This is a genomic window from Pseudomonas sp. QC2 (genome assembly GCF_002859085.1).
GTDB classification, from domain to species: domain Bacteria; phylum Pseudomonadota; class Gammaproteobacteria; order Pseudomonadales; family Pseudomonadaceae; genus Aquipseudomonas; species Aquipseudomonas petroselini.
The window spans coordinates 1-57671 of the sequence record NZ_PKKS01000026.1; the positions used below are offsets into that span (position 1 = coordinate 1).

A 57671-nucleotide genomic window follows, 5' to 3' on the forward strand; every position below is an offset into this window, starting at 1 on the left:
TGGAGGCAACCCCACCAGCCACACCCCGGCACACAATGTTCCCGCTGTGGCTGCTGCCTTCCGGCTCTGACCAGGTTCACGGGTAATCGTTGCGGGGGGACCGATGGGGTCACCATAACGACGCTGGCCTCTCGGCAAGCGGGGCCATTCAAATCAAAGACGAAAGCTCTCTCAAATTCGGTTCTTCACGTCACGCTGGCGGATGTGAATTTGGCGGCATTGTACGGCGGAGACGGGCAGGTCTGGCAAGGTATTTGTACCACCAGCTTGCCCCCCTTTTGTACCACCCGTGCAGTACAGATTAAGAATGCACGGGAGGCATCAGCCTGAGTCGAGATTTTCTCTGAGCAGTCAACACATGGAGCTCAAACACTCGAAGGAATATCCCTCTACTCTTTATGAAAAAATAACTTCCAGATTTTCTCTCGACCAAATTCTTTTCGCCAAGGCCTCATAAAACTCGTTTCGTGCGGCCAATGAGGCTGCATCAGCATGCATCATCGCATTGTAAATTATACCTGACTCAGCAGAAAACTTAGTCCAGTTAGGCTGATTTAGAAAGAAGCTTTCAGTTAAGGTCTGCGCCAATACGTTCTCCCCTGCATACCGTTGAAGTTTCGCGCTGTAAGCCATATCCCTCATAGAACGGTTCCTACTTCTAGGAAGTAAAATCAACCCAGCAATATTATTTCTACTCGCTACAAAATCATTGTTATTAGAATACGCAACGCCACCCGAATTAAGAACATCAGTGTTCGTTGCTGCGAAATCATGAGAAATCAAGTGTTCAATATCAAACGTTCTAGAATCTCTAGTCCGGCTTGCATAGTCTGCAAAGCCTACTCGGTTCGTCATATCGAGAGAGACCTCAAGGTGATCTGACATCCTCCCTAAAATATGCAGCAAATCTTGACGCTTCATATTCGTATAAGAGCAATTCTTGATATTCTCAATCTTGTCTCGATCCGCATCAATCCGACCTAACAACTTAGCCTTTAGACTGGCAAGATCTAAATCCCTCAACTCCTTCGTGAGATCAAAGATAATATCTCTAATATTATCATAAGTATTTTCCTTACCATTTATCGCACGAGCCGTCGCCAAATGATCTAGATAATAAGAAATCGACTTAATCTTTTTTGTGGCTTCTGATGTTGTATCTGTAGCCTTAACCGCACTAAGAATAACCATCGACTGCAACGTAAGGTCTCGAGCACCATTAAAAAAAGCATGAGGAAAATTAGCTTGAAAGCTCTGCTCGCTTTTTTTGATTTTGCAATACAAATCAACATAGTAAGGCAACGCGCCTGTCAACAGGTTAGAGAAGTCGTCACTTGTCTTCAACCCTACTGAATCTTTGTTGTCCATAACCCAGCGGTGGTAACTGTCGCCAACCACCTCGAAGTCTCCAGGCGCATCACCCCGCTTCTTTCCTCGACTTGTATTAGCGTATTTTGACCTTATCCAAGTCTTGAAAAAATTAGAGTCCTCGTCACTCCCCAAAGACTTTAACTTATTTATACATTCATTCCAGGACGCATGCGCAGTTTTATTCTCGCTATCGGTCGAGATACTGGAAAGCAAAAACCCTTTCAACAAATCTATGGGTCCTAGCTTCAACCCCCTATCGTTCATTGTAACAAAAACCTTGTGACCATCCTGCTCACGAGGCACGCCAATCTCGAACATGCACACACACTCAGTGATGAAGTCAAAAAGATGCGGCACTAGATTTTCAGACGTAACATCAGCGGCCAACGCACCTTCGATTTGCTGATAAAGTTCCCAAATCCTGATTGTCCCCGAATCTTTATTAGGAATACTTTCAACAACTGAAATTAGATCAGCCTCGTCGTCGGGGCCATCAATTAGCGCATCAAATAATGCGTGCCGAGAAGGATCCATATCAAGATTATATTCACTTTGCCCAGCCACTTGACGCCTTATGGCTTGCTCCACGGGAGATATATTGAGCGCAGGATGCTTTTTCCTTAGTCTATGAATGTAAGCAAAGAGCAATGTCAGAGTCGTCACGCGTTGCTGGCCGTCTACAATAGCCTTTCCGCCCTGACCTACCTGCGTCGTTATTATCGTACCCAGAAAATAGGAGTCGTAGCCTAAAACATCTTTCCTGCCATGCGCTGGCTTCCAACAAGCCAAAAATGCTTCTTGAATGTCGGATAGCAATTCATGAAGATGCTTTGACTCCCACTTATAATCGCGCTGATACGTCGGCAGCACAAACTTTTGCTGCAAGCATGTATTTACAGTTTTTCTATCAAACGTTATTTGCATATAAAATTCAAGTCCTTGTGAAAGCATGCGAAGAAATGAAAACCCAGCCTTACGCCCCCGTGAAACCCGCAGACCGAAACGCCTAAGCTCATACCCATTACGCTACCAACGTTAGAGGCAAAATGCCATCCATCCTTTGAAGATGCGACCACCTGACCATTGCTGTAGGGCTAATCACTAGACAAAAAGAGCATGGCCGAGAATCGTGAGCTGCTTACTGCTTTATTCCGATAAAGTATATGAAACACACCGATTAGGTAGAACACATGCGCGCGACTTAGGTTAACTCAGCCTTACTCACTGCATGATGTAGAGTATTTTCTACCGAAAAATCTGTCCGCCTTTTAGCAATATAGGCACCGGAGTTTTCCCCCCTCCCCCCCTTTCCTCACATCTTCGAACTAAGGGGCGGAGACGGCGCAACGCGACGTCATAGCCTGTGACTAGATCAGTCGCTTTGGTAACAGGGATACATCCAAGATAGACGCCATCAAAATCTGGGCTGCTAGTAAGTCGTCGTGCCGCTCGCCATGAATCAATGCTCGTGTCCGCCCCCCCCCCGTTTTCTAGCCAATGCATAGCTCAGTAAGTACACCTTATGAGCTAAGCCGGGAGGCGTTTGACGATGATGAAGATTCGGTGTCTCCACGTTGGCTCAGATGTGTTGATTTTATGCGAGCCATGCCGTAGATTTATGAACTAACGTTCTGAGCCAGGTAAAGCCGTCCATGTCCGCCACCATTGCCTATGCCCGCGTCAGCTCCGATGGTCAGTCCGTCGAGGCACAGCGCCACTCTATCAACCAGCGCTACAACGTCTCGGATGACGGCTGGTTCACCGACGAAGCCACAAGCGGCACAACGAAGGCTTTGCATCGGAAAGGCTTCTCAGCGCTGTTCAGCTACGCAAGAAAAGGCGACATCGTTGTGGTCTCCGCAATTGACCGACTGGGGCGGAGCACAATCGACGTTTTGGAGACGGTCGAAGCACTGAAGTCTAAGGGAATCACGGTTATATCCATGCGGGAAGGCTTCGATCTATCCAGCCCTACGGGGAAATTAATGCTGACACTCCTGGCCGGCGTTGCCGAATTGGAGAGGGAGAACATCCGGGCCCGACAAATGGCCGGCATTGAGAAAGCCAAGGCTGACGGCCGAAAGCTGGGTGCTCCCAAGAAACACGACGACCTGGCTATTGCCGCATGGAGGAAGGAGACAGGCTCAAGCATTGCAGCTACTGCTGAGCACTGGAAAGTTTCGATAGCCACTGTTAAACGGGCTTGCAGAACTTCCCAAAGTGTCGCTTGAGTGCGCTCATAAGTTCCGCTCAGAGGGACGTCACCTATCACGAGCAACGACGCTTCAGGTTTCACCGGATCAGTCATGGAAGCGGTCTTGAGCATGTTGTAATGCTGACTAGCTTCGCCGCTGACTACCTAGACGGTCTCCAGTCCTGTAGGAATAGACAATCCCGGTTCCGGGATCGTTGATGTCGACGCATAACTGAGGCCCGTAGCTACAGGGGTTACAGGTCACAGACTGAACGTTATCACACTTCCTAAACAGACTGTTTCGGAACCTTCAAGGCTGCTAAAAATGGCTCTCCCAAAACCTGGGCGGGGCCCAAATGTCGAAGAAAACCGCCCAGCCAAATCCAATGGCGCAACGCTCAAGAACGTGAGGCGGGTTGTCAGCCGACGTAAAAATCTAGAGTGTGAAGGCCGAAGCTGGAGGTTTAGATGTGCATCCATTTCAACTGGTAATTGATGAGCTCAAAACTGCTGGGGTTAAAATCAGCGGTGGTGAAAGTGCTTACAAGCTTCTTCACAAGCTTTGCATCTATAAGGCTCTTCAAATGAATGGTTCTGCGCTCAGAGCAGCAAAGAACGGTGGACTGCCAAGAAAGAAGGTCATAACCCAGTCCAAGCACCTGCTCGAGGAATATCTCAAAACGGGCCTTATAGTTCTCCCGGCGCACATGAAGGCCCGTGGTTCAGAACACAAGTACAAGCACGACGGTGACGCTACTGCTAACCGTAATCTCTGGCGCGCCGGCTGGAGGGCGCCAGCCCCCCAGGACAACACTCATCACGGGCTCAACACCGTCAAAGGCTAGGCAGGCTACCAGGAGCTGCCGGTCCGTCCATTTTTCGGTTTGTTAAGGTTGGCAGCTTTCCGGTCGGTATTTCGCCCCTCCTTGTACTGGTGACATCCGTCACCGCACCCAGCTCTGGCGCAATCGTCCTTAGTGCAATCCATTACTCACGCCGGCATGGCACCTGCATTTGCTATCACTGGATAAGGCTCCTGTCGCGCATCAACTTTTCCTTTCAAGCAAATGCGTGAAAAGGGCCAAATGCGCTCAGACAATTGGCAGAATCTCGACCTTCGCACAACACCCCGCCGATTCCTCTGTAACCCTTGGCCCTGCTGGGCTTCAGCCAATAAAGCGGCAATTAACGCCAGTCCTTGTAGAAAGCACCCGTCGCCCCCCTTAAACGATCTAGGGGGAATTAGGGCCCTTCCTTGTGTAACCCGCACCGGCGTCCCGTCCGGCTGCACCTCAAACCCAACTTCTGCAAACCATTGACCCTGCCTGGAACCCCATGGCGGGGCTTTGGCGTTCGCTATCACTGGACCTCTATCCCATGAAACAACCCGTGCGCCTTGTGCGCCTCAATCTACACCTACGTGCGGACCACCTTGCCCGCCTGACCTGTCTTGCCACTGCTATCAGTAGGCGTAAAGGGCGCGACACACGGCTTGCTGAAGCCCTGGAGCTGGCTCTGGTCACTGGCCTTACGTGGAGCGACGCAGACATGCTCGAGCTCCTCAAGTCCGACCTGGAGGCGCCTTACTGGCGCACCCTGGGCTCAGTTGTGCGGAGTCGCTGAATGGACGCAATTAACATGAATGTTGACCTTGCTCCGCAACGCAGCGACCAAGACACTAACACTCGATTCAAACCAACAGCAGGCAGACCGTCCATCGCTGTCACCGTCGGGAACCACATGTACTTTGTGGACCCAAATACCGGTCTAATCCTCCACTCCACTCGCAAGCTTCCTAGGCACAGAGTCGTAAGTAGGATCGAAGTTTACGTAGGTCTCGACACCAAGCTCCCGACACAAGCAAGGGACAGTGAGGAACTTATTGAAGCTCTGATTCCATTTGACGCCTGGCTAAACAAAAAGTACTTCAGCGCAAAAAAAGCACTTGACCTGCTTCGTACCTGCGCCACAAAAAATGCTGTTTGCACGCTGAGCCACCTTGCTCAGAACCTGTCTGGAAGAAACTACTGGTTCGGCCGCATTGAAGATCTGGCAAAGGCTTTGGACACACCACAAAGGTCGGTTGAGCGCGCGCTCAAGGACTTGGAAAGCATGAACATAGTGAAGCGCAAGGCCCAAGGACGCCAATGGCCAACACGTATCACGGTTCATCCCTGGTACGCCTGGAGAGGCGACCTCCAAGGCCGTGACGCTGCGTACTCGGATTGGCTTGGCATTAGCCCCGCCGAATTTGGCGGTCGAACTGGCCTGTAGCCCTTGTATTACGGGACCTCAATTTCCTGCTAGATATTATATAAGCAGACAACTGAGGGCAGGCGTGAACCGGGCAGTAGCGCAGCTGCTGTTTGGGTCCATCGAGCCTGACCAACAATCCCGACCAGCTAAGGGGACAAGGTCGTTAGTTTCCAACCAAAGTAAAAACTCAGTCTTTCTTTCTATGAGATTGACTACGAACACCACCCTCTAAGCCTTCCTTACTTGTTGGTCGTCCTCGCTGGGCAGCCGACAGCAGCTTCGCTACTGCCGTCTACCACGGCCGCCCCTGAACTTCCCCCAACGATAACTTGGTCTTTCACCGTAGCGGTCCACCTGTACCTATGTCGGGAATTGGTCCGGTGCGCTTTACCCCTCAACGTAAAACTCCTCACGTCTAGCAGCCGACTTCTTCGGTAGCTACCAAAACACCATTATCAAAGGACATCAATCCATGACCACGTACATTGCTTACGTCGACGGCGCCTGCCCGAACAACGGTAAACCGAATGCCAAAGCAGGCTGGGGCGCCTACATCACCAACGCCGAAGGAAAGACATTGAAGCTTGCCGCTCCGGTCCCCCGTGGCCAGCCTCAGACCAACAATAGAGCCGAACTGCTGGCAGCTCTGGAGGCACTGAAGCGTTGCAATAAGCCAATGCCTATCACCCTGTACACCGACTCCCAGCTTGTGGTCAAAGGGGCAAACGAATGGCTGCCCAACTGGAAGGCCAAGGGCTGGAAGAACAGTAGCAAGAAGTCTGTTGCGCACCGCGACCTATGGGAGCAAATCGACCAGCTCATAGAGCAACGGGAGGTGACTTTCGTATGGGTCGAGGGGCACACCGGCAACCGGGGCAACGAGGAAGCGGACACGCTGGCCTGTCGTGGAGCCAACGGCGAGTACGTCCATGAACTGACCGTGGCGGGCGAGGCAGCGTAAACACTGACGGGGTGGATGGGGCTTCTGTGCCCATCCCCCTGTCGTTTTCGCTTGGGCTTCAGTGCAGGGCAGCGTCAGTGCCCTTCAGGTTGCGCTCCATGTAGGCCTGCATAACGTTAGACTTTTCAGCCACGACCAGCTCCAACTGGGCGGCTAATGCAGAATCCCTCGCCGCCTTCGCCATGTCATAGGTCTTCAGGGCTTCGCCGTACTCACGACACAGCCGCTCCATTACTTCACGGTGGGCGTCGGCCTGTTTCTCATGTTCGGTTGTTCCCATGGCAGCCTCCATTGCGCTTGCGTGCGGCCCGACTTACACAGGAAGGTGGGCCATACTGCTAAAGCTTAGCTGCTGATAGCGACTCAAGAAACTGGGCAATGTTTGCCTGCACCGAACGATTGAGCGACTCCTTTACGCGCACCAGACCGGAGAAGGCGTAGCCCGGTGGAACAGTGCCCTCGGTGTAGACCTCCTTTTCAAACAAAGTCTTCCCTGTGCGGCGGCTGACAACGCTGTAACGCGCCCGTGCCGGTGTGACCATAGTAATGCCGCCCGCAGGGGGATCTAGCTCCAGCACCTTGACGAAGATATTGACCTTTTCCGGGGCGTCGTCGCTGAACACCCCAGCCTTGTCTATCGCTTCTACCAGCGACTTCTCCCACAGGATGGGGAAACCTTCGCCGTAGGTTGGAATGTCGCCCTTGACTTCGCTGGGTAGGCCATAGGAAACCGAAACGGCCTTGAGTTCTACTGCTTGCTGGGTAGTGGCCCGCTGGACGCCTGGAACTGAGAAGTTCGTCGGTGGCGCTGTGACGCAACCAGTTAGTGTCGCTCCCAGTAAAGCGAGTAGTGTGATTCTCTTGAGCATGTCGAAGTCCCTTTCATAGTTGCCCGGATGATACCGATACATTTTGGGCGCGTCCTACAACATCAACGGACATGACGCTGACGAGATAGAGCGGGCTCACAAAAGCATTGCCCCGAACCAACCCGCTTAGGGTTCCTGAAGCACACTGGAACACCCGGACAGTATTTCGTCCAGCCACCGCCTAGAAAGACTCAAGGGTCACCAGCTCCATTACGGGTGCCAGTACGTCCGGCCTGAAGTCCTTACCATAGCGACCAAACGTGATGCCTCCAGCCTGATGCCCCAGCAGCCCACCGACAAGTGACTCAGCGACCCCCTTTTGTTTCAGATGGTCAGCCAAGGTGTGACGGAAGCTGTGGAAGTCCTTCTTGGCAGCGTCATCGCGGAAGCCCAACTGTTCACGCACCCGAGTAAACCACTTCGACGGCGCAGCACTGTATCCGTGCTTCTTATGGCAGGTCAGCTCCGGGAAAACACGTTCGTTCCCCGCCTCTTTCATCTTCGTCACGTACTCCAGGAAACCCAATGCTAAAAGTTTGGAATGCACCGGAACAAGTCGCTCGGATGACGCCGTCTTGAGCTTCTGGTCCGGCCTTGTAGCTCGTATGTGGATGCAGGCGATACCGTCGATGGTCACCACGTCGTCAGTGTAAAGCTGGCACAGTTCGTTAAGCCTGGCCCCCGTGTAGAGCCCCAGGAGGGGGAGCCAGTATTGATTTGGCTTAGGGCCACGGGCGGGTGCATACGTCGCAACATTAAACAACGCCTTCAGGTCATCAGTACTGAAAGCGCTTCGCTCCTCGCTGACCTTGCGCCGTATACGCACACGGAGACCATCGAACGGATTGCGACTGCAATAGCCTTCCCTGACCGCATACGAAAAGAAGGTCGTCAGGTTCTTCACGTAGTTGTTGAAGGTCGTCACGCTGATGGTCGTAGTCGCCTCCGCGATGGACTGCTCTAGTGGTTGGTCCGGCAACTGATGCAGGCGCGGGGGGAGCTTCAGCGCCGTCTCCCGGAACAAATGAGCGTCCTTCCGAGTTATCTGGTCGATAGGCATGTCGCCAATGATTCGGGTTAGCAGCACGGCGACCGCACGCTTGTCATCCAGCGACTTCACCGCAACTCCCTCCCGGCGCTGGTGGGCTAGTTGTTCGTCGACCACCGCAAGAAAGCCAGGCGATTGCTGCACAGACCCATCTGCTATCACTGAGGGCGGTGCTGTGGGGGCCTGTAGGGCGATTGGGGGCGCTTCCCGCAAGACTTCAGGCGAAGACATAGGAACGCCAAGCAACTGCTGCTGACGCAGCCACGACGCCCAACAGGCGAGACGCTTGCCGCCTGCCTCCCATGCACCGCGCAGGCGCTCAACACAGGGTCTACTCCCCTGGAACGCTTGCGTGAACAGACCTTGGACTTGGGCCAGAATGTCACGCCCACGAATCAGCGCCTCCCGCTTGCAACGGGTTTGCAGGGAGCGACGAATTTCTCTTTGGGGGAATAACGGACGAATGACATCCGGCACCACGATTCGGAAGTAGTAGACCGAGTGGCGGGACAGCAATAGGTAGGACGGGATGGTCGACACGGATGTATCACTCCTTGTACCACCGCGTGGTAAAGGGTGAAAAACCGTTAAGAATCAATCACTTAGATGATTGGAGGCAACCCCACCAGCCACACCCCGGCACACAATGTTCCCGCTGTGGCTGCTGCCTTCCGGCTCTGACCAGGTTCACGGGTAATCGTTGCGGGGGGACCGATGGGGTCACCATAACGACGCTGGCCTCTCGGCAAGCGGGGCCATTGTACCGATCTCATCGGAAGTTACAACCGTTGGGGCCGGATTAAAAAATGAGGGGGTTCAAGTACTTGTCATAGCTCTGGAGATTGGCGTGTTCTCCTGTGGGAGGGAGCAAGCCCCCTCCCACCTTGGCTCATCACTGTGCGTGCACGACCTCATCTGCCCTTCCGCCCTCTTCCTGGATCACCAAGTGAATAAAGTGCAGCTTGGCGATCACCGCCGGTGGTAGCACGAAGGGATAGAAATCTGGCTGGCCCATGCTGCGCGACAGTTCGTTGAGCATTCCGGCCAGTTCGATCCAGGCGTTGACGAACGATAGGAACGCCGCGCCGCCAGGGTGCTCGGGGTCGTAGAGCGTGCTGAGGGGGAATGGCTGGTAATCCAGGTCCATCTCGCGACCGCTCATGCCAAAGCCGAGGGCGGTGTCGACGGCGTCCATCATGTGCAGGTAGTGGGCCCAGGTTTCGGCCCAGTCTTCCCAAGGGTGCATGGTGGCGTAGGCACTGACGCAGGTTTGCTGCCAGTCGGGGCGCGGGCCGTTCTGGTAGTGCTGGTCGAGCGCCTCGGCGTAACTGGCGCGTTCATCGCCGAACAGGGCGCGAAAGGCTTCAAGCCAGTGGGTATCGGCGATCAGGCGGTCCCAGTAGTAATGGCCGACCTCATGGCGAAAATGGCCGAGCAGGGTGCGATAGGGTTCGCGCATTTGTACGCGGACTTTTTCACGGTGGGCGTCGTCGGCTTCCTTGATGTCGAGGGTGATCAAGCCATTCGCATGACCCGTCATCGGCGCATTGCCTTCCAAGTCGATACCGACGAAGTCGAAAGCCAGGCCGTTGTCTTCGTCGGCGGTTTTGGGCACGACTTGCAGGCCGAGGCTGATCAATTGCGCGACCAGGCGGCGCTTGGCGGTTTCTACTTTGCGCCAGCGTTCATGGTTTTCCGGAATCGACAGGTCGGGGATGGTGCGGTTGAGGCTGCACGCCACGCACAGCGGCGCGGTGCTGTGGGCCGGGATCAGCCAGTTGCAGGCAGCCGGCGTGTCGAGGTTGGCGCAGCGGCGGAAGGCGCCGGCGTCGAGATTGTCATCTTGCAGCCACGTGCCTTCCACGGGGCCGGGCTGCAGGGACGCGAGTCGACTTTGTTGCGGTTGATAACCCAGCAGTGCCTGACAAGCCAGGCACTGGCTGTTGCGAAAGAACAGGGATTGGCCGCAGCGGCACTGCCATACCTTGCTGTCGCGAGACGGGCCGGCCGCGAAGGGCGCAGCAATACGCGAACTGAGTTGCTCGAAGTAGCGGAACATGGCGATCTCTCCCAGGGTGACTGAGACTAGATCATTTCGCCGCCGAAATCGTTCCACATTATTGTAGTGAGCGGGCTTGCCCCGCGCTGGGTGGTGAAGCTGCCCCAGATCCAGGCACTTCGGTCTATCTGAAACACCTCAGCGTCTGTGTGGGGGCTGCTTCGCAGCCCGGCGCGGGGCAAGCCCGCTCACTACAACAAGCCCGATCACCACAGCAATCGGGCTCACCACAAAGGTCCCGAATCAGACGGGGATGTTGTGTTTGGCGAGGAAGGCGACGAAAGCTTCTTCATCCAACACCTTCAGGCCCAATTCACTGGCCTTGGCCAGCTTGGAACCCGCACCCGGCCCCGCCACCACGCAGTGGGTTTTCGCCGAGACCGAACCCGCCACCTTGGCGCCCAGGCTTTCAAGTTTATCCTTGGCCACGTCACGGCTCATCAGCTCCAGCGAGCCGGTGAGCACCCAGGTATGCCCGGCCTCGGGCAAGCCTTCGACTACCTTCTTCTCGCTGTCCCAATGCATGCCAAAATCCTTGAGCTGCTGCTCGATGGCCAGGGCGTGGTTGGCGTTGTCTGCGTTATCGAAGAATTCGCGCACAGCCTTGGCCTGCTTCTCGGGCAGTGCCTGACGCATATCCAGCCAGTCGGCCTTGATCACGCCTTCCAGGGTAACGAACTTGTCCGCCAGCTTCTGCGCAGCGCCAGGGCCGACGCTGGGCACGTGGAGCTTGTCGAGCAAACCACCCAAGGTGGTGCTGGCGGCGAATTCGGCGCTCAGTTCGCCCTGATCTTGCAATTGCAGGCCGCATGCCTGCGGCGACAGCAGCGCGCCGATCACGTCCTGGTTGTGGCTGTCTTCGAAGAAGCTGTGAATCTCGTGCGCCACTTCCAGGCCCACGTCCGGCAGGTACGTCAGCACTTCCGGCAAGGCTTTTTGCACGCGCTCCAGAGACGCCAGGGAGCGCGCCAGCACCTTGGCGGTTTCCTCGCCTACGTCGGGAATGCCCAAGGCGTAGATAAACCGCGCCAGGGTCGGGGTCTTGCTGTTTTCGATGGCGGTGATCAGCTTTTTGCTGGAAATATCGGCAAAGCCTTCCAGGTCGATGATCTGCTCGTACTTGAGCGTGTAGAGGTCGGCCGGCGAGCCGATAAGCTTTTCATCCACCAGTTGCTCGATGGTCTTGTCGCCCAGGCCGTCGATGTCCATGGCGCGGCGCGAAACGAAATGGATAATCGCCTGCTTAAGCTGGGCGCCACAGGCCAGACGGCCGACGCAACGGTACACCGCGCCTTCGCTGACGGTTTCCTTGCCCTTGCTGCGCTTGACCAGTTGCGTGCGCTCCACATGGGAGCCACACACCGGGCAGCTTTCGGGGATCTGCACCGCGCGGGCATTTTCCGGGCGGCGCTCGGGGACGACCGACACGACCTGCGGAATCACATCACCGGCGCGGCGGATGATCACGGTGTCGCCGATCATCAGCCCCAGGCGCGCAACTTCATCCATATTGTGCAACGTGGCGTTGGACACGGTCACACCCGCGACCTTGACCGGTTTAAGTCGCGCGACCGGCGTGACGGCACCGGTACGGCCGACCTGGAATTCCACGTCGAGCAGTTCGGTCAGTTCTTCCATGGCCGGGAACTTATGCGCGATGGCCCAGCGCGGTTCGCGGGCGCGGAACCCCAACTCGCGCTGGGAGGCGATGCTGTTGACCTTGAATACGACACCGTCGATTTCATACGGCAGGCTGTTACGCCGCTCGCCGATGTCGCGGTAGTAATCCAGACAATCCTGGATACCCTTGGCCAGTTTCAGCTCGTGGCTGATCGGCATGCCCCACTTCTTCAGTTGTTGCAGGTTGCCGATATGGGTATCACTGATGTCGGTGGTCACACCGTAGCAGCAGAACTCCAACGGGCGGCTGGCAGTGATCTTCGAGTCCAGCTGGCGCAGGCTACCGGCAGCGGCGTTACGCGGGTTGGCGAAGGTCTTGCCGCCGACGTCCAGTTGCGAGGCATTGAGCCGTTCGAAACCGGCCTTGGACATGAACACTTCACCCCGCACTTCCAGGGTCGCCGGCCAGCCGCTGCCGTGCAGCTTCAACGGAATATTGCGCACGGTGCGTATGTTGACGCTGATGTCTTCGCCGGTGGTGCCGTCGCCACGGGTGGCACCGCGCACCAGCTCGCCGTCCTGATACAGCAGGCTGACCGCCAGGCCATCGAGCTTCGGTTCGCAGCTGTACTCCACCGCTGCCCCGCCGCCAAACAGATCGCCCACCGGCAGGTCGAGCCCTTCGGTCACCCGGCGATCAAATTCGAGCATAGTGGTTTCATCGAAGGCATTGCCGAGGCTGAGCATCGGAATGTCGTGCTTGACCTGGGTGAACGCCGACAACGCCGCACTGCCGACCCGCTGCGTCGGTGAATCACGCGTGACCAGGTCCGGGTGCTCGGCCTCCAGGGCCTTGAGCTCGTGGAACAGCCGGTCGTACTCGGCGTCCGGAATGCTCGGCTCGTCAAGGACGTGGTAACGGTAGTTGTGCTGATCCAGTTCAGCGCGCAGTTCGAGGATGCGGGTGTGGGCGGCGGTCATGGGTGTTCTCTCATAAAGCAAAAGAGCAGCCGAAGCTGCTCAATATGTTAGTGCACGGATTCTACAGACAACGCTTAAGATCGAACCTCAACGTTTCTGTGTCAGGGCGCGACGCTCGAACTCGACGATGCGCTGACGGTAGTGTTCGATGGTTTGCGCGGTCAAGACGCTGCGCTGGTCATCCTTGAGCTCGCCGTTCAGTTCCTGGGACAGCTTGCGGGCTGCCGCCACCATCACGTCGAACGCCTGTTTCGGGTGACGCGGGCCTGGCAGGCCGAGGAAGAAGCTCACGGCCGGGGTGCTGAACAGGTCGATATCGTCCAGGTCGAACGTACCCGGCTTGACCGCATTGGCCATGGAGAACAGCACTTCGCCGTTACCCGCCATGCTTTCGTGACGGTGGAAGATATCCATCTCGCCAAACCGCAGGCCGCTTTCCAGGATGTTCTGCAACAGGGCCGGGCCTTTGAAACCGGCGGCGTCGCGGCAGATCACGCTGATCACCAGCACTTCTTCGGCGGGCGGCTGATCGTTCACGGACTGGCGCGGCGCGTTCTTGCCCGCGTTTTCATCCGGGAAATCATCATCGCGGCTGCTGAAGCTCGGGCCTTCATCGACGTCGAGGTTCAGGTCACCCTGATGCGGCTCGGCCACGCCGGCGTTGGCGCGTTTGCCACGCTTGGAAGATGGCTCGCGGGCTTCACGCACTGGCGCGCTCATCGACGGCAAGTCGTGCTCGTCCAGTTGGGGTTCTTTATGGGTATCCAGCACGCGGGGCGGCCCCAGCAGCTCGGCGCTGCCGTCGTCGTCGGGCAAGTTGGACAGGTTGCGGTCCAGACGGAATTTGAGCTTGCCCTTGCCACCGCGCATTCGGCGCCAGCCATCAAAAAGAATACCGGCAATGACAATAATGCCGATGACGATCAGCCACTCGCGCAGACCGATTTCCATGTAATCCCGTGCCTCTAATAAAAAATGCTGAAAAATAAGGGGTTTAGCACCGTGCAAACCGCTTTAAAACGTGGCGCCAACTCTATGTTCTGACTGACGTTTTGCCCACGCATACGAAAAATTGACATTAAACTAGCACGACCAAAGATAACTTTACACCGTCTGTCAAAATGCCTTGAACAAATATGTCCATTTGCCACTTTCGCCAGACCGGTAAACCGTCTTACGGTGCGCTAAAAAAATTCTCTCGCGACAGGGTTCAAGACTCCACCATCGCCATCGCCTCTTCCACATCCACGGCCACCAAACGCGAACAGCCCGGCTCATGCATCGTTACCCCCATCAACTGATCAGCCATTTCCATGGCGATCTTGTTGTGGGTGATATAGATGAACTGCACGGTCTGGGACATCTCTTTGACCAACCGCGCGTACCGTCCAACGTTAGCGTCATCCAGCGGAGCGTCAACTTCATCGAGCATGCAGAACGGCGCCGGGTTCAACTTGAAGATGGCAAATACCAGGGCCAATGCGGTCAGGGCTTTCTCGCCGCCGGACAACAAATGGATGGTGCTGTTCTTTTTGCCCGGAGGCCGCGCCATGATCGTTACCCCTGTATCGAGTAGATCTTCGCCCGTCAGTTCCAAGTAAGCGCTGCCACCGCCGAAAACTTTTGGGAATAAGGCCTGTAAACCGCCATTAATCTGATCAAAGGTATCTTTGAAGCGGTTACGGGTTTCCTTGTCGATCTTGCGGATCACGTTTTCCAAGGTGTCCAGGGCTTCCACCAGGTCGGCGTCCTGGGCGTCCAGATAACGTTTACGCTCGGATTGCTGCTGGTATTCGTCGATGGCGGCGAGGTTGATCGCGCCGAGTCGTTGGATACGTGCAGCAATGCGCTCAAGTTCTTCTTCGGCGTCTTTCTCGTTGGCCTGGGCGGTCAGGGTGTTAAGCACGCCGTGCAGGTCATAGCCGTCTTCCAGCAATTGGTCCTGGAGGGTCTTGCGGCGCACGGTCAGGGCTTGCCATTCCATGCGCTGTTGTTCGAGCTGGCCGCGGATCAGCTGGGATTGCTGCTCGGCCTGGGTCCGGCGTTTTTCGGCGTCGCGCAGTTCGCGGTCGGCGTCTTCCAGGGCGATCTGTGCGGTCTTGAGTTCTTCGTCGACGGTCATGCGTTTGTCGAGCAACTCTTCGAGCTTGAGGCGCAACTCTTCCAGCGGCGCCTCGCCTTCTTCCAGGTTGAGGCTCAGTTGCTCGCGCTTTTCGGTCAGGCGCTCGGACTGCATCTCCAGGCGCTCAAGGGCCTGGGCCGTGGACGCGTGCTGGGCCTTGAGCGACCCTAAGCGTACCGCCAACTGGTGAGCGTGGTCCTTGTGCTGCCGCGCTTCCTGGCGCACGCGGTCAAGGCGCTCGCGCAGGCTGTCGCGCTGGGCCAGCAGCAATTCGCGCTGCTCGGTGTCCAGCGCCATGCTGTCGAGGGCTTCCTGCAACTGCAGGCGGGCTTCGCCGATCTGTTCGTGTTCGAGGGCGCGTTGCTCGCCCATCTCGGCAACTTCTTCGTCCAGACGGGTGCGGCGCAGGGTCAGTTGCTCGACCTTGGCTTTGCTCGCGGAGAGCTGGGCTTTCAATTCGCCTTGCTGGCGCGCTTCGTCCTGCAACAGGCGGCGCAGGTGTTCACGACCGGTCTCTTGCTGGCGCTGGGTGGCCCGCAGGGTTTGCAGTTCGGTTTCCAGGCTCTCCAACGTGGCTTCGCGCTCTTCACGCTCGGCGATCAGGTTGACGATTTCCTGGCCACGGGCCAGAACACCGCTTTCCGCTTCACTGGCGCGCCGTACACGCAGGAAATGGCGCCCCACCCAATAGCCGTCGCGGCTGATCAGGCTTTCGCCGGCCGCCAGCTGGCCGCGCTGGGCCAGGGCCTGCTCAAGAGATTCGACCGGCTTGACTTGGCCGAGCCACGGCGACAGATCAATCGCCGCCTCAACTTTATCCAGCAAACTGCCCGGCACCCGCGCGCCGTCAGCGGCCGGGCTGAGCAAACGCAAATCGCCCTGGGCAAAACCGGCCAGGTCAAAACCGCCAAAATCGTCCACCAGTACGGCTTGCAGGTCGGCGCCTAAAACGGTCTCTACCGCCAGCTCCCAACCGGCTTCAACTTTTAATCCTTCAGCCAGGCGCGGGCGTTCGGCCAGGTGCTGGTCGCGCAGCCATTCGGCGGTACCGGTGCCTGGGTCCAAAGCGGCTTGCTGCAACGCCTCAAGGGATGCCAGGCGGCCATTGAGCCGCTGCAAATCCCCCTGGGCCTGTTGCTGAGCCTGGGTCGCCTGTTGCAGTTGCTGACGCAATTGCTCCAGGCGCTCCACTTGTTGTTCTTCGCTGGCTTCCAGTTCCTCCAGCGTCATTTCGCTTTCGGCCAGTTGTTCGCTCAGCTCCATGATCGCCGCGTCTTCCGGGTCGGCGGCGAGCAACACGCGCTCTTCCTGCAGACGCCGCTGGCGCTCGGCCAGGCGCTCCATGCTGGTTTCCAGCTGTTGGATGCGTGACTGCTGCACCTCGGCCTGGCGGCGTGGCTCGGCGGACTTCAGGTTGAAGGTGTCCCACTGTTCCTGCCAGCCGTGCATGGTGGTTTCGGCTTCTTCCAGGGCGGCGGCGGCTTCTTCGGCGGCGGCGCTGGTGAGTTCCTGCTCGGGCGTGAGCATGTCCAGCTCTTCGCCGAGGGTCAGCAGCAACGTGCGATCGTGGCCCAGGTGCGATTCGGTTTCCAGGCGCGCGCGTTCGGCTTCCTTCAGGTCATCCTGCAATTGGCGCAGGCGCTGCTGACCGTGCTGGATGCTCTGCTCCACGCGAGCAATGTCGCCACCCACTGAATAGAAACGGCCTTGCACCAGATTGAAGCGCTCGGACAGGTCATGGTGGCCGTCACGCAGGCGCTCGATGCTGGCGTCGGCATTGCGCTGCTCGGCCACCAAGGCTTCGAAGCTGATTTCCTGGGTACCAATGATCGCTTCGCGCTGCCCCACCTGGTCATTCAGCGCCTGCCAGCGCAGGGCCGAGAGTTGTGCCTTGAGCTGGCGCTCCTCGCCTTTGTATTCCTGGTACTTCTCGGCGGCCTGGGCCTGGCGGTGCAGGCGCTCCAATTGGCGCTCCAGCTCTTCACGCAGGTCGGTCAGGCGGGCGAGGTTCTCGTGGGTGCGGCGGATACGGTTTTCGGTCTCGCGGCGGCGCTCCTTGTACTTGGAGATACCGGCCGCTTCCTCGATAAAGTTACGCAGGTCTTCGGGCTTGGCTTCGATCAGCTTGGAGATCATGCCCTGCTCGATGATCGAGTAGCTGCGCGGGCCCAGGCCTGTGCCGAGAAAGATATCGGTGATGTCCCGACGGCGACACTTGGTGCCGTTGAGGAAGTAGCTGTTCTGGCTGTCGCGGGTCACTTTGCGGCGGATCGAAATTTCCGCGTAGGCCGCGTACTCGCCGATCAACGTGCCGTCGGAGTTATCGAACACCAGTTCGATGCTCGCCTGGCTCACCGGCTTGCGGCTGGTGGAGCCGTTGAAGATGACGTCGGTCATCGACTCGCCACGCAGGTTTTTAGCCGAGCTCTCGCCCATCACCCAGCGTACGGCGTCGATGATGTTCGACTTGCCGCAACCATTGGGCCCGACCACCGCTGCCATGTTACTGGGGAAGTTGACCGTGGTCGGGTCGACGAAGGATTTAAACCCCGCCAGTTTGATGCACTTGAGCCGCACGCTTAGGCGTCCGCCAACGCAGCGATGACCAGCGAGGAACTGCGCTGGCAGTAAGCCGACAGCACGAGACGAATCTGCGGCAGGTCACGGGCGAGTACGGCGGCGAGCAATTGCTCGAACAGCGCCAGGTACTCGCTCATGGACGCCTTGCGTTGATCCAGGGCCAGGTAATAAGCGCGGTTCATCGCCGGCTGCAGGTTCTCGACCGTCTCTTGCAGATACGGGTTGTTGGCGAAGGGGTACGCGGCGCGCATCACATTGAAGCACTCTTCGACGAAGGCGCGGATGTCCTGGCGCTCGAAATTGGTCACCAGGCGCTGTTGGATCTGCACAAAGGGCGCCATGTCCACCTGGGTCTGCCAGCCTTGGGCAACCGCATTGCCCAGGAGGATGTACAACTCGCTCATCAAGGTGCACAGGCTCTGCACTTTGTGCGCGGTGAGTTCGGTGACGTGGGCGCCACGGCGCGGCAGGATCGCGATCAGGTGACGGCGCTCGAGGATCAGCAAGGCTTCGCGCACGGAACCACGGCTGACATTGAGTGCCAGCGTGACCTTTTGCTCCTGGATCCGCTCCCCAGGCTTGAGATCGCCGCGAATGATGCGTTCGGCGAGGTGGTGAGCAATTTGCTCGGCGAGACTGTCCGGCGCCTTGAACGTCATGTTTTCCCTTCAAAATCTTCTATCGGTACAAGCGCGGCAGTGTAGCGCATTGGCCCGCTGATGGCGCTACGCCCACGACGGCGAATTTGGCATGAAATAAGCAACGTTGAACACCCAAAAGCCTTTAAAAACACCGGTTCCAGAAGACTGAACCATAATTGAAAGTGTTGTGACTGCATTTTCTTGACCCTTAAGTCAGAAAACCATTGACCGAAAAGTCAGACATGACTAGATTCGGCGCAAAGCGGTTAACAACAATAATGAGTCTGCGAGGCCTTCCGTGATCCAGTTTTTACTTAACCAGGAACTCCGTAGCGAGCACGCCCTGGACCCCAACCTGACCGTGCTCAACTATTTGCGTGAGCACCTGGGCAAATCCGGTACCAAGGAAGGCTGCGCGAGCGGCGATTGCGGTGCGTGCACTGTGGTGGTCGGCGAACTGCACACGGATGACCAAGGCACCGAGCAGATTCGTTATCGCAGCCTCAATTCCTGCCTGACCTTTGTGTCATCGCTGCACGGCAAACAACTGATCAGCGTCGAAGACCTCAAGCACCAGGGCCAACTGCACAGCGTGCAACAGGCCATGGTCGAGTGCCACGGGTCGCAATGTGGCTTTTGCACCCCCGGTTTTGTGATGTCGTTGTTTGCCCTACAAAAGAACAGTGACGCCCCCGACAGCCAGAAAGCCCATGAAGCCCTGGCCGGCAACCTGTGCCGCTGCACCGGTTATCGCCCAATTCTCGCCGCCGCCGAGCAGGCCTGCTGCAACAAGCCCCAGGACCAGTTCGACAGCCGGCAAGCTGAGACCATCGCCCGCCTTAAAGCCATTGCGCCGACGCAAACCGGTGAACTCAACAGCGGCGATAAACGCTGCCTGGTGCCGCTCACCGTCGCTGACCTGGCCGACCTCTACGACGCCTACCCGCAAGCCCGCCTGCTGGCCGGTGGCACCGACCTGGCGCTGGAAGTCACCCAGTTCCACCGCACGCTGCCGGTGATGATCTACGTCGGCAACATCGAAGAAATGAAGCGCATCGAACACTTCGACGACCGCCTGGAAATCGGCGCCGCCGCCGCCCTCTCCGACTGCTACACCGCGTTGCACCACGCCTACCCGGACTTCGGCGAACTGCTGCACCGCTTCGCCTCCCTGCAGATCCGCAACCAGGGCACCCTCGGTGGCAACATCGGCAACGCTTCGCCGATTGGTGATTCGCCGCCGCTGCTGATCGCTCTCGGCGCGCAGATTGTGCTGTGCAAGGGCGAGACACGCCGCACCCTGGCGCTCGAAGACTACTTCATCGACTACCGCGTCACCGCCCGCCAGGACAGCGAGTTCATCGAGAAGATCATCGTGCCGAAGGGCCACGCGTTGTTCCGTGCCTACAAGGTATCCAAGCGCCTGGACGATGATATTTCCGCCGTCTGCGCCGCGTTCAACCTGAAGATCGACAACGGCGTGATCCGCGAGGCCCGCGTTGCGTTCGGCGGCATGGCCGCCACGCCCAAACGCGCCAAAAGCTGCGAAGCCGCGTTGGTCGGCGCCACGTGGAACAGCGCCACCGTGGAGAAAGCCTGCGCCGCCCTGGCCGAGGATTTCACCCCGCTGTCGGACTTCCGCGCCAGCAAGGAATACCGCCTGCTCAGCGCGCAGAACCTGCTGCGCAAATACTTCATCGAACTGCAAACGCCGCACATCGAGACTCGGGTGACCGCTTATGTCTAACCATCACGCCGTCGTTAAAACCCAGGCCGAGCTTGCCGAGCTGTTCGCCCAAGACCTTACCTCCGGGGTCGGCCGCAGCGTCAAGCATGACAGCGCTGCCAAACACGTGTCCGGTGAAGCGCAGTACATCGATGACCGCCTGGAATTCCCCAATCAGTTGCACCTGTATGCGCGCATGTCCGACCGCGCCCACGCGAAAATCATCAGCATCGACACCGCGCCCTGCTACGCCTTCGATGGCGTGCGCATTGTCATCACCCATGAAGACGTGCCGGGCCTGAAAGACATTGGCCCGTTGATGCCCGGCGATCCGTTGCTGGCCATCGACACCGTGCAGTTTGTTGGCCAAGTGGTGCTGGCGGTGGCCGCCCGCGACCTGGAAACCGCACGCAAGGCAGCGATGGCCGCGGTGATCGAATACGAAGACCTGGAACCGGTGCTGGACGTGGTCGAGGCCTTTCGCAACAAACATTTCGTGCTGGACAGCCACACCCATCAGCGCGGAGATTCGGCCGGCGCACTGGCGACCGCGAAACATCGTCTCCAGGGCACGCTGCACATCGGCGGCCAGGAACACTTCTACCTGGAAACCCAGATTTCTTCGGTGATGCCCACCGAAGACGGCGGCATGATCGTCTACTGCTCCACGCAGAACCCCACCGAAGTGCAGAAGCTGGTGGCCGAAGTGCTGGACGTGTCGATGAACAAGATTGTGGTCGACATGCGCCGCATGGGCGGCGGTTTCGGCGGCAAGGAAACCCAGGCCGCCAGCCCGGCATGCCTGTGCGCGGTGGTGGCGCGCCTGACCGGCCAGCCGACCAAAATGCGCCTGCCGCGCGTCGAAGACATGTTGATGACCGGCAAGCGCCACCCCTTCTACATCGAATACGACGTGGGCTTCGACGATAGCGGGCGCCTGCACGGAATCAACCTGGAACTGGCGGGTAACTGCGGCTGTTCGCCGGACTTGTCCAACTCGATTGTCGACCGCGCGATGTTCCACGCCGACAACTCGTATTACCTGGGTGATGCCACCGTCAACGGTCATCGCTGCAAGACCAACACCGCCTCCAACACCGCCTATCGCGGCTTCGGGGGCCCGCAAGGCATGGTTGCCATCGAGGAAGTGATGGACGCCATCGCCCGTCACCTGGCGCTCGACCCGCTGGCGGTGCGCAAGGCCAACTATTACGGCAAGACCGAGCGCAACGTCACTCACTACTACCAGACCGTCGAGCACAACATGCTCGAAGAGATGACCGCCGAGCTGGAAGCCAGCAGCCAATACGCCGAGCGCCGCGAAGCCATCCGCCGGTACAACGCCCACAGCCCGATCCTGAAAAAAGGCCTGGCGTTGACCCCGGTGAAATTCGGTATTTCGTTTACCGCCAGCTTCCTCAACCAGGCCGGCGCGTTGATCCATATCTACACCGACGGCAGCATCCACTTGAACCACGGCGGCACCGAGATGGGCCAGGGCTTGAACACCAAGGTCGCGCAGGTGGTGGCCGAGGTGTTCCAGGTCGAGATCGACCGCGTGCAGATCACCGCCACCAACACCGACAAGGTGCCCAACACCTCGCCGACCGCGGCGTCCAGCGGTGCCGACTTGAACGGCAAGGCCGCGCAGAACGCCGCCGAAACCATCAAGCAACGCCTGGTGGAGTTCGCCGCCCGCAAATACGACGTGAGCGAAGCCGATGTGGAGTTCCGCAACGGTCATGTGCGAGTGCGTGAGCAGATCCTGTCCTTCGAGGCGCTGATCCAGCAGGCGTATTTCGCCCAGGTCTCGCTGTCGAGCACCGGGTTCTACAAGACCCCGAAAATCTTCTACGACCGCAGCCAGTCAAGGGGTCGGCCGTTCTATTACTACGCGTTCGGCGCGGCGTGCTGCGAAGTGATCGTCGACACCCTCACCGGCGAATACAAGATGCTGCGCACCGACATCCTCCACGATGTGGGCGCTTCGCTGAACCCGGCCATCGACATCGGCCAGGTCGAAGGCGGCTTTATCCAGGGCATGGGCTGGCTGACCATGGAAGAGCTGGTGTGGAACAACAAGGGCAAGCTGATGACCAACGGCCCGGCCAGCTACAAGATCCCGGCAGTGGCAGACATGCCGCTGGACCTGCGGGTGAAGCTGGTGGAAAACCGCAAGAACCCCGAAGACACGGTGTTCCATTCCAAGGCCGTGGGCGAGCCGCCGTTCATGCTCGGGATTGCATCGTGGTGCGCGATCAAGGATGCGGTGGCGAGCCTGGGTGAGTATCGCCATCAGCCCAAGATTGATGCGCCGGCGACGCCGGAGCGGGTGTTGTGGGGTTGCGAACAAATGCGCCAATTGACTGTGGCGAAGGTGGTTGAGGCTGATACCGAGATGGCTTCGCTTTAGATCGAGGCGCTGCCATCGGGGGCAAGCCCCCTCCCACACTGGAATGTATTCGCAGCTCTAAATGTGGGAGGGGGCTTGCTCCCGATGACGGCCGAACTGACAACAGAAATGTTGAGGTAAACATGAACAATTGGATCAGCGCCCTCGCCGACCTGCAAAACAGCGGCGAACCCTGCGTCCTGGTGACCATCATCGAAGAGCTCGGCTCCACACCGCGCAATGCCGGTTCTAAGATGGTGATCAGCGCCACCCAGACCTTCGACACCATCGGCGGCGGGCACCTGGAATACAAGGCAATGCAGATCGCCCGCGACATGCTCGTGCGTGGCCAGCAGAACACCCACCTGGAGCGCTTCAGCCTGGGCGCGAGCCTGGGCCAGTGCTGCGGTGGCGTGACCGTGTTGCTGTTCGAACCCATGGGCCAAGTGCAAGCGCAGATTGCCGTGTTTGGCGCCGGCCACGTGGGGCGTGCGCTGGTGCCGTTGTTGGCAAGCCTGCCGTGCCGGGTGCGCTGGATCGATTCGCGTGACCAGGAATTTCCGGAACAGATCCCGCAAGGCGTGCGTAAAATCGTCAGCGAAGAACCGGTCGACGAAATTGCCGACTTGCCGGTGGGCAGTTACTGCATCGTCATGACCCACAATCACGCGCTGGACCTCGAACTGACCGCCGCCCTGCTCAAGCGCAATGACTTTTCCTACTTCGGCCTGATCGGTTCGAAGACCAAACGCGTCAAGTTCGAACACCGCCTGCGCGACCGTGGCTTCGACGCCGCGCAATTGCAACGCATGCGCTGCCCCATGGGCCTCACCGAGGTGAAGGGCAAGTTGCCGGTGGAGATCGCCATCTCCATCGCCGGCGAAATCATCGCCACTTATAACGCGAATTTCGGCCAGCACACTGCCGGCGCCGAACCCATTGCCAAACTGCTTGTGGCTTCGCGCCGCAGCCAAGCTTTGACTTCTTTTGCCAAGAATTGAGACGACCATGCCTTTGACCCGCAAAGCCTACCGTGCCGCCCTTCTGCACAGCCTCGCCGACCCCGCTGAAGTGGGCATCGAAGCCTCCTACGAGTATTTCGAAGACGGCCTGCTGGTTATCGAAAACGGCCAGATCAGCGCCGTCGGCCACGCCAGCGACTTGCTGCCGACCCTGCCCGCCGATATCGATATCACCCATTACCAGGACGCGCTGATCACCCCCGGCCTGATCGACACCCATATCCACCTGCCGCAAACCGGCATGGTCGGCGCGTATGGCGAGCAGTTGCTGGATTGGCTCAACACCTACACCTTCCCGTGCGAAAGCCAGTTCGCCGACAAGGCGCACGCCGAAGAAGTCGCGGATATTTTCATCAAGGAACTGCTGCGCAACGGCACCACCACCGCGTTGGTATTCGGCAGCGTGCATCCGCAATCGGTGAATGCGTTTTTCGAAGCAGCCGAAAAGCTCGACCTGCGCATGATCGCCGGCAAGGTGATGATGGACCGCAACGCGCCGGACTATCTCACCGACACCGCCGAATCCGGCTACCAGGAAAGCAAAGCACTGATCGAGCGCTGGCACGGCAAGGGCCGCCTGCACTATGCGGTGACGCCACGCTTTGCGCCGACCAGCACGCCGGAGCAACTGGCGCTGGCCGGGCAACTGCTGGGCGAATACCCGGATCTGTACATGCAGACGCACATCAGTGAGAACAAGCAGGAAGTGGAATGGGTGAAGGAACTGTTCCCGGAGCGCACGGGCTACCTGGATGTGTACGACCACTACAAACTGCTGGGCGAGCGCTCGGTGTTTGCCCATGGCGTGCACCTGTGTGATGACGAATGCGCACGGCTGGCGGAAACAGGTTCGGCGATCGCGTTCTGCCCAACCTCGAACTTCTTCCTCGGCAGCGGTTTGTTCAACCTGCCGATGGCTGAGAAACACAAACTGAATGTGGGCCTGGGCACTGACGTGGGCGGCGGTACCAGTTTTTCGCTGCTGCAAACCCTGAACGAAGCGTACAAAGTCATGCAGTTGCAGGGTGCACGGTTGAGCCCGTTCAAATCGCTGTACCTGGCCACCCTGGGCGGTGCGCGGGCGCTGCGGTTGGAAGACAAGATCGGTACGTTGCAACCGGGCACGGATGCGGACTTTCTGGTGCTGGACTACAACGCCACGCCGCTGCTGAGCTACCGCCTGAAGCAGGCGAAGAACATTGCCGAGACGTTGTTTGTGTTGATGACGCTGGGGGATGATCGGACGGTGTTGCAGACGTATGCAGCCGGGCAATTGGTGCACCAGCGCTAATTCCACAAACACCCCCAAAACAAATGTGGGAGGGGGCTTTCCCCCGATAGCAGAGTGTCAGTCTCTGGATTAATTGACTGATGCACCGCTATCGGGGGCAAGCCCCCTCCCACATTGTTGGTCGTATTTACAACTTTATGGACGAACGCCCCGGCTTCTTGGTCTGCAACAAATGCGAGAACACCGCATGCAAATCATCCGACGCACTTTCCTCATCGAGGTTGAGCTTGCTGTCGATATGGTCCATGTGGTGCATCATCAGATTCACCGCCAGCGCCGCATCCCGTGCTTCGATCGCATCGATCAATTGGGTGTGTTCATCGTAAGAACAGTGCGAGCGGTTGCCGCTTTCGTACTGGGCGATGATCAGTGAGGTCTGGGACACCAGGCTGCGCTGGAAGCTGATCAAGGGCGCGTTCTTCGCCGCTTCGGCCAGCTTGAGGTGGAATTCGCCGGAAAGGCGGATACCGGCACCGCGATCGCCACGGGAGAAGCTGTCGCGCTCGTCATTGACCATCTGACGCAGCTCGGCCAGTTGTTCGGCCGTCGCGTGCTGCACCGCCAATTCAGTGATCGCCCGCTCCACCAGACGCCGCGCGAGGAACACTTGGCGCGCTTCCTCGACGCTCGGGCTGGCCACCACCGCACCGCGATTGGGCCGCAGCAACACCACGCCTTCATGGGCCAGGCGCGACAGGGCGCGGCGAATGATGGTGCGACTGACGCCGAAAATTTCGCCCAGAGCCTCTTCACTCAACTTGGTACCGGGTGCCAGGCGTTGTTCGAGGATCGCCTCGAAGATATGCGCGTAGACGATATCGTCCTGGGTTCCGCTGCGACCGGCCTTGCCGGCTCGCGGTTGTTTCTTGAGAGGTTGCAACTGTTCGTTCATGGGCACTCGGGTTTGGAGAACGGCGGCGAATTAACGGTAATACGGCAACGGCGTGTCGCTGGCAAGTATCACCTAAAAACAGGGCACATTGTACACAACCGGATGCGCCAACACACTGTACGGCTGTTTGCGGCGCCGGCTGTATTGCAATGACTTGTCAGGTTTGAGTTTAGGCTTGAATCCGTGCCGCCACCGGCAAACTTCCAGGTAAAAGGAACACCGCTCCATGACCGACGCCACCCAAGCGCCTTTGCGCCCGCTGGCCGACACTTCTACGTCGGCCGTCGTCGCCGGCTTCATCGCCATGATGACCGGCTACACCAGCTCCCTGATCCTGATGTTTCAGGCCGGACAAGCCGCCGGTTTGACCACGGCGCAGATTTCTTCCTGGATCTGGGCGATTTCCATCGGCATGGCGGTGTGCAGCATCGGCCTCTCGCTGCGCTATCGCACGCCCATCACCATCGCCTGGTCGACGCCTGGCGCGGCGCTGCTGATCACCAGCCTGGGCGGTGTGAGCTATGGCGAGGCCATTGGCGCCTACATCACCTGCGCCGTGCTGGTGACGATTTGCGGGTTGACCGGCAGCTTTGAAAAACTGGTCAAGCGCATCCCGGCATCGCTGGCAGCCGCCTTGCTGGCGGGGATTCTGTTCAAGATCGGCAGCGAGATCTTCGTCGCCGCGCAGCATCGCACCGGGCTGGTGCTGGGGATGTTCTTCACCTACCTGGTGATCAAGCGCCTGTCGCCGCGTTATGCGGTGCTGGCCGCGCTGCTGATCGGCACCGCCTTGTCGGGATTGATGGGGCTGTTGGACTTCAGCGCTTTTCACCTGGAAGTGGCGACGCCGGTATGGACCACGCCGCACTTCTCGTTGGCGGCGACCATCAGCATCGGCATCCCGTTGTTTGTGGTGGCGATGACGTCGCAGAACATGCCCGGCGTCGCGGTGCTCAGGGCCGACGGCTATAACGTGCCCGCCTCACCCTTGATCACCGCCACGGGCCTCGCCTCCCTGGTGCTGGCGCCCTTCGGCTCCCACGGCATCAACCTCGCGGCGATCAGCGCGGCGATCTGCACCGGGCCGCATGCCCATGAGGACCGCAACAAGCGCTATACCGCGGCGGTGTGGTGCGGGGTGTTCTACGGGATTGCAGGGGTGTTCGGCGCGACCTTGGCGGCCTTGTTCGCGGCCTTGCCCAAGGAACTGGTGCTGTCGATTGCAGCGTTGGCGTTGTTTGGCTCGATCATCAATGGCTTGAGTATCGCCATGAATGAGCCGAAGGAACGGGAAGCGGCGCTGATCACCTTTATGGTCACGGCGTCTGGCTTGACGCTGTTTTCCATCGGCTCGGCGTTCTGGGGGATTGTGGCGGGGGTGTTGACGCTGCTGATTCTGAATGGGCGCAAGGCATAAAAAAACGGCGACCCTGAGAGGTCGCCGTTTTTTTTAGTATCACTTAACCGCGTTGATCGGCTTTTCCGGATACCAAACGTCCAGCAGCGGGCTGACTTCAGCGCTTTTCAGTTCGCTGCGGCCTTTGAGCCAGCTTTCAACAGCTGCGCGCTGTTCTTCGTTGACCGAGCCACGCTTCTGCAGGCAAACCAGACCGAAGTCATCGCCGCCGACATAGCCCAGACCATTGGCTTCCATGGCTTCTTTGATGAATGCTTCGAGGAAAGCATCGGTAGCTTCTTCACTCAGGCCTTCTTTGAAGTCCAGGTTCAGTTCGAAACCCAGCTCTTGAAATTCATCAACGCACAGTTTTTTGCGCAGACGCTGGGAACGGTTAGTCGCCATTGGAACAATCCTCATAAGTAATAACGGGCGGCACTTTAGCAGTTTAAGGCGGCGATTGCCCGACTCTCTGGGACAGGCGGCCATTTACCGGTAAAAAAAACGCCCATAACCCGCTATCGTTCAGCTACAAGTGGCTACGCCTTGGGGCATAATGCCGACACTTTCATGACCATTGAGGGATTTTCTTATATACCCCTCGCCTTTTTCACCCTCCTCAGCAGTAGGGTTTTACTTCTTATGATTAAATCTTTGCGCTCCGTACTACTCGCCGGTTTCCTCCTTCCACTGGCTTTTTCCACCTCCGCTGCCCCCGTCAATAACACCCTGCCACCGAATGTTCAGCAGGCGCTTGCGAAAGCCAAGCTGCAAAACACCGCGCTGTCCCTGGTGATGATCCCCCTGAACGGCCCCGGCACGCCGACCGTGTTCAATGCCGACGTGTCGGTGAACCCGGCCTCGACCATGAAGCTGGTTACCACCTATGCGGCCCTGGAAATGCTCGGCCCCAACCACCAGTGGAAAACCGAGTTCTACACCGACGGCACCCTCAGCGGTGGCGTGCTGCACGGCAACCTGTACCTCAAGGGCGGCGGCGACCCCAAGCTGAACATGGAAAAACTCTGGCTGCTGATGCGCGACCTGCGCGCCAACGGCGTGCAGCAGGTCACCGGTGACCTGGTGCTGGACCGCAGCTTCTTCAACCAACCGCTGTTGCCCGAATTCAATGACGATGGCAACGACGAGAACAAACCGTTCCTGGTCAAGCCGGACGCGCTGTTGGTCAACCTCAAGGCCCTGCGCTTTGTGACCCGCAATGATTCCGGCCGGGTGCTGGTGTCGGTCGAGCCACCGATCGCGAGCATTCGCATCGACAACCAGGTCAAGGTCTCCAACGCCAAGCAGTGCACAGGCGACGTACGTTACAACCCGGTCACCGCCGCCGATGGCAGCGTGACGGTGACGGTCAGCGGCCAGTTGGCCGATGGCTGCAGTTCGCAGACCTATCTGTCGTTGCTGGATCACGCCACCTACACGGCCGGTGCCGTCCGGGCGATCTGGAAGGAACTGGGCGGTACCATCCAGGGCCGTGATATCCAGGCGCCGGTGCCCAAGGATGCCAAAGTGCTGGCTCGGGCGTTTTCGCCGGACCTCGCGGAAATCATCCGCGACATCAACAAATACAGTAACAACACCATGGCCCAACAGCTGTTCCTGAGCCTGGGTGCGCAGTTTCGCAACGATGCCGACGGCGACGATGCCAAGGCCGCGCAACGCGTAGTGCGCCAGTGGCTGGCGAAAAAAGGCATCACCGCACCGCACCTGGTGATGGAGAACGGCTCCGGCCTGTCCCGTGCCGAACGGGTCAGCGCCCGCGAGATGGCCGCCATGCTGCAAGCGGCGTGGAAAAGCCCTTACGCGGCGGAGTACATCAGCTCGATGCCGATTGCCGGCACTGACGGCACCATGCGCAAACGCCTGAAAACCACCGCCATGCGCGGCGAAGCCCACGTCAAGACCGGCACCTTGAACACCGTGCGCGCCATCGCCGGGTTCAGCCGTGACAACAACGGCAACACTTGGGCCGTGGTGGCGATCCTCAACGATCCGAAGCCATGGGGTGCTTCGTCGGTGCTGGATCAGGTGCTGCTGGATTTATATCGCCAGCCAAAGGCAGTGGCGGCCGCTCCGGTCCTCTGAAACCGAGTGAGCAACTGTGGTGAGCCCGCTTATTGTAGTGAGCGGGCTTGCCCCGCGCTGGGGCGCGAAGCGGCCCCAATAAGAACACTGCGGTGAATCAGGTTTTTCTCAGCGCCTGTTGTGGGGCTGCTGCGCAGCCCAGCGCGGGGCAAGCCCGCTCACCACCACAATCCAGTGCATCACACACAATCCCGAGCACCACAACAATCCCGCGCATCACACAACAGGGCCGGTCAGCAAACCGGGGGCGCTTCGACCCGGTCGCGGCCGCCCTGCTTGGCCACGTAAACCGCCGAGTCGGCGCGCAGCAACAGCCCGTCGATACCTTCATCCACCCGCCAACTGGCCACGCCAAAGCTGGCGGTGACGATGCCGACCGGCTCCATCGGCGCACTGCGCAGCGACGCCCACAACTCCGTCGCCAGGCTGTAGGCCTGCTCGCCGTCCGTGTGAGGGCACAGCACCATGAATTCCTCACCGCCCAGGCGGCAGAACACATCGGTGCGGCGCAGGCGCTGGCTGATGCGTTTGCACAGCTCCTGCAACACCCCATCGCCAACGGCATGCCCGTGCTGATCGTTGATACGCTTGAAGTGATCGATATCAAGCATGATCACCGACAATGCCCCCGAGGTGCGGTTGAGCCTCACCATCTCGGCCTTGAGGCGATCCTGGAAATAGCGGCGGTTGTGGATGCCGGTCAATGAGTCGGTGATGGACAGCGCGCGCAGCTCTTCCTCCACCCGTTTGAGATCGGAAATATCCGACACGTAGCCATGCCACAACGTGCCGCCTGCGGGTAACTCTTCCGGCGTCGCCTCGCCACGAATCCAGCGCAGGCCGCGTTGCGGCAACTGCACCCGGTACTCCTCGCGCCAATGACTCAACTGCAATGCCGACAAGCGAATCGAGGCGCGTACCCGTTCCGCGTCCAGCGGGTGGATACGCTCGAAGACCTTCTTCGCATCCTGCTGCAACACACCGGGCTCGATTTCATAGATGTCGCGCATGCCATCGCTGGCGTAGATGAATTTCCAGTTGTCCTGGGGCTCCAGGGTGAACTGGAAGATTCCGCCGGGGACATGGGCGCTGAGTTTTTTGAGCAGGCGATCCCTGGCAGCCAAGGCCTCGTAAGCGCGCTTTTGTTCGGTGATGTCCAGGTAAATCGCCAGGTGACCGATCCACAAACCATGGTCGTCCAGCAACACCGTGGCCAACATGTTCACCGTCAACGGGCTGCCGTCTTGGCGGATCAGGGTCCATTCACGGGCTTCGTGCAGGTTGTCAGGGCTTTCCACCAGCATGGCCTGGCTCGCCGGAATACGCTTGCCCAAGGCCACACTCAAGCTGGCCGCACGCACTTCCAACTCCGTCGCCAGGTGCAGGCTTTCCAGGGTATATGTCCCCACCACGTGCTCGGCCTGGAACCCCAGCATCTGTTCCGCACCGGCATTGAAGGTGTTGATGATGCCGCGCAGGTCGGTGGCAATAATCGCCACCTGCGTGGCCGCGTTGAGCACGCTGCGCAACTGACCATGGGCACCGCGCAACTCCTGCTCGCGCAGACGCAGTTGTACGGTACGTTGCTCAACCAATTTCAACGCGCGCTGGCGTTGGCTCACCAGCATATAGAGCAAGGCGCTGAGCAGCAGGCTGAGCAGGCCGCCCATGGTCAAGACGGTGGACAGCGAAGAGTGGTTCGCTTGGTCGAACACCTGGCTCGGACGCAGACTCAAGGCGTACACATGATCACCCAAGGTGAGACGACGCGCGCCGACCAGGTCACTGTCGGACACAACCGTGCCGGACTCGAAGAGCACGCGCTTTTGCAGGTCGGAGGTATCGACTATCTGCATCGTCAGGTTGTCCCGGTCGGGCTTGGGCAAACCGTCGGCCACCAGCTGGCGCATGCTGATCACCGCCATCACGTAGCCATAGGGCTCATTCTGGGACTGTTCGGATGTGGGCAGGCGGCTCACCGGCGCGACCAGTAAAACCCCGGTGGAATAAGCCGGCTCGACCCCCACTAATTGCATCGGCTGAGAGACCGCCAGCTTGCCGGTCTTCTGCGCACGCTCAAGGGCCGAGCGCCGCACCGGCTGGGCCAGCAGATCAAGGCCCAGCGGCGCGCCCAGCAAGCTTTGAGTCTGGCTGTACAGCACCGGCACGTATTCATCGCGCTCGGGCGCAGGCGCCAGTTCACCGGCCGAATTCAATTCACGGATAACAAAGGGTGTGCCGCGCTGGTCGGACACCGTCTGCTCAAATTGCTCGCGCTGCTCGCGATACACGCGGGGCGCCCAGGAGTAAGCACGGGCGCGCAACAACAATGGCAGGGCAAATCCATCAAACTCTTCGCGGGACACCTCGTCGGAATTGACGAAGAAACGCCGCAGGCTGTTGAGGCGTTGCTCCTGGTCTTCGAAGCGTTCCTGCAAGCGGGTATAACGTTCGTTGACCAGCAACTGAAAGCGCTGGCGCACCTGTTGCTGATAAAGGTCGGACGCGGCCCAGGCGACGATTGCCGTCAGGGTGAACCCTGCCAGCAACACCACCAATGCCACCAGCCAAGCCGACGCCTGCTCACTGATAAAGCCTAGGATTTTCGGGCGGACGGCTTGCAACGGCATAGGCAACACTCACAACGCCAGCGTGCGGGGGGTGTCACTTTGGCTAGGCCTTAAGTTATAGCTACCGACCCAGCGTTTGACCAGCGTAAAAAAGCCGCAAGGCCGGAATAATCCAGGCTTGCGGCTTTGGGTGACGGCGATCAGCGCGCGGTGATTTTCCACGCCCGGTGGATCTTCGCGTTACGCGCGAAATCCGGGTCGAGGGTCTTGTCGCTGATTTCCTCGACCGCATAGCGCTCGCTGAGGTTGTCCTCGAGCACAAACTTGCGGAAGTTGTTCGAGAAGTACAGCACGCCACCCGGCGCCAGGCGGGCCATGGCCAAGTCAAGCAACTGCACGTGGTCGCGCTGTACGTCGAAGATGCCTTCCATGCGCTTGGAGTTGGAGAAGGTCGGCGGGTCGATGAAGATCAGGTCGAACTCATCACGGCTGGCCTCCAGCCACGCCATCACGTCACCCTGCTCCAGACGGTTCTTGTCGGAGAAACCGTTGAGGGAGAAGTTGCGACGCGCCCAGTCCAGGTAAGTCTTGGACAAATCGACGCTGGTAGTGCTGCGCGCGCCGCCCTTGGCCGCGTGCACGCTGGCGGTGGCGGTGTAGCAATACAGGTTGAGGAAGCGCTTGCCGGCCGCTTCCTTCTGGATGCGCATGCGCATCGGGCGGTGGTCGAGGAACAGGCCGGTGTCCAGGTAGTCGGTGAGGTTGACCAGCAGCTTCACGCCGCCTTCGCTGACTTCAGTGAACTTGCCCTGGGCGCTCTGGCGCTCGTACTGCTTGGTGCCGCTCTGACGCTCGCGACGCTTGACCACCACACGGCTCTTGTCGATGTTCAGCGCCTGGGGAATCGCCGCCAAGGCATCGAACATACGCGCGGAGGCTTTTTCCGGGTCAATGGACTTCGGTGCGGCGTATTCCTGTACGTGGACCCAATCGTGGTACAGGTCGATGGCCATGGAGTATTCCGGCATGTCGGCGTCGTACACACGGTAGCAATCCACGCCTTCACGCTTGGCCCACTTGCCCAGCAGCTTGAGGTTCTTCTGCAGGCGGTTGGCAAACATCTGCCCGCCTTCGCTCAGGCGCGCCTGCTCGACCACCGGTGCCGGGGCGGGTTTGATCGGGTTGCCGTTCTTGTTGTACTGACGCTCTTGCGGCTCGACCGGGGCTTGATCGTAAGCGGCTTGCTCACGCTCGGCCTGGCGCTGCTCCGGGGTGCGACGCTCGCCGGTGACAAACTGGTCAGGGTTGACCTTGATCAGCAGCAATTTGCACGGCAACGCGCCGTTCCAGAACGAATACTGTTTGTGACTGCGAATGCCCATGCGCTTGCCCAGGTCCGGCGCGCCGGTGAACACCGCCGCCTCCCAGCCCATGCACGCCTGGCGCAAACGCTCGCCGAGGTTCTGGTAGAGGTACAACAGGCTGGCTTCATCACCCAGGCGCTCGCCGTACGGCGGGTTGCAGATGACCAGGCCTTTCTGGTTCTGGTCCGGGCGCGGCTCGAAGGTACCGACTTCGCCCTGGTACACCTTGATCCAGTGGCTCAGGCCGGCGCGCTCAATGTTGTTGCGCGCGGGTTGGATCAGCCGAGGATCAGCTTCATAGCCACGCACCCACAGTGGCGGCTTGTTCATGCCGATGGCCGCGCGCTCAGTCGCCTCAGTGTGCAGCTTCTTCCACAGCGCCGGGACGTGACCGAGCCAAGTGGTGAAGCCCCACAGTTCGCGATTCAGGTTGGGCGCCATGTCGGCAGCGATCATCGCGCCTTCGACCAGGAAGGTACCGACGCCGCACATCGGGTCGGTCAGCGCGCCGCCCTCGGCAGCAATGCGCGGCCAGCCCGAACGAATCAGGATCGCGGCGGCCAGGTTTTCCTTCAACGGTGCCGCGCCCTGCTGCAGGCGGTAGCCACGCTGATGCAGGCTGTGGCCGGACAGGTCGAGGGACAGGATGGCTTCGCCACGGTCCAGGCGCAGGTGGATGCGCAGGTCCGGGTTGATCTTGTCGATGGACGGGCGCTCGCCGGTCGGGGTGCGCAGCTTGTCGACGATCGCATCCTTGACCTTCAGCGCGCCGAAGTGGGTGTTGTCGATGCCAGAACCGTGGCCGCTGAACTCAACCGCCAGGGTGCCATCCGGCACCATGTGGTCGGCCCACTCGATATCCAGTACGCCGTGGTAGAGGTCTTCGGCGTCCTTCATCGGGAAGCGCTTGAGCACCAGCAGCACGCGGTTGGCCAGTCGCGACCAGAGGCACAGGCGGTAGGCGGTTTCCATGTTGGCCATGCCGCGCACGGCCGAGGTGTGCTCGCGGGCTTCCTCAAGGCCAAGCCCGACGGCTTCCTCGATCAGCAGGCCTTCGAGGCCCTTGGGGCAAGTGAGGAAGAGTTCAAAACGGTCCGACATGGGGCAATCCAGGCTTTTCAGCAATAAATGAACGGGCGACGCATCGCCGGCTCGGTTTTCAATCAAGCACTTTTCTTGAAGAGTGCTCGCGTGGCACGAATGTGCCGTCCCACCCCGTCTAACGAGCCCTTGGGCCTTTATCGACGGGGCAGAGAGAGAATTTGCAGCAACAAAAAGAAATATTCCGACCCTTCGTCGAATAATAACCGACCGCAACGGGCGGAAATTCTCACTAAAGGATTAAACCCATCCTCTTTGCAGGGTGCATCATAGCTGGCTTTGCCCAATAAAAGGGGCGAAAAGCCATCCCAGCTTATGGCTATAGCATCGTTATCGTTACGTGCTTATGACAAAACGATCATTGAATCCATGTGACCTATTGGTTAGAACTCAACACAGGTTGGCGCCGTAACGACGCCGACACCTAGGCTCGCCACGCCGGCAGCGAGCCCACCAACGGCAGAAAAACTCTGCCCGGCCTCAGACGAGGCCGAAGGATATCAAGACAGTCAACAAGTGAGGGAAACACCCTATGAGAAGACTTAAGCGTGATCCGTTGGAAAGAGCATTTTTACGCGGATATCAATATGGCGTTCATGGCAAATCCCGTGAGCTTTGCCCATTTACTCTACCGTCGGTACGCCAAGCCTGGATCAACGGCTGGCGAGAAGGACGCGGCGACAACTGGGACGGTATGACTGGCACTGCGGGCATCCACAGACTCAACGAACTTCACGCCGTCGGCTAATCAAGGGCAATAAATTCCGACACCACCACGAATATGTAACGACTTAACCACGCACGCCCTATCCAGGCGGCGGGCTTCGGCCCAGGGGCTCCTTTTGAGGAGCCCTTTTTAATGGGCGCTGTTTAGGGTTTCTCAGGCTTTGGGCAGGGCTGCAATCGCATCCACCGACTGGCGAATCAGTGCCGGCCCCTTGTAGATAAAGCCGGAGTACAACTGCACCAGGCTCGCGCCGGCAGCGATTTTCTCCGCCGCGTGTTTGCCTTCGGTAATACCGCCGACCGCGATGATCGGCAAGCGCCCGGCCAGCTCGGCAGCCAGTACCTTGACGATATGCGTGCTCTTGTCACGCACTGGCGCACCCGACAGGCCGCCCGCTTCGTCGCCATGGGCCAGGCCTTCGACACCGACGCGGCTGAGGGTGGTGTTGGTGGCGATGACTGCATCCATGCCGGAATCGACCAGGGCCTGGGCCACCAGCACGGTTTCTTCGTCGCTCATGTCCGGAGCAATCTTGATTGCCAACGGCACGCGCTTGCCATGGCGCACGGCCAGGTCTTCCTGGCGCTGGCGCAGAGCCTCGAGCAATTGCTTGAGCGAGTCGCCGAACTGCAGGCTGCGCAGGCCCGGGGTATTGGGTGAGCTGACGTTAACGGTGACATAGCTGGCGTGGGCGTAAACCTTGTCCAGGCAAATCAGGTAATCATCCACTGCACGCTCAACCGGGGTATCGAAATTCTTGCCGATATTGATGCCCAGGATGCCCTGGTACTTTGCCGCTTGAACCCGCGACAACAGATGATCAACGCCCAGGTTGTTGAACCCCATGCGGTTGATGATCGCCTCGGCTTCCGGCAGGCGGAAGATACGCGGCTTGGGGTTGCCCGGTTGTGGTCGCGGGGTCACGGTGCCGATCTCGACAAAGCCGAAACCCAACTGTGCAAAACCATCGATGGCCGCACCGTTTTTATCCAAGCCAGCCGCGAGCCCGACCGGGTTGGGGAAATCGAGCCCCATCACCGATACCGGCACCTTTGCCGGTGCCTTGCAAACCAGGCCATTGAGCCCCAGGCGACCACCGGCACCGATCAGGTCCAGGGACAGATCGTGGGAGGTTTCCGGGGAGAGTTTGAACAACAGCTGGCGGGCCAGGGTATACATGGGCGGGCTAGACTCGGATGGCGGCGAAAGGTGGCGGCGATTATAGCCGGGGTGATAGGGAGCGTGCGAGGCGTGAACCTCAATCGTCAGTAGCGATGCGCAACCAGTTGCTCATAATACGCCCAGATTTTCTGTGCATACTGCATGCGCAACGCCTCACGCTCGGGCCCGGCCCCCGTCCCTGCGTTATATGACCCTACCGCTGTCCAGTTGTAGCCAAAGCGCTGGATGAACTCGGCGAGAATCGAAGCCCCCACCTCCACCGACAGGCAGGGCTCATTGAGCAACCGATCCTCGGTAATGCCCTGCTTGAGCAGGCGAGGCAAGTGGATACTGTTGATCTGCATCAGGCCGATGTCTCGGGTGCCATTACGGTTGGCATGATTCATCGCTTGCGCCCGATAACCCGACTCTACGGCGGCGATCGCTTGCAGTAACTCCGGCTCGATATTGTAGTGACTGGCCGCCTCCTCCCAGCAATAGGCCAGCGCCTGGTTGCTGGTCATCATCACACTCAACACCCAGCCCTTGCTCCAGAACCTAGCCACGGGTTACCGAACCACGCTTTAACCCGCCATGGCTGACTTGGCCACATACCGAGCACACATGCGCCCTATGACCCGGCGCATGCCCTTCGACGCTCACCGGGCAGGTAAAACGGTAGCCACGACCGTATATCGTCTTGATAAATCCCTTGTCGGCGCCAAGGTACTTGCGCAGCGAGTATATGCAGCGTGTCAGTGACTCCTCGGCGACCTCCCCCTGGGGCCAGGCCAGCTCCAACAACCGATCCTTGGTCATCAAAACGCCCTCGGACTCCAGCAGCAATCGCAACACCTGCAGTTCCTTGGGCGGTAACTGGTCGTCCGACCCCTCGCCGATCAGGCGACCATCGTCATACAAGGCCCAATGCGAAAAAAACAGGGTAATGGCCGTCCCTCCATTATCCATGACGGCCATTACCACCTCGACCTCCGACGAATGACATTGAAGTCCCCATTTCCATTTCTGGCTCAAGTACCGATGTCACGACTATATAGAGCCTGCCTCGCCGCTCACGTTAGGAAAAGGCTCATACGCGCAGCGCTTTTCAAAGTCATGTTGTAAGACGTTTCGCTATTCACCTGATGCAGGTGCGAGATCACGCTCCGGCCGTACAAATGCACGTTGAACACGGTCGTATTGCGCAGCCGTCAAGGGGGGTGGGCCTGCGCGCTCGACCGCGTCCTTCAACTCGCCGCCCACGGCTCTGGCCTGGACCACAAATAGCCGCACTTGGGCCGGACGCCCTCGCCCTTCTGACTTGCGGTTAAACGCGCCCAGCCATAGGCGCCTGCCTGGAGGTAAACGCACCACACTGTTGACACCCACTCGCCCCACCGCCGTGTTTTTTTCACGCCCCGGCGCCTCACTCATCTGGCGTCCGTCCTGAACCTCAAGGCGCATCTCGATCTGGTTAGCCTCGGCAAAACGCGGCAGTACGCTGACCTGGGTGCCATAACGCACAGGTTTCCAGTCAGTTCGGTCACTTCCGGGAGGTGGCATATAGAACGTGTGGTTATCTTGAAACACCGCGGGTACGTTCTCCTGGGTGAGAATCACCGGCAATGTCGCCACCGTCGCCCGCCGCCGACGCTCCAATGCGCCGATGCTGGCCATCAAGTGACTGTCGTCCACGGGCGCCAGGACACGCGTGGTCGAAGTGTTGGTGTCGTCGCCCCAGTCCATGCCCAGCTTCTTCAGTTCGTCGCGCTCCAGATCCACTAGCCACAGCGAGACTTCAATCGATCGCTTGGGTATGTCGAGTTCCGCCACCAGTTTCTGGATGAAACTCACCTGCGCCGGCTTGCCCTTGATCAGTAGGCTGTTGCTATCCGGGTAGGCAATCACGCCAAGGCTCTTGTCGGCCAGCATCCCCTGGTGCTCAGTGGCCAGCAGGGTTTCGATCATCGACGCCATCCCCGGTAGGGTGACCGGGCTGTCGCTCGTGCCGTACTGTCGGTCGGCCACATCGGTATTGAGCACCTGCACCACGCCAAAAGCCTGCTTGCCCACCCGCAGATCGGCCCTTTGCCGGTCCATCAATTGGGTCAGGCGCAGCACTTGGTCGACATAGTTTGGTGGGCCGGACACATAAAATGTGCGTACTCCACTTTCACGCAAGGGATAGCGTGACTCATCGAGACCCGATCGGCGCATGAGGCTACGCAGCCTGTCGACGGAAATATGCCGCAAGGTCACCGCAGAGCTTTTTGCCTCGTCAGCGTCATAGACATAGAGCGCTTGACCGTCGCTGTACCAGATCAACCCTTGTTGCAGTGCAAGCGCCTCCAGGGCCGGCTGCGGCGTCTCGAAATCAAGCGCTGCGCTGACGCGTTTGCGCGCCACCGCGGCGCTGACAACGATGGGCAACCCCAGCGGCTCCGACAGGGCGGTGAACACGGTATGCAGGCTTTCGTCCTGCGCCTGGTAAAGCTCGCCCCAGACGAGCGCACTTTCCGACACCAGCACGGCAAGCAGCACGGTAAACAACAACCGACGGCACAGCCAGAGACGGGGCATCGTTGCAATGAAGTCGGCGTACACCGGGGGGATTCCTGGGCAGTCTGGCATTGAGAGTGCCGCCATACTGAAAGGCCCCCCGGTTTCAATCTTGATGGAAAGTTGATGGCTGCCCGAGGCGCACCGCCCGTGGCATGTGCCTTGCTATGAACTCGGTATCAGAGCACGCACCAACGGCGGCGCGAGCTGACAGACAAAGGCGTCGTTACTCGCAGTGGCTTACATCGCCATCTGGGGGAACGACGCTTTTTTTTGAATGAAAAGGTAGGTGTAGATGAACGATTCGGTTGGCAACAGCCCGATGAACGACCCGCTGGCCTGGGTCAACGGCAGTGATGCCCCGGAAAAGAGCAGCCTCGACCTCGGCTTCATGGCCCTGAGCGACTGCGCCTCGATGGTGGTGGCAGCCACCCAAGGGTTCGCTCAACCTTACGGCCTGACCCTGAACCTCAAGCGTCAATCGTCCTGGGCCAACCTGCGCGACAAACTGGTCAGCGGCGAACTGGATGCCGCCCACAGCCTGTACGGGTTGATCTATGCCGTGCACCTGGGCATCGGCGGCGTCGCGCCCACCGACATGGCCGTACTGATGGGACTCAACCAGAACGGCCAGAGCATCAACCTGTCCCACGGTTTGCAGCAGCAAGGGGTGATCACTCCTGAGGCGCTGGACCGTCACGTGCACCAAAGCCGAACAAAACTGACCTTCGCCCAGACCTTTCCTACGGGCACCCACGCCATGTGGCTCTATTACTGGCTGGCGAGCCAAGGGATTCATCCATTACAGGATGTGGACAGCGTGGTGGTGCCGCCACCGCAAATGCTGGCGCACCTGCAAGCCGGGCGCATCGATGGGTTTTGCGTCGGCGAACCCTGGTGTGCCAGCGCGGTAAAGCAAAACCAAGGATTTACCTTGGCAACCACCCAGACGATCTGGCCGGATCATCCGGAAAAAGTGCTCGGTTGCACCCAGGCGTTTGTCGAACAGTACCCCAACACCGCGCGTGTACTGGTGATGGCGATCCTGGAAGCCAGTCGGTTTATCGAAGCGAGCAGCGAGAACCGCCGCTCCACCGCGCAATTGCTCAGTGGCCGCGAGTACCTCGACGCCCCGCTCGATTGCATCGAACCGCGCCTGCTCGGCGCCTATGACGACGGCCTGGGCAACCGGTGGCAGGATCCGCACGCCCTGAGATTTTTTGCCGGTGGTGACGTCAACCTGCCCTACCTCTCTGACGGCATGTGGTTCATGACCCAATTCCGACGCTGGGGCCTTTTGCGCGAAGACCCCGACTATCTCGGTGTCGCACGCCAAGTGCAGCAACTAGGGCTTTATCGCCAGGCCGCCGAGGCGCTGGGTATCACCACGAAAGACCAGGACATGCGCAGCAGCCAACTGATCGACGGCAAAATTTGGGACGGTTCCGACCCCGCCGGCTATGCCCGCAGCTTCCGCCTGCATGCCCTGGCCGATCACACCCACCGCCAAGCCTTGCGCTGACAGGAGGACGTCCATGCTGCGAATCCTGTTAATCAACGACACCCCGCGCAAGGTCGGCCGTCTCAGGGCAGCGCTGATCGAAGCCGGTTTTGAGGTGATCGATGAGTCCGGCCTGACCATCGACCTGCCCGCGCGCGTCGAAACGGTGCGCCCGGATGTCATCCTGATCGATACCGAGTCACCGGGCCGCGATGTGATGGAGCAAGTGGTGCTGGTCAGCCGCGATCAACCTCGGCCCATCGTGATGTTTACCGACGAACACGACCCGAACGTGATGCGCCAAGCGATCAAGTCCGGCGTCAGCGCCTACATCGTCGAAGGTATCCAGGCCCAGCGCCTGCAGCCGATCCTCGACGTGGCCATGGCCCGCTTCGAAAGCGACCAGGCCTTGCGCGCCCAACTCCAGGCGCGGGACCAACAGCTCGCCGAGCGCAAGCGCATCGAGCTGGCCAAGGGCATGCTGATGAAAATGAAGGACTGCAACGAGGAAGAGGCGTACACGCTGATGCGCCGCCAGGCCATGAGCCGCCAGCAGAAGCTGATCCAGGTAGCGGAGCAGATTATCGCCATGAGTGAGTTGCTTGGCTGATTTGGCGCAGCTCTTGCTAAGTAAACATCACAGGTAGCCAACGGCGGTTGCCCCTCCACGACAAAGACGTCGCACACCCGGTTTGCCCTCGCGAACCCGGTGGCGGCGTTTTTTTTGTTTTGGCCCCGGAAACGGGGCCGGTGGGGCGGCCTTATCCGGCTGTTCCATCACCAGGCCTTCTTACAAGACTCCCAACCGTTGAGGTGCGTGATGAAATCAAGCTTCTGGAAATCCGGGCACACCCCGACCCTGTTTGCCGCCTTCCTGTATTTCGACCTGAGTTTCATGGTCTGGTACCTGCTTGGCCCACTGGCAATCCAAATTGCCGCCGACCTGCACCTCACCACCCAGCAGCGCGGCCTGATGGTGGCGACGCCGATTCTCGCCGGTGCGGTGCTGCGCTTCTTGATGGGCATGCTCGCGGACAAACTGTCGCCCAAGACCGCCGGCATGATTGGACAGGTGATAGTCATCTGCGCCTTGTTCGGCGCCTGGAAACTGGGCATCCACAGTTACGAGCAAGCCTTGTTGCTGGGCGTGTTCCTGGGCATGGCCGGCGCGTCGTTTGCGGTTGCACTGCCGCTGGCGTCCCAGTGGTACCCGGCCGAGCATCAGGGCAAAGCCATGGGCATCGCCGGTGCAGGTAACTCCGGCACGGTGTTCGCCGCATTGCTGGCGCCGGTATTGGCCGCTGCATTTGGCTGGAGCAACGTCTTCGGCTTTGCCTTGATCCCACTGGTGCTGACCCTGATCGTCTTTGCCTGGCTCGCCCGCAACGCCCCTGAACGGCCCAAAGCCAAGTCCATGGCCGACTACTTCAAGGCGCTGGGCGACCGTGACAGCTGGTGGTTCATGTTTTTCTACAGCGTGACCTTCGGCGGCTTTATCGGCCTGGCGAGCGCTCTGCCCGGCTATTTCAACGACCAGTACGGGCTGAGCCCGGTGACCGCCGGCTACTACACCGCCGCGTGCGTGTTCGGCGGCAGCCTGATGCGCCCACTGGGCGGCGCCCTGGCGGACCGTTTCGGCGGGATCCGGACCCTGTTGGGCATGTACAGCGTAGCGGCGATCTGCATCGCGGCGGTGGGCTTCAACCTGCCGAGTTCCTACGCGGCGCTGGCCCTGTTCGTCTGCACCATGCTCGGCCTGGGGGCAGGTAATGGCGCGGTGTTCCAACTGGTGCCACAGCGTTTTCGGCGTGAGATCGGCGTGATGACCGGCCTGATCGGCATGGCCGGCGGCATCGGCGGCTTCGCCCTGGCAGCGGGCATGGGTGCGATCAAACAAAGCACCGGCAGCTATCAGATGGCGCTGTGGCTGTTTGCCAGCCTGGGCGTGTTAGCCTGGTTTGGCCTGCATGGCGTGAAACGTCGCTGGAGAACCACCTGGGGTTCGGCCGCTGTGACGGCTGCCCGCGTCTGATGAGCCTGCAGCTGAGCGTCGCCCAGGCCAGTGCCATCGGCCCACGCACGGAAAACCAGGACGCGCTGCGGGTGGTGACGCCCGTGGCCGAACTGGCGGCCAGCAAAGGCTACCTGTGCGCCATCGCCGACGGCGTAAGCCAGTGTGCCGATGGTGGCTTGGCCGCGCGCTCGACCTTGCAGGCGCTGGCCTTGGATTACTACGCCACGCCGCAAACCTGGGGCGTGGCCCAGGCCCTGGAACGTTTGCTACTGGCACAGAATCGCTGGTTGCAAGCCAATGGGGGTGGCCAGCCCTTGCTGACCACCCTCAGCGCCCTGGTGTTTCGCGGCCAGCGCTTTACCCTGGCGCATGTCGGGGATTGCCGGACGTATCGCTGGCTGGACGGTGAGTTGCAGCGCATCAGCGAGGATCACGTCTGGGAACAGCCGGGCATGCAACACGTGCTGAAGCGCGCATTGGGCCTGGACCAGCACCTGGTGCTGGACTTCCTGGATGGCCAATTGCGCGAAGGCGAGTGCTTCCTGCTGCTCAGTGACGGCGTGTGGGCAACCCTGGGCGATCACAGCATCAGCGCCATCCTGCGCGAACAAACGGACTTGGATCTGGCGGTCAACACGCTAGTGAACGCCGCGCACCTGGCGGGCAGCCAGGACAACGCCAGCGCCCTGCTGGTGCGCGTGGACACCCTCGGCGCGGCCACGTTGGGCGATGCGCTGGTGCAATTACAGCAATGGCCACTGCCGCCAGCCTTGAGGGCCGGACAACGTTTTGAAGGCTGGCAGGTAGAAACCGTGCTGGCGCAAAGCCGACAGTCGTTGCTGTACCGGGTGCGGGATGCCCAACAGCAACCCTGGCTGCTGAAAACCCTGCCGTTGAGCCGCGACGATGACAGCGACGCCGGCCAAGCGTTGTTGTCGGAGGAGTGGTTTTTACGACGCGTCGCCGGGCGGTCCTTTCCTGAAGTCCATCCCGCCAGCGGGCGTCAGCATTTGTACTACGTCATGCGTGAATACCCAGGGCAAACCCTCGCTGAAGTGTTCAAGCAACAGGGTACGTTGCCCCTGGCGCAGTGGCAGTCCATTGCCGAGCGCTTGCTGCGGGCGGTGGGCATGCTGCATCGACGGCAAATCCTGCACCGCGACATTAAGCCGGAAAACCTGCTGCAAGGGGACGACGGTGAACTGCGGGTGCTGGATTTCGGCCTGGCCTACTGCCCCGGCCTTTCGGAGGACCGCGCTCACGTACTGCCTGGTACGCCGAGCTTTATCGCACCCGAGGCATTCAATGGTGACCCTCCTACCGCTCAACAGGATTTATATAGCGTCGGCGTCACCCTCTATTACCTGCTGACCGGGCATTACCCCTACGGTGAGATCGAGGCCTTCCAACGCCCCAAGTTTACCCAGCCGGTCAGCGCCAGCCGTTATCGCCCCGACTTGCCGGATTGGCTGCCGCTCAGCCTGGAGCGAGCCGTGGCCGCCCAGCCTGAGCATCGATATGAAACCGCCGAGGAATGGTTGCGGGTGCTGGAACAGGCAGACCGCCAGGAACTGAGCATCCGGCCCAGGCCTTTGCTGGAGCGCGAGCCATTGAAAGTCTGGCGGACCCTGGCGCTGGCTTCGCTGCTGATCAATCTGGTGCTGCTGTATTCACTCTTTCACCGCTGACGTCATCTCTACACGAGGGAAAACACATGAACGCAAAAGTCTGGCTGGTAGGCGCAGGTCCCGGTGACCCAGAACTGTTGACCCTCAAGGCCGTACGGGCCATGCACGAAGCCGATGTGGTGCTGATCGATGATCTGGTCAACCCGGCCGTACTGGAGCATTGCGCCGGGGCACGAGTGATCACCGTCGGCAAACGCGGCGGCTGCCGCTCAACGCCGCAAGACTTTATTCACCGCCTGATGCTGCGCTATGCCCGTCAAGGCAAGTGCGTGGTGCGACTGAAGGGCGGCGACCCATGCATTTTCGGGCGCGGTGGCGAAGAAGCTGTTTGGCTGCGTGAACGAGGTGTCGAAGTGGAGTTGGTCAACGGGATTACGGCGGGGCTGGCGGGCGCGACGAATTGCGCGGTTCCGTTGACGTTGCGCGGCGTGAGTCGCGGCGTGACCCTGGTCACAGCGCACACCCAGGACGACAGCAGCCTGAATTGGCGCGCACTGGCAGAGGGCGGGACCACCTTGGTGGTGTACATGGGCGTAGCGAAGCTGGAGGAGATCCGTCAGCAATTGCTCGACGGCGGGATGACGGCGGATATGCCGGTGGCGATGATCGAAAACGCATCGCTGCCCCAACAAAGGGAATGCCGCAGCGAGCTGTCCCGGATGTATGAAGATGCACAGGCATTTGCCCTGAAGAGCCCCGCGATCCTGGTGATCGGCCGTGTTGCCGCCGCCGAACAGGCAACCTACCTCGCAGAAGCCGTACGCGCCTGAGGCAAATCGCAGGCAAAAAAAAGCCCGGCCTAAGCCGGGCTTTTTTCTACCACTCAGTAATTACTGAGCTTGAGCTTCAACCGACGCTTCTACGCGACGGTTAACAGCACGACCAGCTTCAGTTGCGTTGTCAGCAACTGGGCGGGATTCGCCGTAACCTACTGCGGTGATGCGGCTTGGAGCAACGCCATCTTTAACCAGGACTTGCTTAACAGCGTCAGCACGACGCTGGGACAGCTTCTGGTTGTAAGCGTCTGGACCTACGGAGTCAGTGTGACCAGCAACTTCTACGTTGGTAGCTGGGTACTGAGCCATGAAGTCGGCCAGGTTTTTCACGTCGCCGTAGCTGTTAGGCTTAACAACCGACTTGTCGAAGTCGAACTTAACGTCCAGCTCAACACGAACAACCTGAGCAACTGGAGCTTCTGGCTCTGGAGTTGGCTCTGGAGCTGGTGCTGGGGTAGGAGCTGGAGCAGCTGCGCCAGCGTTACCGCCGAAGTTCACGCCCAGGCCGACCAGTGCGGAGTAGTCCCACTTGCCGTTGTCCAGACCGTAGTCAGCTTCAACACCGGCACGAGCGTACAGGTTGTTGGTGAAGTAGTACTTCACGCCAGTACCAACGGTAGCGAAGGTAGTCTGGTCGCGACCGCTGTGGCCGTCAGCCTGAACGTTGGTACGGCTCTGGTGGCCGAAACCGCCTTCTACGTATGGACGCAGGCTGTCTACGCCAGCTTGACCGAAGTGATACTGGGCAACCAGGCTGCCGGTATCGCCTTTGATCTTCTGGTTACCAGTACCGTCGTTCGAACGGGTGTGGTTGGTTTTGTCGTAGGACAGGTTCAAGGACAGGTCGTCGGTCAGGAAGTAACCGATGCGAGCGCCAGGATTGAAGCCGTCTTCGATGTGCTTGACGCTATCGTTGTACTGCTTCTTGTAGAACAGCTCGCCTTCAACTGCGCCTTGGCCTTGTGCCAGAACGCCGAAAGAAGTAGCGGCAATAAGAGAACCAATGGCCAAGCCCAAGGTGTTTTTCAGTTTCATCCGTTAAATCCCCATCTGGTGATTGTAAAGCAGTCCCACAAACCGGGGGACAACTCGGCGACAAGTCTAACAGAACTTGCCTACACGTAAGAGATATTTGCCACGCACTAAGTTTCAGTCTCGCCCGCAAATTTCTCACGTAATTTATCAAGAGCACGTTTGTAACGCATTTTTGTAGCACTCAAACCCATGTGCATGATGTCGGCGATTTCCTGAAATTCCAGCTCTGCGACAAATCGTAGCACCAGAATTTCCCGGTCAATCGGATTCACATACACCAGCCAGCGATCGAGTCCGCCCTTCTCCTCGGGTGCCGGCGCCTTTTCTTCAGACGCCTCCTCAAGGGGGTCCAGACTCAAAGCGTCCATCAAGCGACGCTTTCGCCGTTCCTTCCGATACTGCGTGATGCACTCGTTGTACGTGATGCTGTACAGCCAGGTCTTGAACTTCGATTTGCCCTCGAAGTTCTTCAGGCCGTACAACACCTTGAGCATCACTTCCTGACAGACATCATCCGCATCTCTATCGTTCCCTAAATACCTTGAACAAACGTTGAACAAAGTGCGTTGATATCTGCGCATCAATTCTTCGTACGCGCGAGTTACGTGAAACAGCTCCGTGTGCGCACGCGCGACCAACTCCTCATCAGAGAGCTCACGGGGGTCATAGCGCGTGGACAGCGTTTGGGCTTTATTCAAAACAAGTCGTGCCGACAGTCAGGTCAATGTCCGCCACAGCCCGATCAGCCGGGTTCGCGGCGGCGTACATTAGCAGGGTTTGCCGGGTTAGCGGCTACTGACCTGCTGCTCCAGGAGAATCCGATTGGACAGCGACACCAAGTCGCCGTCATCGGTCAGCACCGTTGTCTTGACCGTGCCGATCTCCTCGATTTGCCCTTCGACCTCGCCCACACGCACCTGTTGCCCAACCTGATACAGCTCACGCACATAGATTCCCGCAAGAATCTGACCGGCAATTTCCCGGCTTCCCAAGCCCATGGCCAGCGCAACTGCCAGACCAACGGTAATCAAAACGATCACAATCACATGGTTGAGCAGGTCAGTCTTGACCTCCAACTGGCTGATCGCGACTGAAATACTGATGATGATCACCAGCCCTTGAGCGATTCGCCCCAGGCCGGCGGCGTAATCCAGTCCCACACCTTCAGCGGCGCCACGCACCAGCCCATTGGCCAATTGCGCCAGCAAAACGCCTACCAGCAGTACCAGCGCGCCGCCAAAAACCTTCGGCAAATACAGCGCCAGCATGTCGAGCGTAGCTGAAACTCGCTCAAGTCCAAGGGATTGAGCCGCAGAAACCAGAAAAATCAGCAAAACAAACCAATAAACGATCTTGCCGATCAATGTTGAAATCGGTACTTGCAGCCCGGCACGGCCCAACAGCTTGGTCAGGCCGGTGCCTGCCATCAGCCGGTCCAGGCCCAGTTTTGCCAGCAATTTGGACAGCAGGGTGTCGAGCAGCTTGGCTACGACAAAACCCAACAGCACCAGCACCAGCGCACCAAACAGGTTGGGAATGAAATTCGCCACCTTGGTCCACAATGCGGTCATCGCGGTGACCAGGCTCTGCGTCCAGAGATCAAGTTCCATATTCAATCAGCCTTATCAGCAGTGCGAGCAAGAGGTTTACGACGGGAAACAGGCGATACGTGGGCCGAACCATTGTTCAGCGCCATCATCAGCGCCGGCATCCAGCGGCCGAGCAGACCGAACAGGTCACCCGCACCCACCTGACGGTTGGCGGTTTTCAACACGCGGCCCAGGCAGGCATCGTCGTCCCGGTTGGACGGCGAGGCATTGAGCATGTCACGCAAAGACTGTTCGAACGGATCGTGCATAAAGACCTCTCGCAAGTGATTTAAAAGACGAGGGTAAAATTCTTGAGGTCACATAGGACCCTTCATACGTTCAGGTCATATTCAGCTCAAACCCAGCGCAACCGTCGAAAAAGCCACCATTGTCCAAGCGCGACCGAGACCATCAACAGGCACGCAATCATGAATCCATAGGGGCTGGCAGAGAACGGAATCCCGCCCACATTTATACCCAGCAGCCCGGTGAGAAAACTCATCGGCAGGAAGATCCCGGTGATGATCCCGAACCGGTACATGGTGCGGTTCATGCGTACGCTCAAGCGCCGGTCTTCGGCCTCAAGCACAAGCCCCACGCGCTCCCGGGTCAATTCGAGCTCTTCCAGGTAGCGGGTCAGGCTGTTGTTCAATTCGTTCCAATAGTCGGCATCGTCGTCACAAAACCACGGCAATTTGATCCGCGTGAGCTGGGCAAAAATATCCCGCTGCGGTGCGAGGAATCGCTTCAGCCCAGCGGCGCGTCGACGGATCTGCAAAACGCTGCCATGTTCCGGCGTATACCGTTCGTCGGTATCGAGTTTTTCTTCCTCGGCATCGACGACTTCAGACAAGTCCGTGACCAGATCCTGCACTTTATTGGTCAGGTACTGCGCCATATAAAGGATAAGTTCCGAGGCCGTTTTCGGGCCCTTGCCGTCCGCCAACTGCACCAGCAGCTCGTCAGTGGCGCGCAACGGGCGCAAACGCAGGGAAATCACACGACTGGCTGCGGCGAAGATACGCACCGACACCATGTCTTCCGGCTCAGCCCCTGGGTTGAGGTTGACCCCACGCAGAAACAACAGCAGTTCCGCGTCCGGCAACGGCAACAGACGCGGACGGGTGTTCTCCTCCAGCAACAGGTCACAGGCGAACTCGCTCAACCCACTGGATTTACGCAGCCAGGTCTGGGTCTGCGGATGGCTGCGATCCCAATGCAACCACAGGCTTTCCTGAGGTTGCAGTTGCAAGTCGTCGAGCTCTGTCCGGGCAATCGAACGCGCACCGCCTTTACCGTCCAGCACCAGGGCATGCACCAGCCCCCATTGCGCGTTTTCTTCCTCGAACATCCTCACCCCGTCGGTTATTGCGGTTTATTCAGGCATTTTCAGCGGGCTGGGCGACACGATCACGCCGTTGTTGTCGGCGTAGATGTACTCACCCGGACGGAACGTCACACCCGCAAACGTGACCACCACGTTCAAGTCACCGATGCCGCGTTTGTCGGTCTTCATCGGGTGACTCGCCAAGGCCTGCACTCCCAGGTCGGTCTGGGCGATCACATCGACGTCACGGATGCAGCCGTAGATCACCAGGCCTTCCCAGCCATTTTTCGCGGCTTTCTCGGCGATCATGTCGCCCAGCAGCGCGCGGCGCAGGGAACCACCCCCATCGACCACCAGCACCTTGCCGGCGCCAGGCTGGTCGGCCTGTTCCTTGACCAAGGAGTTATCTTCGAAGCATTTGAGGGTGACAATTTCACCACCAAAGGAATCTCGGCCGCCGAAATTGCTGAACATCGGCTCAAGCACCTGCACCAGGTCCGGGTAGGCGTCGCACAAGTCAGGGGTCACGTAATGGTTCATTGAAAAATTCCTTTCTGTCAAAGAGGTGTCTTTCGAAAGAAGCGCCAGCCCAAGCAGGGGCGAAACATCCCATCCGCATCGCCGCAACGCAATAGCCACTGCGCGACTGAATATGACCAGAAGCGTTTAACGCGTCATATCTTAGCCGCAACCACACACGAGTGAAACGCCCTTGGCAGAGCGTTGCCTCAAACCGTGGCCAGCACCTCGGCCTGCACACCGAACAAGGGTGTGAGCGGATCTTTCAACCATTGCTCCACCAATGGCCACACTTGAACCTGTGCGGCTTTGCTGACCAGCATTTCCACGTGCCCGAAATCCTCGGTAAACCCTTGCTGGCGGCCCAGGCACAGGTATTGACGGTGCTCGGATCCGACTTGCTCGAACAGTTTGCGACACGCCCAGTCAGGGTCCTGATGGTCGCCGGCGGCGCTGACCGCCAACAACGGCACATCGACACTTGCCAAGCCTTTCCACCAGTCGTTTTTACCCTCGCCAAAGCGGCCGAACAGACCATTCCAACGCATGGCTTCGATCAACACGCCCGCGGGCTCGTCCTCCGGGCCACGCTTGAACCGTGAGCCGGACAGTTCGCCGAAGCGTTTCAGCAGCAAGCGGCCAGTCCACTCCACCGGTGGCAATTTCAACGGCCAGTGGGTGCGGCTGACCTGGCAACCAAACAAGGCCACCGAAGCCACTGCCGGGGCGCCAAGGTGTTGCCCACCCAGCGCTGCAGCCAGGCTTGTGCCGCCCAGGGAGTGGCCGATCCAGTGGGGAATCTGCGCACTTTGCTCACGCACAAACGCGCCAATCGCCGGCAAGTCATAGCGTGCATAGTCAGCGACGCGATTGCGGGCGTAGTCATGATTGCGCTTGGACAAACCATGGCCGCGCATTTCCGGGATCCACACATCAAACCCCTGGCGTGCCAGGTAAGCCCCCAGGCCAATGCCCTTGGGTGAGTACCAGAAGCGCCGGTTGGAAAAACTGCCATGCAACAAAATAACCGGGATGCCCCGGTTTTCCGGGACATCGGCCAAGCCCAAACGAGTAACGGCCAGCTCGACGGTACCGTCGGGGCTGTTACCGGGTTTGAGGCGGTACACATCTTCACTCAGGTCGCCACGACGTTCAGCGCTGATCAGGGCGACGGGAAACAGGTTGCTGCTGCTTTGCATAATGCTCTTGCACAAAAAAGGGCGGCGTCCGGAAGGAATTCCGCCCTGCACAGATAAGAATGCCGGTCACCCTCGAGAGGTGACCGGCACTTTTGACGTAACGACCTTAGACGGACGCTTGGCCTTCCGCCAGGAAGAACCAGGTTTCCAGCACGGAATCGGGGTTCAGCGAGACGCTTTCGATGCCCTGCTCCATCAGCCATTTGGCCAGGTCAGGGTGGTCGGAAGGGCCTTGTCCACAGATACCGATGTACTTGCCGGCCTTGTTACACGCCTGGATGGCATTGGCCAGCAGCTTCTTGACCGCAGGGTTACGCTCATCGAACAGGTGCGCGATGATCCCGGAGTCGCGGTCCAGGCCCAGGGTCAGCTGGGTCAGGTCGTTGGAACCGATGGAGAAACCGTCGAAGAATTCCAGGAACTCTTCGGCCAGGATGGCGTTGGACGGCAGTTCGCACATCATGATCACGCGCAGACCGTTTTCACCACGCGACAGACCGTTTTCAGCCAGCAGGTCGACCACCTGGCTCGCCTCGCCCAGAGTGCGCACGAACGGCACCATGATCTCGACGTTGGTCAGGCCCATCTCGTTGCGCACGCGCTTGAGGGCGCGGCATTCGAGTTCGAAGCAATCACGGAACGCTTCGCTGATGTAACGCGAGGCGCCACGGAAGCCCAGCATCGGGTTTTCTTCTTCCGGCTCGTAGAGCTTGCCGCCGATCAAGTTCGCGTATTCGTTGGACTTGAAGTCCGACAGGCGCACGATGACTTTTTTCGGGTAGAACGCCGCCGCCAAGGTGCTGATGCCTTCCACCAGCTTCTCGACATAGAAGCCGACCGGGTCGTTGTAGCCGGCGATGCGCTTGTCGACGCTTTCCTTGATATCCAGCGGCAGGCCGTCGTAGTTCAACAGGGCCTTGGGGTGCACGCCGATCATGCGGTTGATGATGAACTCCAGGCGGGCCAGGCCCACACCGGCGTTCGGCAACTGCGCGAAGTCAAAGGCGCGGTCCGGGTTGCCGACGTTCATCATGATCTTGAACGGCAGGTCCGGCATGGCGTCGATGGAGTTTTGCTTGATGTCGAAGCCCAACTCGCCTTCGAAGATGAAGCCGGTGTCGCCTTCGGCGCAGGACACGGTCACGCCCTGGCCATCCTTGAGCAGTTGGGTGGCGTTGCCGCAACCCACTACGGCCGGAATCCCCAGCTCACGGGCGATGATCGCCGCGTGGCAGGTACGCCCGCCACGGTTGGTGACGATGGCGCTGGCGCGTTTCATCACCGGCTCCCAATCCGGGTCGGTCATGTCGGAGACCAGAACGTCACCTGGCTGGACTTTGTCCATTTCGGACACGTCCTTGATGATCCGCACCTTGCCCGCGCCGATGCGCTGGCCGATGGCACGACCTTCCACCAGCACGGTGCCGGTCTCTTTCAACAGGTAGCGTTCCATGACGTTGGCCGAAGTACGGCTCTTCACGGTTTCCGGACGGGCCTGCACGATGTACAGCTTGCCGTCGTCACCGTCCTTGGCCCATTCGATGTCCATCGGGCACTTGTAGTGCTTTTCGATGATCATCGCTTGCTTGGCCAACTCGCTGACTTCCGCGTCGCTCAGGCAGAAACGGGCGCGTTCGGCCTTGTCCACCTCAACGGTTTTAACCGAGCGACCGGCTTTGGCCTCGTCACCGTAGATCATCTTGATGGCCTTGCTGCCCAGGTTGCGGCGCAAGATGGCCGGGCGACCGGCCTCAAGGGTATGTTTGTGTACGTAGAATTCGTCCGGGTTGACCGCGCCTTGTACGACGGTTTCGCCCAGGCCGTAGGCGCCGGTGATAAACACCACGTCACGGAAGCCCGATTCGGTATCGAGGGTGAACATGACGCCGGCAGTGCCGGTTTCCGAACGCACCATGCGCTGTACACCGGCAGACAAAGCCACCAGCTTATGGTCGAAACCCTGGTGCACACGGTAGGAAATCGCGCGATCGTTAAACAGCGAGGCGAAGACTTCCTTGGCTGCGCGAATCACGTTTTCGACGCCGCGGATGTTCAGGAAGGTCTCTTGCTGGCCGGCGAAGGAGGCGTCCGGCAAGTCTTCGGCGGTGGCCGAGGAGCGCACGGCAACAGCCATGTCCGGGTTGCCGGCCGACAGGGTGGCGAAGGCGGTGCGGATTTCTTCGTTGAGCTTCTCGGGGAACTCGGCGTCCATGATCCATTGGCGGATCTGGGCACCGGTCTTGGCGAGGGCATTGACGTCATCGACGTCCAGAGCGTCCAGCGCGGCGTGGATCTGAGCATTGAGGCCGCTCAGTTCGAGGAAATCGCGGTAAGCCTGGGCCGTGGTGGCGAAACCACCGGGCACCGATACACCTGCGCCTGCAAGATTACTGATCATCTCGCCGAGGGATGCGTTCTTGCCCCCCACGTGCTCTACATCATGGACGCCGAGCTTATCGAGGGAAACTACGTACTCTACCAAGGTGATCTCTCCACTTTCTGTGTTGGAAAAGCTCAGGACGCCGGCTGCTCAGTAGGAGCGTTCGCCAGCGCTTGTGGCCTGGACCTGGAAAATAAGTGAGAATGCGGCCCACCGCGGGACGGCAAAATCGCGCCTATCATATCCAAGATTCGCCATCAGCTTAAGGCCCAGGGCTCAAATGAAACGATCTGCTTTCTTTATCTCCGACGGCACCGGCATCACAGCCGAAACATTGGGCCAGAGCCTGCTCGCGCAGTTCGAAAACATTACCTTCGCCAAATTCACGCGCCCGTACATCGACAGCGTGGATAAAGCGCGGGCCATGGTACAACAAATCAATCTGGCGGCTGAAAAAGACGGTTTCCGGCCGATCATTTTCGACACCATCGTCAATCAAGACATCCGTGAGATTCTCGCAACGTCGAATGGTTTCATGATCGACATTTTCTCGACCTTCCTGGCGCCGCTGGAGCAGGAGTTGAGTGAACACTCCTCCTATTCGGTCGGAAAGTCCCATTCCATTGGGCATAACTCCAATTATATGGAGCGTATCGAGGCGGTGAACTTTGCCCTCGACAACGACGACGGCGCCCGCACCCATTACTACGACAAGGCCGACCTGATCCTGGTCGGCGTGTCGCGCTGCGGCAAAACGCCCACCTGTCTATACATGGCCATGCAATTTGGTATTCGCGCAGCCAATTACCCGCTGACCGAGGACGACATGGAGCACCTGACGCTGCCGGCCGCCCTGCGCGCGCACTCGCACAAGCTGTTCGGCCTGACCATCGACCCGGATCGCCTCACGGCGATCCGCAATGAGCGCAAGCCCAACAGTCGCTATTCCAGCTATGCGCAGTGTGAGTTCGAAGTGCGCGAAGTAGAAAATCTGTTCCGTCGCGAGAATATTGCGCACATCAATTCCACGCATTTTTCGGTGGAGGAGATTTCGGCGAAGATTCTGGTGGAGAAAGGCGTGGAGCGGCGCTTCAAATAGTCATTACCGCCTGCCGCTTTTGTAGTGAGCGAGCTTGCCCCGCGCTGGGCAAGCCAGCTCACCACAATAATGCGAGCCCGCCGTTACAGGTGGAAGCGCCCGCCTCCCTGCCCCAATGCTGTAGCCAGCGCATCAAACCCCGCCCGTAACAACTGATCATCCCCCGACGTATTACAGATACTCGCCCGAATGAACTGCGGCACCGCCGTCTGCCCCACCGCAAAGGCTTCAGCGGTAGCGATCAGGTAATTATTCTGCTTGAGCTCCGCCTCGATTTCCGACGCACGCCACGGCTCCGGCACCTCAATCCAGAAATGCGGGCTGTTGAGATGGGTGCGGTATTCCAGCCCGGTCAGCAGGTCGCGGACCAGGGCTTTACGTCGGCTGATTTCGTTGATCTGCTGGCGCAGCAGGTATTCCGCCGTGCCGTTTTCGATCCACTGGGTGGCCAGCTCAAGGGTCACGGGCGTGGCCATCCAGCAGGTCGAACGCAGGGCTGCCGAAATACGGCTGACCAATGCCGGCGGCGCATGCACATAGCCCACGCGCAGCCCGGCGGACACCGCTTTGCTCAGGCTGCTGATCAGAATCGTACGCTCAGGGGCGAAATAGCTGAGTGGCGGCGGCCGGTCTTCGACCAACACACCGTGGGCTTCATCCTCAAGAATCAGCAGGTTGTGCTCCCGACACACTTTGACCAGCGCTTCGCGACGCGCGACCGAGAGCACCGCCGTGGTCGGGTTCTGGATCGTCGGCGTGCAGTACAGCGCTGAAATCCGGTGATTACGACAGACTTCGTCCAGCGCGCTCGGCAGCACGCCCTCCTCGTCCATGTCCAGGCCGATCAGGCGGATACCCAGCATGCGCGCGGCCGTAATGAGGCCGGGATACGTCAGCTGTTCGGTGACTACCGTATCGCCCGCCCGCAACAGCGCCATCATTGAGCACAGCAGGCCGTGCTGGCCGCCGTTGACGCAGATGACTTGCTCGGGAATCGGATGAAAATCACGCTGCACCAGCCATTGCGCGCCCGCTTCACGGTAGCGCGGCAGGCCGGCGTCCGGGGTGTAGGCACTGATGTCCTGGAGGAACTTGGCGTTGGTCGACAGGGTTTGGAAGCTCTGGGCCAGGAACACCGTCTCCTGCCCGGGGATGTGCATGTTGCGGCTCATGTCGAAGTACTGGCGCGGCTCTTCGCTGAAGTTGCGAAAACCTTCATCGCGCTGGCGCTCCATCCCACGCTTGCGCACGAACGTGCCGTCGCCGACTCGCGCCACAACCAACCCCAGGCGTTCCAGTTCGCCGTAGGCCCGGCTGATGGTGCCTATCGTCACACCCAGGTTGTCGGAAAGCACCCGATGGGGCGGCAGTTTTCTTCCCGGTTCAATCAAGCCTTCAAGGATGCCCCGTTCCATGACATCGGACAAGCGCTTGTACTTCACGCCCTGCCCGTTGGACAACCCCTCACGCATAATTGACACCATGTCAATATTTGTTTTGACAGCCATCTTTCGCCCTAATAGTGTGCTTTTACGGGTTCAATCGCCGATTTTTACAACTCATTACAAGCTCAATATAGAGTTCAATTCCGGCTCAGGGAAGCAATAAACGATGCCAATGTCCGCCGTTCTCGAAAACACCGCCAAGACCAAAACCCAAAAACAGTGGCTGGCCGGGCTGATCACCAGCGTGATGTTCCTGATCGTTTGCCTGAGTTGGGGCACGACGTGGCTGGGGATCAAGATTGCCGTGGAGAGCGTGCCGCCGCTGACGTCCGCCGGCCTGCGCTTCCTGATCGCTTTCCCGCTGTTCCTGTGTTTTGCCATGGTGCGCCGCGAGCCGATCCTGTTTCCCCGTGAAAGCCGCTGGTTCTTCGTGTTCGTAACCCTGTCCTACTTCAGCGTGCCCTACTACCTGCTCAACTATGGCGAAATGCATGTCTCGTCCGGCCTTACCGCGCTGCTGTTTAGTTGCATGCCGGTGTTCATCCTGATCTTCTCCGCACTGTTCCTGCGCGAGCGCATCTACTTTTCCCAGGTGGTCGGTATCGGTATCGGTTTCGGCAGCCTCTACATGATCATCAAGAGCCAGGGCCTGCACCTGGACCACGCCGAGTTCTTCGGGGTACTGGCGATTCTGACCGCCGCGATCATGCATGCCTTGTGCTACGTCATTACCAAGCAGAAAGGCAGCGCCATCAGCGTGATCACCTACAACACCCTGCCCATCGGCATTGCCGGGCTGATGCTGTTCGTCGCCGGGCTGTGGTTTGAAGCGCCGACCTTCGACGCCATCACCCTGCGCTCCTGGGGCGCCCTGTTCTACCTGGGCCTGGTGGCCTCGGTGGGCGGGTTCATCGTGTACTTCATGCTGCTCAAGCGCTTGAGCCCGATCATCCTGTCATTCGTGTTCATCATTTTCCCAGTGTTCGCGGTGATCATTGGCGCCTGGTACGAAGGCGTGTCGATTTCCCGGGACCTGATGCTGTACTCGGCCATCCTGCTGGCCGGCTTTGCGATCACCAAGTTGCCGGTTGAAAAACTCCTGGCCAAGAAAAAATGACCCCTTCCCTGCCCCATCAACATCAGCAACGCGAGAGCCACATGGACGTCCTCCGCCCCACCGCCCTGGAACAGATCTACGCCCACGCCCGCCGCAGTTACCCCGAAGAATGCTGCGGTTTCATCTTCGCCGACGGCAGCGTGTACCTGGGCAGCAATATCCAGAATGAACTGCACCGCAAGAACCCCGAGATGTACCCGCGCAGCGCAGCCAACGGCTACACGTTCTCGGTGGCCGACACCCTGCTGATGAACAAAGCGTTTCGCAGCGACAACCCAGTGGTGGTGATCTACCACTCCCACCCGGACGTCGGTGCCTATTTCAGTGACGAAGACCAGGACAAGGCGCTGTTCCTGGGCGAGCCGATCTACCCCGTGAGCTACCTGGTGGTCGACGTTCGCCAGGGCCAGGCCCTGAGCTCCAAGCTGTTTGCCTGGGATGGCAAGCATTTCGCCCTTCAACCTTTCAACGACCTGCACACGGAGTTGTCCATGAACGCTGTCTCTTTCCCCGACATTCTGGTTCGCGTGGCCAAGCTGCCGGAATCGACCCTCGAGGGCACCGGATCGACATTGCGCGAAGTCATTGAAAACCTCTGCTGCAGCCACCCACAGTTGCGTTCGCACCTGTTCCACGAGAAGAACAACCAGCTCAAGGAACACTTCCTGTTTACGGCCGAGGAAGCGCTGATTGATGCCGACGAGCCCTTGCCGCAAAAAGCCAAAATCGAAGTCCTGCTCGCGACCTCTGGCGGCATGGATGTCGACGCACTGAGCAATGAAGAAGTACAGCGCTACGTGCGCCATATCACCTTGCCCGGCGTCGGTCGCGAAGGTCAGCTGAACCTCAAGAAAGCCAAGGTGCTGATCATCGGCACCGGCGGCCTCGGCTCACCGATCAGCCTGTACCTGGCCGCCGCCGGCATCGGCACCCTGGGGCTGGTGGACTTTGATGTGGTGGAAAGCAGCAACCTGCA

General features: G+C 59.3%; 45 protein-coding genes and 2 other RNA genes (1 of these 47 running past the window's edge). 19 read left to right on the forward strand and 28 right to left on the reverse strand.

The features are described from left to right. Positions 1–9: 9 nt before the first annotated feature. Positions 10–106, reverse strand: an RNA gene (ffs, locus tag QCBJ_RS28220) — signal recognition particle sRNA small type. Between the two features lie 290 nt (positions 107–396). After that, positions 397–2295, reverse strand: a complete 1899-nt coding sequence (locus tag QCBJ_RS28225) for a DUF262 domain-containing protein (RefSeq protein ID WP_218273962.1) — start codon at positions 2293–2295, stop codon at positions 397–399. Positions 2296–3023: 728 nt separating this feature from the next. On the opposite strand from QCBJ_RS28225, the gene QCBJ_RS28230 reads away from it, so the two are divergent. From QCBJ_RS28230 to QCBJ_RS28250, 4 genes are all read left to right on the forward strand, one after another. Beyond that, positions 3024–3602: a recombinase family protein gene (locus QCBJ_RS28230; protein WP_102062043.1), complete on the forward strand. Its 579-nt coding sequence runs from the start codon at positions 3024–3026 to the stop codon at positions 3600–3602. A gap of 406 nt (positions 3603–4008) precedes the next feature. Then, entirely contained in the window at positions 4009–4410 is a 402-nt protein-coding gene (locus QCBJ_RS28235; RefSeq protein ID WP_145994255.1) for a hypothetical protein, read from the forward strand. 778 nt (positions 4411–5188) lie between these two features. Beyond that, on the forward strand, positions 5189–5839 hold the full coding sequence (locus tag QCBJ_RS28245; RefSeq protein ID WP_256243904.1) for a hypothetical protein: 651 nt from the start codon (positions 5189–5191) through the stop codon (positions 5837–5839). A gap of 454 nt (positions 5840–6293) precedes the next feature. Continuing rightward, entirely contained in the window at positions 6294–6782 is a 489-nt protein-coding gene (locus tag QCBJ_RS28250) for a ribonuclease H family protein (RefSeq protein WP_102062045.1), read from the forward strand. A gap of 58 nt (positions 6783–6840) precedes the next feature. Here QCBJ_RS28250 and QCBJ_RS28255 read toward each other — a convergent pair whose 3' ends face one another. The 9 genes from QCBJ_RS28255 to QCBJ_RS28295 form a co-directional block, all read right to left on the reverse strand. After that, positions 6841–7062, reverse strand: coding sequence for a hypothetical protein (locus QCBJ_RS28255; RefSeq protein ID WP_102062046.1), 222 nt, complete (start codon positions 7060–7062; stop codon positions 6841–6843). A gap of 58 nt (positions 7063–7120) precedes the next feature. Next, complete coding sequence (locus QCBJ_RS28260) at positions 7121–7651, reverse strand: UDP-N-acetylglucosamine acyltransferase (RefSeq protein ID WP_102062080.1); 531 nt, start codon at positions 7649–7651, stop codon at positions 7121–7123. A gap of 181 nt (positions 7652–7832) precedes the next feature. Beyond that, positions 7833–9239, reverse strand: a complete 1407-nt coding sequence (locus tag QCBJ_RS28265; protein WP_102062047.1) for a site-specific integrase — start codon at positions 9237–9239, stop codon at positions 7833–7835. A gap of 80 nt (positions 9240–9319) precedes the next feature. Continuing rightward, positions 9320–9416, reverse strand: an RNA gene (gene ffs, locus QCBJ_RS28270) — signal recognition particle sRNA small type. Positions 9417–9591: 175 nt separating this feature from the next. Next, a complete protein-coding gene (locus tag QCBJ_RS28275; RefSeq protein ID WP_093545598.1) occupies positions 9592–10758 on the reverse strand; it encodes a putative zinc-binding metallopeptidase in 1167 nt (388 codons plus the stop codon). Positions 10759–11001: 243 nt separating this feature from the next. After that, positions 11002–13359: an NAD-dependent DNA ligase LigA gene (gene ligA / locus QCBJ_RS28280; protein WP_093545595.1), complete on the reverse strand. Its 2358-nt coding sequence runs from the start codon at positions 13357–13359 to the stop codon at positions 11002–11004. 87 nt (positions 13360–13446) lie between these two features. Beyond that, a complete protein-coding gene (gene zipA / locus QCBJ_RS28285; protein WP_015885325.1) occupies positions 13447–14310 on the reverse strand; it encodes a cell division protein ZipA in 864 nt (287 codons plus the stop codon). A gap of 259 nt (positions 14311–14569) precedes the next feature. Next, a complete protein-coding gene (gene smc, locus QCBJ_RS28290; RefSeq protein WP_064052658.1) occupies positions 14570–18058 on the reverse strand; it encodes a chromosome segregation protein SMC in 3489 nt (1162 codons plus the stop codon). Positions 18059–18060: 2 nt separating this feature from the next. Beyond that, positions 18061–18720: a GntR family transcriptional regulator gene (locus QCBJ_RS28295; RefSeq protein ID WP_015885327.1), complete on the reverse strand. Its 660-nt coding sequence runs from the start codon at positions 18718–18720 to the stop codon at positions 18061–18063. Between the two features lie 280 nt (positions 18721–19000). Here QCBJ_RS28295 and xdhA point away from each other — a divergent pair, with 280 nt between their 5' ends. The 4 genes from xdhA (at position 19001) to guaD (ending at position 25133) form a co-directional block, all read left to right on the forward strand. Next, the gene (gene xdhA / locus QCBJ_RS28300; protein WP_046036422.1) at positions 19001–20449 is read left to right on the forward strand and encodes a xanthine dehydrogenase small subunit; all 1449 of its coding nucleotides are present in this window, start codon (positions 19001–19003) and stop codon (positions 20447–20449) included. Continuing rightward, a complete protein-coding gene (gene xdhB, locus QCBJ_RS28305) occupies positions 20442–22841 on the forward strand; it encodes a xanthine dehydrogenase molybdopterin binding subunit (RefSeq protein ID WP_015885329.1) in 2400 nt (799 codons plus the stop codon). The genes xdhA and xdhB overlap by 8 nt, the downstream gene beginning before the upstream one ends. 122 nt (positions 22842–22963) lie before the next feature. Then, positions 22964–23821, forward strand: coding sequence for a xanthine dehydrogenase accessory protein XdhC (xdhC, locus tag QCBJ_RS28310; RefSeq protein ID WP_102062048.1), 858 nt, complete (start codon positions 22964–22966; stop codon positions 23819–23821). Between the two features lie 7 nt (positions 23822–23828). Next, positions 23829–25133, forward strand: a complete 1305-nt coding sequence (guaD, locus tag QCBJ_RS28315; protein WP_064052654.1) for a guanine deaminase — start codon at positions 23829–23831, stop codon at positions 25131–25133. Between the two features lie 127 nt (positions 25134–25260). On the opposite strand, the gene QCBJ_RS28320 is transcribed toward guaD, so the two are convergent. Continuing rightward, a complete protein-coding gene (locus tag QCBJ_RS28320) occupies positions 25261–26025 on the reverse strand; it encodes a GntR family transcriptional regulator (RefSeq protein WP_015885332.1) in 765 nt (254 codons plus the stop codon). 226 nt (positions 26026–26251) lie between these two features. Here QCBJ_RS28320 and QCBJ_RS28325 point away from each other — a divergent pair, with 226 nt between their 5' ends. Beyond that, the gene (locus tag QCBJ_RS28325) at positions 26252–27442 is read left to right on the forward strand and encodes a benzoate/H(+) symporter BenE family transporter (protein WP_102062049.1); all 1191 of its coding nucleotides are present in this window, start codon (positions 26252–26254) and stop codon (positions 27440–27442) included. A gap of 39 nt (positions 27443–27481) precedes the next feature. Here QCBJ_RS28325 and QCBJ_RS28330 read toward each other — a convergent pair whose 3' ends face one another. Then, positions 27482–27826: a YggL family protein gene (locus tag QCBJ_RS28330; RefSeq protein WP_102062050.1), complete on the reverse strand. Its 345-nt coding sequence runs from the start codon at positions 27824–27826 to the stop codon at positions 27482–27484. Positions 27827–28063: 237 nt separating this feature from the next. Here QCBJ_RS28330 and dacB point away from each other — a divergent pair, with 237 nt between their 5' ends. Continuing rightward, on the forward strand, positions 28064–29524 hold the full coding sequence (dacB, locus tag QCBJ_RS28335) for a D-alanyl-D-alanine carboxypeptidase/D-alanyl-D-alanine-endopeptidase (RefSeq protein WP_015885335.1): 1461 nt from the start codon (positions 28064–28066) through the stop codon (positions 29522–29524). 233 nt (positions 29525–29757) lie between these two features. Here the strand turns inward: dacB and QCBJ_RS28340 are convergent, their stop codons facing one another. After that, a complete protein-coding gene (locus QCBJ_RS28340) occupies positions 29758–32154 on the reverse strand; it encodes a GGDEF domain-containing protein (RefSeq protein WP_046036417.1) in 2397 nt (798 codons plus the stop codon). A 140-nt stretch (positions 32155–32294) separates the two neighbouring features. Further along, on the reverse strand, positions 32295–34559 hold the full coding sequence (gene rlmKL, locus QCBJ_RS28345; RefSeq protein WP_102062051.1) for a bifunctional 23S rRNA (guanine(2069)-N(7))-methyltransferase RlmK/23S rRNA (guanine(2445)-N(2))-methyltransferase RlmL: 2265 nt from the start codon (positions 34557–34559) through the stop codon (positions 32295–32297). A gap of 532 nt (positions 34560–35091) precedes the next feature. Here rlmKL and rmf point away from each other — a divergent pair. Continuing rightward, positions 35092–35307 (forward strand): ribosome modulation factor, encoded by a 216-nt coding sequence (gene rmf / locus QCBJ_RS28350; RefSeq protein WP_002553055.1) that lies wholly within the window; start codon positions 35092–35094, stop codon positions 35305–35307. Between the two features lie 132 nt (positions 35308–35439). Here the strand turns inward: rmf and QCBJ_RS28355 are convergent, their stop codons facing one another. From QCBJ_RS28355 to sctC, 4 genes are all read right to left on the reverse strand, one after another. Further along, entirely contained in the window at positions 35440–36465 is a 1026-nt protein-coding gene (locus QCBJ_RS28355; protein WP_015885338.1) for a quinone-dependent dihydroorotate dehydrogenase, read from the reverse strand. Positions 36466–36551: 86 nt separating this feature from the next. Further along, complete coding sequence (locus tag QCBJ_RS28360) at positions 36552–36974, reverse strand: transglycosylase SLT domain-containing protein (RefSeq protein ID WP_279615280.1); 423 nt, start codon at positions 36972–36974, stop codon at positions 36552–36554. Positions 36975–37005: 31 nt separating this feature from the next. Next, positions 37006–37425 carry a winged helix-turn-helix domain-containing protein gene (locus QCBJ_RS28365; protein WP_043205749.1) on the reverse strand — a complete coding sequence of 140 codons (420 nt, stop codon included), beginning with the start codon at positions 37423–37425 and terminating at the stop codon, positions 37006–37008. A 156-nt stretch (positions 37426–37581) separates the two neighbouring features. Continuing rightward, complete coding sequence (gene sctC, locus QCBJ_RS28370; protein ID WP_015885340.1) at positions 37582–39027, reverse strand: type III secretion system outer membrane ring subunit SctC; 1446 nt, start codon at positions 39025–39027, stop codon at positions 37582–37584. A gap of 274 nt (positions 39028–39301) precedes the next feature. Between sctC and QCBJ_RS28375 the strand changes: the two genes are divergently transcribed. The 5 genes from QCBJ_RS28375 to cobA all read left to right on the forward strand — a co-directional run bounded on the left by QCBJ_RS28375 (position 39302) and on the right by cobA (position 44979). Continuing rightward, positions 39302–40528, forward strand: coding sequence for a CmpA/NrtA family ABC transporter substrate-binding protein (locus QCBJ_RS28375; protein ID WP_102062052.1), 1227 nt, complete (start codon positions 39302–39304; stop codon positions 40526–40528). Between the two features lie 13 nt (positions 40529–40541). Next, the gene (locus QCBJ_RS28380) at positions 40542–41117 is read left to right on the forward strand and encodes an ANTAR domain-containing response regulator (RefSeq protein WP_015885342.1); all 576 of its coding nucleotides are present in this window, start codon (positions 40542–40544) and stop codon (positions 41115–41117) included. Between the two features lie 210 nt (positions 41118–41327). Continuing rightward, on the forward strand, positions 41328–42539 hold the full coding sequence (locus QCBJ_RS28385) for a NarK/NasA family nitrate transporter (RefSeq protein ID WP_043205751.1): 1212 nt from the start codon (positions 41328–41330) through the stop codon (positions 42537–42539). Continuing rightward, a complete protein-coding gene (locus QCBJ_RS28390) occupies positions 42539–44209 on the forward strand; it encodes a bifunctional protein-serine/threonine kinase/phosphatase (RefSeq protein ID WP_102062053.1) in 1671 nt (556 codons plus the stop codon). Before QCBJ_RS28385 ends, QCBJ_RS28390 begins: the two co-directional genes overlap by 1 nt. Before the next feature lie 26 nt (positions 44210–44235). Further along, positions 44236–44979 carry a uroporphyrinogen-III C-methyltransferase gene (gene cobA / locus QCBJ_RS28395; RefSeq protein WP_102062054.1) on the forward strand — a complete coding sequence of 248 codons (744 nt, stop codon included), beginning with the start codon at positions 44236–44238 and terminating at the stop codon, positions 44977–44979. Positions 44980–45039: 60 nt separating this feature from the next. On the opposite strand, the gene QCBJ_RS28400 is transcribed toward cobA, so the two are convergent. The 8 genes from QCBJ_RS28400 to ppsA form a co-directional block, all read right to left on the reverse strand. Further along, positions 45040–46020 (reverse strand): OmpA family protein, encoded by a 981-nt coding sequence (locus QCBJ_RS28400; protein WP_015885346.1) that lies wholly within the window; start codon positions 46018–46020, stop codon positions 45040–45042. A gap of 107 nt (positions 46021–46127) precedes the next feature. Next, entirely contained in the window at positions 46128–46718 is a 591-nt protein-coding gene (gene sigX, locus QCBJ_RS28405) for an RNA polymerase sigma factor SigX (RefSeq protein WP_003175518.1), read from the reverse strand. A gap of 87 nt (positions 46719–46805) precedes the next feature. Continuing rightward, positions 46806–47630, reverse strand: coding sequence for a mechanosensitive ion channel domain-containing protein (locus QCBJ_RS28410; protein WP_003175519.1), 825 nt, complete (start codon positions 47628–47630; stop codon positions 46806–46808). A gap of 2 nt (positions 47631–47632) precedes the next feature. Next, the gene (locus QCBJ_RS28415; RefSeq protein ID WP_015885347.1) at positions 47633–47878 is read right to left on the reverse strand and encodes a hypothetical protein; all 246 of its coding nucleotides are present in this window, start codon (positions 47876–47878) and stop codon (positions 47633–47635) included. An 86-nt stretch (positions 47879–47964) separates the two neighbouring features. Next, positions 47965–48960, reverse strand: a complete 996-nt coding sequence (locus tag QCBJ_RS28420) for a zinc transporter ZntB (RefSeq protein WP_015885348.1) — start codon at positions 48958–48960, stop codon at positions 47965–47967. Positions 48961–48984: 24 nt separating this feature from the next. Further along, on the reverse strand, positions 48985–49476 hold the full coding sequence (gene rraA, locus QCBJ_RS28425) for a ribonuclease E activity regulator RraA (protein ID WP_015885349.1): 492 nt from the start codon (positions 49474–49476) through the stop codon (positions 48985–48987). A 188-nt stretch (positions 49477–49664) separates the two neighbouring features. Then, the gene (locus QCBJ_RS28430; RefSeq protein ID WP_015885350.1) at positions 49665–50654 is read right to left on the reverse strand and encodes an alpha/beta fold hydrolase; all 990 of its coding nucleotides are present in this window, start codon (positions 50652–50654) and stop codon (positions 49665–49667) included. Between the two features lie 106 nt (positions 50655–50760). Continuing rightward, the gene (gene ppsA, locus QCBJ_RS28435) at positions 50761–53136 is read right to left on the reverse strand and encodes a phosphoenolpyruvate synthase (protein WP_015885351.1); all 2376 of its coding nucleotides are present in this window, start codon (positions 53134–53136) and stop codon (positions 50761–50763) included. A 178-nt stretch (positions 53137–53314) separates the two neighbouring features. Between ppsA and QCBJ_RS28440 the strand changes: the two genes are divergently transcribed. Further along, positions 53315–54133 carry a pyruvate, water dikinase regulatory protein gene (locus tag QCBJ_RS28440; protein ID WP_003193298.1) on the forward strand — a complete coding sequence of 273 codons (819 nt, stop codon included), beginning with the start codon at positions 53315–53317 and terminating at the stop codon, positions 54131–54133. A gap of 83 nt (positions 54134–54216) precedes the next feature. Here QCBJ_RS28440 and QCBJ_RS28445 read toward each other — a convergent pair whose 3' ends face one another. Continuing rightward, positions 54217–55641, reverse strand: a complete 1425-nt coding sequence (locus QCBJ_RS28445; protein ID WP_046036409.1) for a PLP-dependent aminotransferase family protein — start codon at positions 55639–55641, stop codon at positions 54217–54219. Positions 55642–55801: 160 nt separating this feature from the next. Here QCBJ_RS28445 and QCBJ_RS28450 point away from each other — a divergent pair, with 160 nt between their 5' ends. Both QCBJ_RS28450 and moeB read left to right on the forward strand, forming a co-directional pair. Beyond that, positions 55802–56695 (forward strand): DMT family transporter, encoded by an 894-nt coding sequence (locus QCBJ_RS28450; RefSeq protein WP_162471081.1) that lies wholly within the window; start codon positions 55802–55804, stop codon positions 56693–56695. 41 nt (positions 56696–56736) lie between these two features. Beyond that, positions 56737–57671, forward strand: the 5' portion of a protein-coding gene (gene moeB / locus QCBJ_RS28455; RefSeq protein ID WP_102062081.1) for a molybdopterin-synthase adenylyltransferase MoeB. The gene runs 928 nt beyond the window's last position; 935 of the gene's 1863 nt are visible here — the first part of the coding sequence; the start codon lies at positions 56737–56739; the stop codon falls past the right edge of the window.

Coding starts and splice junctions, on each gene's coding strand:
- ligA (WP_093545595.1), bottom strand. CDS start 13,359: ATGACCGCCGCCCACACCCGCATCCTCGAACTGCGCGCTGAACTGGAT.
- QCBJ_RS28355 (WP_015885338.1), bottom strand. CDS start 36,465: ATGTATACCCTGGCCCGCCAGCTGTTGTTCAAACTCTCCCCGGAAACC.
- QCBJ_RS28340 (WP_046036417.1), bottom strand. CDS start 32,154: ATGCCGTTGCAAGCCGTCCGCCCGAAAATCCTAGGCTTTATCAGTGAG.
- cobA (WP_102062054.1), top strand. CDS start 44,236: ATGAACGCAAAAGTCTGGCTGGTAGGCGCAGGTCCCGGTGACCCAGAA.
- xdhB (WP_015885329.1), top strand. CDS start 20,442: ATGTCTAACCATCACGCCGTCGTTAAAACCCAGGCCGAGCTTGCCGAG.
- QCBJ_RS28420 (WP_015885348.1), bottom strand. CDS start 48,960: ATGTTCGAGGAAGAAAACGCGCAATGGGGGCTGGTGCATGCCCTGGTG.
- QCBJ_RS28255 (WP_102062046.1), bottom strand. CDS start 7,062: ATGGGAACAACCGAACATGAGAAACAGGCCGACGCCCACCGTGAAGTA.
- rmf (WP_002553055.1), top strand. CDS start 35,092: ATGAGAAGACTTAAGCGTGATCCGTTGGAAAGAGCATTTTTACGCGGA.
- QCBJ_RS28325 (WP_102062049.1), top strand. CDS start 26,252: ATGACCGACGCCACCCAAGCGCCTTTGCGCCCGCTGGCCGACACTTCT.
- dacB (WP_015885335.1), top strand. CDS start 28,064: ATGATTAAATCTTTGCGCTCCGTACTACTCGCCGGTTTCCTCCTTCCA.
- xdhC (WP_102062048.1), top strand. CDS start 22,964: ATGAACAATTGGATCAGCGCCCTCGCCGACCTGCAAAACAGCGGCGAA.
- QCBJ_RS28245 (WP_256243904.1), top strand. CDS start 5,189: ATGGACGCAATTAACATGAATGTTGACCTTGCTCCGCAACGCAGCGAC.
- QCBJ_RS28415 (WP_015885347.1), bottom strand. CDS start 47,878: ATGCACGATCCGTTCGAACAGTCTTTGCGTGACATGCTCAATGCCTCG.
- QCBJ_RS28365 (WP_043205749.1), bottom strand. CDS start 37,425: ATGGCCGTCATGGATAATGGAGGGACGGCCATTACCCTGTTTTTTTCG.
- QCBJ_RS28230 (WP_102062043.1), top strand. CDS start 3,024: ATGTCCGCCACCATTGCCTATGCCCGCGTCAGCTCCGATGGTCAGTCC.
- QCBJ_RS28380 (WP_015885342.1), top strand. CDS start 40,542: ATGCTGCGAATCCTGTTAATCAACGACACCCCGCGCAAGGTCGGCCGT.
- QCBJ_RS28440 (WP_003193298.1), top strand. CDS start 53,315: ATGAAACGATCTGCTTTCTTTATCTCCGACGGCACCGGCATCACAGCC.
- zipA (WP_015885325.1), bottom strand. CDS start 14,310: ATGGAAATCGGTCTGCGCGAGTGGCTGATCGTCATCGGCATTATTGTC.
- rlmKL (WP_102062051.1), bottom strand. CDS start 34,559: ATGTCGGACCGTTTTGAACTCTTCCTCACTTGCCCCAAGGGCCTCGAA.
- QCBJ_RS28375 (WP_102062052.1), top strand. CDS start 39,302: ATGAACGATTCGGTTGGCAACAGCCCGATGAACGACCCGCTGGCCTGG.
- guaD (WP_064052654.1), top strand. CDS start 23,829: ATGCCTTTGACCCGCAAAGCCTACCGTGCCGCCCTTCTGCACAGCCTC.
- QCBJ_RS28410 (WP_003175519.1), bottom strand. CDS start 47,630: ATGGAACTTGATCTCTGGACGCAGAGCCTGGTCACCGCGATGACCGCA.
- QCBJ_RS28320 (WP_015885332.1), bottom strand. CDS start 26,025: ATGAACGAACAGTTGCAACCTCTCAAGAAACAACCGCGAGCCGGCAAG.
- QCBJ_RS28445 (WP_046036409.1), bottom strand. CDS start 55,641: ATGGCTGTCAAAACAAATATTGACATGGTGTCAATTATGCGTGAGGGG.
- QCBJ_RS28385 (WP_043205751.1), top strand. CDS start 41,328: ATGAAATCAAGCTTCTGGAAATCCGGGCACACCCCGACCCTGTTTGCC.
- QCBJ_RS28275 (WP_093545598.1), bottom strand. CDS start 10,758: ATGTTCCGCTACTTCGAGCAACTCAGTTCGCGTATTGCTGCGCCCTTC.
- rraA (WP_015885349.1), bottom strand. CDS start 49,476: ATGAACCATTACGTGACCCCTGACTTGTGCGACGCCTACCCGGACCTG.
- QCBJ_RS28400 (WP_015885346.1), bottom strand. CDS start 46,020: ATGAAACTGAAAAACACCTTGGGCTTGGCCATTGGTTCTCTTATTGCC.
- QCBJ_RS28390 (WP_102062053.1), top strand. CDS start 42,539: ATGAGCCTGCAGCTGAGCGTCGCCCAGGCCAGTGCCATCGGCCCACGC.
- QCBJ_RS28330 (WP_102062050.1), bottom strand. CDS start 27,826: ATGGCGACTAACCGTTCCCAGCGTCTGCGCAAAAAACTGTGCGTTGAT.
- QCBJ_RS28360 (WP_279615280.1), bottom strand. CDS start 36,974: ATGATGACCAGCAACCAGGCGCTGGCCTATTGCTGGGAGGAGGCGGCC.
- QCBJ_RS28225 (WP_218273962.1), bottom strand. CDS start 2,295: ATGCAAATAACGTTTGATAGAAAAACTGTAAATACATGCTTGCAGCAA.
- QCBJ_RS28250 (WP_102062045.1), top strand. CDS start 6,294: ATGACCACGTACATTGCTTACGTCGACGGCGCCTGCCCGAACAACGGT.
- sctC (WP_015885340.1), bottom strand. CDS start 39,027: ATGCCCCGTCTCTGGCTGTGCCGTCGGTTGTTGTTTACCGTGCTGCTT.
- QCBJ_RS28295 (WP_015885327.1), bottom strand. CDS start 18,720: ATGACGTTCAAGGCGCCGGACAGTCTCGCCGAGCAAATTGCTCACCAC.
- QCBJ_RS28260 (WP_102062080.1), bottom strand. CDS start 7,651: ATGCTCAAGAGAATCACACTACTCGCTTTACTGGGAGCGACACTAACT.
- QCBJ_RS28430 (WP_015885350.1), bottom strand. CDS start 50,654: ATGCAAAGCAGCAGCAACCTGTTTCCCGTCGCCCTGATCAGCGCTGAA.